Below are 57,671 nucleotides of genomic sequence, written 5' to 3' on the forward strand. Positions count from 1 at the left end.
AGTTCCTGTACCGGCTGAACCGTGTACGAAGTCCCGATACATCGATTATTAGCAGTGATATTGGCAGGCGTAGTTGGAGTTGGGTTGTTGCCAGGCACAACCAGATAAGTCGGATCACTTTGGCAGCCTGCATCGGTTGTGCTGAACTTTCTTACATAATATACTCCCGGATCACCATTGGTATTTGTACTTCGGGTAATCGTAGTCCCTGTAGCAACCACCTGATCACTGCTGTTGTACCATCTGTAGTCTTCATTTGCTCCTGCACCGCTTGCTGTGAACGTGATGGTACGCGATCCATTTGTGCATTGAGCATTTGAGGTTACGGTAGGTGCAGTAAGCTTGGCAATGCTGGCCGTAACGGGCACTCTCTGGCTTTCGCAACCAACCACATTATTTACTATCGCTACATAATATGTAGTCGTTTGTGTAAGAACCTCGGTGGTGTATGTGGAGCCAGTCTGGTTTGGAATAGCAGTCCCTCCCTGTGCCTCTTTGTACCAACGGTAGTAGTTGCTACCAGTAGCGCCGGAGGCCCTTAATGTTAAGCTTGCTGACGAAGCACAACTGCCTGCAGGGGTTACCCCTGGCGCATCTGGAGCACATATTTCTGTAATTATGACGTCATCAAAGTGAATGGCTGAATTATTGCGACTGCCACTGATATTAATTGCGATAACTAACGGCTGCGTACTTGTGAACTGTGTTTTAGAAGAAGTAAAATTCTGCATAACAATATTGTCACTATCCAGGGCAGTAAGCGGAATCACTGTAGTCCCGCTAGTAGAGAAGTTAGTTGCTGAACTGCCAACTTTCACGAAAAATGCTCCGTTTCTGTTTGTTCCACTACCGCTAACTCTTGCTTTTAATGAAAATGTATAAGTATATCCAACTTTAGCTGGGTAGTTAGTAGCAATGTAAATCCACCCTTCGTAACTATTATTTTGTCCAGTGCCCGTGCTAATTGTTAATTCTCCACCAGGATAAGTTGGCCCTATACCTTTTGTTAAATTGGCAGTTGCATTGTTCTGTTGCGCTAAGGTTGTAAATGGGTTGGTATAAACGTTAGTACCTGTTTGCGCCATGCTCTTTGCGCTAACCAATGTCAAGGCACAAAGTAACATAAACACAAGTACTTTGCTGCTTAAAGCCTGTCCGGGCACTTTGGAGGTTGGCCATAGGGTATAAGTGGCCAAATGTGTGTAGTAGATGTTTTTCATAACACGCAATAAAAGTTGGAGGACTCTGATAAGATTAGGTAATACCTGAAGCACAATGAGCCATCAAGCCATTTTCGACATGCTTTATCAAGCATATTTTTGGATCATGGATAGACACCTTAAACAGGAGCCAATTATTTATTTACAAAAGTCAATAAAAATAAGGCTGGTTTAAAGTAGCTTAGATTACTTCAAGATAATTTGGATTTTTATTTTGCTGTTTTACCAATTCAGTGTAAAACATTATTAATATAAAGCAATATTAAGGAATTCATATCCGAAAAGCTATAATTTTATTATGCTTTTTTTAAACTATTTTAAATTTTATAACAGCTTTTAATCTGAAAAAACCTATTACACTTGCTTAACTTCTTTAAATCTAAAGATATATTCATTTAATTATCAATGCTTTCTGACTGCTGAGTAGACATATCTTAATTGCACTATATGTGCAATAAATTAAAACGTAGATACAATAACATGAAGATGCTGTGGGTAGCTTTAGTATAGCCGATGCTTCCTGCATTTAGGTTACTGGTGGAGCTAAACAAATAGCACACATTTAGATCTTGTGAAGAATAGTTGGACTATGTATCGGTTGTATAACAGTCAATGTGGTCCGGCCAACTTCATAATGGCAGTATTCGCTTATACCTTGTTTATACTTGAACAGACTATCCTATTGGAGATTGAAACCGGCGTATACCAAGCAAATAGTTGTTGAATCCTGACAGATAAGGAGAGAGACCGATGCAGTAAGCACAAACAAAAACGAGCTGCCTATAAATAAGCAGCTCGTTTTTGTTGTAATGATAAGCCTTCTCTATCGCTTTATAAGCTTAAAGGCATGTTGGCTGCCATTGTCTACCACATGCAGAATATAAACTCCTTTAGCAGTTAGGCTTGAGGTATCCAGTGTTACAGTGTTGCCAGCAGCTTCCTCCTCCTTGGCCAGAACCGTTTTGCCAATGGAGTTGGTCAATAATAGACTTACTTTACGGGTTTCTGATCCGTTCAGCTTCACAACCACCACATCCTCAAATGGGTTAGGATAGGCTGTAACTGTACCAGTACCTCCACCAAGCACTACGGCTTTTATAGCGGAGTACTCAGACTTACCATCTAAGTCGATTTGCTTGAGGCGGTAGTAACGCGTGCCCGCTGCTGCCTTTGTATCCAGGAAGCTGTAATTTTGTTTGATGGAGGTAGTGCCTACTTTGCTTTCCACAAACCCTACTGTAGTAAAGTTTTTGCTATTGGTTGAGACTTGCACTTCAAAGCCTTTGTTCCCTAATTCAGAAGCTGTCACCCATGTTAAGTTTACACCTTGTGCATGGGGCTGCGCTTTAAACGAAACAAGTTCTACCGGAAGCGGAGCGATTTGCATGTTAGAAATCATATGGACACCACTTGCACTCAGATTACTATAGCAAACATTTTCTTGACGGGGCCTGATATCCACGCGCACACCTCTGAATCCAGCAGGCATAGACGAGTTAGTATATATTGGACTTGTTGTGCTTGCTCCAGGAGCACCTTCCCAGGTCATTCCGTCATAGGTAAACTGCCAGAAATATGTGTCGGCATCGCTTTTATCAATTATCTCTGACATAGCTTCAAACCTGGCTGGCTGACCCACCTCCAACTTATTATTAGGCTGATCGGTGCTGATAGTGATATTGCCTCCTGTTAAATCAACTAACTCCTTTATTTTCGCTGTAACTGCCGTTTTAACACTCTCGCAATTTGTTGCACTGTTCACAAGGGAAACTGCGTAATTTCCTGCAGTTGAGGTGATATATGTATTTGCCGTTTGCCCAATTATTACATCGCCGCTCGGGTTGTACCAGCGATAGATTTGTCCAGATTCGGCACCGGAAGCGGTTAGGGTCATTTCGCCTTCTCCGCAGCGGCTAACTGTTGCGTTGGTCACAGTCGGGGCTGCAGGTATAGCGTTCACGGTGGCCGTAACCGCCGATCGACCGCTCTCGCAACCTGCGTCGCTCACGATGGAGACATAGTAGGTACCTGGAGTCGAGGTGGTGTAGTTCGCACCAGTTGCCCCGGCTATTGCTGCGCCTCCCGACGCAATCGTATACCAGCGGTAGCTTTGACCTGTCCCGGCACCCGATGCCGCCATGGTCATAGAGCCTGCCCCACAGCGGCTTGCGTTGGTTACTGTTGGAGCTGCAGGTATAGCGTTCACGGTGGCCGTAACCATTGTTCTGGTGCTCTCGCAGCTCGTTCCGTCGTTCACGATGGAAACATAGTAGTTGCCTGGAGTCGAGGTGGTGTAGGTTGCACCAGTGGCTCCTGCTATTGCTGCGCCTCCCGACGCAACTGTATACCAGCGGTAGCTTTGACCTGTCCCGGCACCTGATGCCGTCATGGTCATAGAGCCTGGCCCACAGCGGCTTGCGTTGGTTACCGTTGGGGCTGCAGGTATAGGGTTCGTTGTGGCCGTAACTGCTCTTCTAGCACTCTCAGTGGTACAATCTGTTCCATTGTTCACAATGGAAACATAGTAGTCGCCAGGAGTCGAGGTAGTGTAAGTCGCACCAGTTACCCCGGCTATTGCCGTGCCTCCCGTCGCAACCGTATACCAGCGGTAGCTCTGCCCTGTACCGGCACCTGCAGCTGTTATCGAGGCTTGCCCACAAAGTGGAGTAGAAGTTACGGATGTTGGAGCCGATGCGCTTAGCTTAAGCTCCAACAAACCTGAATTTTTATTAAATGTACCACTGTTACCTGCAGGGTTAACGACTCTGATCCAAATCGATGCTCCATTACCCATATAAGCTGGAGGCAGTTCAAATTTAACCTGGGTCGCTGAGATTGACGTTGCAGCAATTTCTCCTAACGATGTTCCCCCTGTTGCAGCTGTTAAAGCTTCTACTCTAGAACTATTATTACCCGTTTTAAATCCACTGCCACCTATTGTTATTTCTTGATTAACTATTGCACATTGAGGGCCTATGCTTGTAATTGTAACATCATTCTGCCCCATAATCTCCCCACTCACCAGCAGGAAGAAGCTTAGTAACAGTACCGAGAAGATTTTACTACCCATCGCCGCTCCCGGGGCTTTAGTAGCGAATCGTGTTAATAACACGATGGTGTTTGTGTTGTAAAAGTGTTTCATGAGTTAGGGCGTGAATATTTAAAAAATCAGGTTAAGCATGATTTTATGGCGATAGCCATAAATAAGCGGAAAGCGACATAATATGCTTTACTAAGCATATTATTGAATTATGACTAAGCTGCTTCAACCCAGTTTCAATTATTTATTTTTAAAAGCCAATAAATAAAAAATTGTCTTGAGGCAGCTCAGAAACTATTAAGATGTTTTGGATTATTATTTTGCTGTTTTACTCAATTGGTGTAAAACATTATTAATATAAAGCAATATTAAAGATAAGCAATCAATATTCTATAATTTTCTTGTTCTTTTTTTAAATTATTATTTTCTGTATCACTGATTTTTATTTAAAAAGTCTAGTGTGGCTCCCTAGCTCTTTCGTTACATCATGCGTAATCAGCTAGTTATCAGCTTTTTCTGCGAACCGAATAGGGTCGATCCAAATTGCACTGTATGTGCAATAAATTTGAGTCTAAATCCAATGCCACCAGGTTACCAAATGCTGCGTTTTTGTAGTAAACGCACCCAGCGTCCAGATTCATTTTTTGGTTTTGGTGAATAGCACTCTTTTTGATTGCATGCAAAGGGACTGGGGTATGACCATGCACCAGTCGTTTATTAGATAGGCGGGTTGGGTCTACTTTATAATTTCGGATATTCAACATGGCTTCTTTATCCCTGAATAGATCGTCCTGATTGAAGTCGAAACCGGCGTGCACTAAGAAGTAGTCGGGGAGTTCGAGGTAGTAGGGGAGGGAATCGATGAAGTTAGCGTAAACGGGGGGCAATTTTTTAAAGTCGTGCATACCGAAGCTTTGGAGCACCATCCGCTTTTCCAGCTCCGTAAGGTTGAGAGCCGCTTCGCCCTTAGAGGCAGCCTTTAGCAGCATCTGGTCATGGTTGCCGCGCAGGCAATTTACTTGATAGTGTTGTTTCTGTAGGTGCAGGATGAAATCTATTACGCCTTTGCTATCCGGCCCTTTATTAACGTAGTCGCCTAACAGGTATAGCTCGTCCGTTTTATTGAGTTGCAGCTGCTCGAGCACAAGCGCTTTGAAGGTGCGGGCGCAGCCGTGTATGTCACTGATCGCGTATCGGGCCATGGCGGGATGCGTCTGGTCTGAGTCGGTTTGAAAATGCTAAAAAAATAGCACCTGTTTTCAAAGCAGGTGCTATTCCAGTTGATTATCTGTTGCTTAGTTATACTTGTTATTGTCTATACCTGGTTTGTTATAGTGGCGGTTTGGGTTGTTGGTGCGTACATTCGCTCCTGTTTTATCCGCATCGTCCACGGTATACTTCTTTTCCAGGTCTTCGTTTTCGGCTCTTGTGGCATCATTTGGATCCACTGGTTTGCCGCCGGCTTTGTCTTGGCCCTTGCCGGTTGGGTTTCCTGAATTAGCCCCACCGGGCTGGGTATGCTTATATGATGGCATAATGTGTTCTCCTTTTTTTAAGATAATGATAAAAATGGGCAAGTTGCCCTGGTGCTATACCTGTGGGCAGCTATACCTGTCGTAACGTTCAATTCTCCTCAAATCAGGTACCGCGACCTTCGTCTTCGGTACGCATGTTGTCTGGCGGTGGCGTGCCATCGTCGGCATAGTCGTTTACACCGGTAGCCGACGGGCCCTCGGAAGCAGTGTCGCTGCCGAAGCCTTCTTTGCCGTCGCGGTTACCGAAACCACCACGCTGATGCTCGTTCTTGGGTGGATTAGCCCCCGGTATAATGTGTCCGGCACTAAACTCCTGAGCTGTCGTGTCTTCTTCGATCACACGCACTGGCTTGTCTTTTGGACCATTGCCATTGTTTGGCTGGGTTTGGTTCTGCTTATCGTTTTCTTTGTTTTCCATAGTTTTGTCTTTATTGCGCCCCTTGCGAAGCTATACCTGTTTTTACTCCATTTCCGATGCGATGGTTTAGCCGGATTAACTACCCACCTGCTCACCCCCATTTACATGGATTACCTGACCGGTCATGTAAGAGCCGTCTTCCGAGGCCAGAAACACATAGGCCGGTGCTACTTCCGAAGGCTGCCCCGGACGTTTAAGGGGCACATTCTGCCCAAACTCCTTCACCTTCTTCTCGCCAAAGGATGCAGGTATAAGCGGCGTCCAGATAGGTCCTGGCGCCACGGCATTTACCCGGATTTTCTTTTCAGCCAGATTGCCCGACAGCGATCTGGTGAAAGCCGTGATGGCCCCTTTGGTAGCGGCATAGTCCATGAGGTGGTCGCTGCCGCGGTAAGAGGTTACGGATGTGGAATTGACGATGGCGCTCCCTTCTTTCATGTGCTCCAGGGCTGCTTTGGTAATGTAGAACATCGCGAAGATGTTGGTTTGGAAGGTTTGCTGCAACTGGTCTTTTGTGATGTCCTTGAGGTCGGTTTGCTCGTGCTGCTCGGCGGCGTTGTTTACCAGCACATCCAGCCCGCCTAGTTCTTTCACGGCTTGCTTCACGGCTTTTTTGCAGAAGGCTTCATCCCCAATGTCACCGGCGATGATCAGGCCTTTGCGACCTTCCTTTTCTATCAGTTTGAGTGTGTCTTTGGCATCTTTGTCTTCGTTGAGGTACACGATCGCCACATCGGCGCCTTCGCGGGCGAAGTGAACGGCCACTGCGCGTCCTATACCGCTGTCGCCGCCTGTAATCAGGGCTTTTTTACCTTTCAGCTTATCGCTGCCTTTGTAACTCTCCCGAATGTACTCGGGTTGTGGGGTCATTTTATACTCTTTGCCAGGTTGCTCTTCCTGCTTCTGTGCAGGCACTGACTTTGGTTTGTTTGCCATAGTTTTCATAGTTTTAGGTGTTCGCCGCATATTGGCAGTTTCTACTATACGCCGCCATTTTTGGCGTAGTTACTTTGACTGACAATCCTATGTTGGTTTTAGACGTTTATACCTTTTACTATACCTGACTTACTCCTTATGTGGAAAGAAGAAGACAACAAACTCACGCGCAGCTTTCAGTTCAAAGACTTCAGGGCGGCGATGGCCTTTATGAACCGGGTGGCTGACATAGCCGAAGAGCTGAACCACCACCCCTGGTGGAGCAATGTGTACAACAAGGTAGACATCGAACTCACCACGCACGATGCCGGCAATACCGTAACGGACAAGGACAAGCAACTGGCCAGCCGCATCGACCAGGTAGCCGATGAAATGATAATTAAGTAATACCTTTGCTACATGCAGGAACCTGAAAAAACCAATCTATACCTGGTACCGACACCTATCGGCAACCTGGAGGATATTACGTTGCGAGCTATTCGTGTGCTGAAGGAAGTGGACGTGATTTTGGCCGAAGACACCCGCACCAGCGGCAAGCTGTTGCAGCATCTGGGTATAGAGAAGCGCATGCACAGTCACCACCTGCACAACGAGCACAAAGCCAGCGCCCATTTGGCAGAACGCATGAAGGCCGGTGAGGTGATGGCGCTTATTTCGGATGCCGGCACGCCCGGAATTTCTGATCCCGGATTTTTGCTCGTGCGAGAGTGCCTGAAAAACGGGCTGAAGGTAGAGTGCCTGCCAGGTGCCACTGCCTTTGTGCCAGCACTGGTTAAATCAGGCTTCAGTACCGATCGGTTTACCTTCGAGGGATTCCTGCCACTAAAAAAGGGACGCCAGACGCGCCTGATTAGTTTGGCCCAGGAGGAGCGCACCATGATTTTCTATGAATCGCCGCACCGTCTGCTCAAGACACTTACACAGTTTAAAGAGTACTTCGGTGGTGACCGCGAGGTATCTGTTTCACGTGAAATCTCCAAGATGTTTGAAGAAACCATCAACGGTACTTTAGACGAGCTGATCGAGATCTTTACAACAAAAGCCATCAAGGGTGAATTTGTGCTTGTGTTGGCAGGGGCTGGGGCGAAATAAGCTACTATCACCATGACGGTCAGCGGGAAACAGCTGAATCATATTAGAGCACTATTAATTTTATAAAAAACGTATCCATCGCGTTCCGATGCGAAACATAAAACATGAAGCTATACCTTAAAAAGCTGGCCGTGTTGCTGACGCTCCTTCTGCTAACGTTGCAGGCGAAGGCGCAGTTTGAGGGTTCACAGCTGTCACCAGTAGCCAAGATCAGTTTGATAACCTGCTCTCCCGGCGATGAGCTGTATGCCATTTTCGGCCACAGTGCTGTGCGCGTGAACGACCCGGCCACTGGCTTGGACATCGTGTTCAACTATGGTACTTTCGACTTCAATGAGCCGGGCTTCTACCTCAAATTTATCCGGGGCAAGCTCAACTACAAGCTTTCAATTTCCTATTTCCAGGATTTTGCCTACAGCTATACGCAGGATAATCGCTCTATCTATGAGCAGCAACTTAACTTCACCGAGGAGCAGAAGCAACAGTACTGGCAGTTTCTGACAAATAATTACCTGCCCGAAAACCGTTTTTACCTTTACGACTTCTTCTTCGATAACTGCGCCACCCGCATACGCGACGGCATAGAGGCCACCTTCCCAAACCAGGTTGCTTTCAACATCGCGCACATGGATGAGGACATGAGTTTCCGTAACATCATCGACCTATACCTGCCTCCGCAGCCCTGGTCCGATTTCGGGATAGACCTGGCCCTCGGGGCGCCAATCGACCGTAAGGCAGAGGCTTATGAATACATGTTCCTGCCAGACTACCTATCCGAAGGCTTTGCCAGCGCCACAATTGCGCAAAGCGGTGCGCGGGTACCATTAGTAGGAGAGCCGCAGGTGATTTTCCAGAACACGCCTCCACCGGCATCGGCCACTAGCTTATTTGGACCCGTATTGGTTTGGTGGCTGTTTTTTGGTATAGTACTGGTTATCACATTCTTCGATTTCAAGCGAAAAACCCGTAGCCGCACCTTCGACATCTTCTTCTTCTTAGTGGTAGGTCTGTTGGGTGTTCTGCTTTTCTTGCTATGGTTTGCAACGGACCATCAGGCCGCTGCCAATAATTACAACCTGCTGTGGGCCTTGCCAACACACGTTATAGCCGCGGCTTTTGTAGGTATGCGGGTATTGCCCAACTGGGTAGAAAAATACTTGCTGGCCACAACCTTGCTGGCAGGCTTGACGCTTCTGCTGTGGTTCGTTTGGCCGCAGCAATTGCATGCAGCTGTTTTCCCGGTTGTGTTAGCCCTTGGCCTGAGAGCAGCGTATATGGTTTGGGCTGCCAAGACCCATAGCAGCCCGATCAGTCAAACTAAAGTGAAAGAGAAAATATGAACCTGCAGCAACTTTGCCAGAATGCCAATATCATCGTCAGAAGAGTAGGGGCTTTTATTAAGCATGAGGCGGCCAATTTTGATCGGGACAAAGTGGAAATGAAGGGTTTCAACAACCTGGTGTCGTACGTGGACAAGGAGGCAGAGAAACAACTCGTGGAAGCTTTGCGGGAGTTGCTGCCAGCGGCGGGATTCATCACCGAAGAGGAAACCGACAACACCAAAGGCGAGCGCTTCAACTGGATCATCGACCCACTGGACGGCACAACCAACTTCACCCACGGCCTGCCGCTCTACTCCATTAGTGTGGCACTGCTCGACGGCGATGAAGTAGTGCTGGGCATTGTATATGAAATCAACAAGGACGAGTGCTTCTATGCCACTAAAGGGGATGGAGCCTTCCTGAACGACAACCCGATTAAGGTATCTCCGGCAGCTGGTCTGAAAGACTCGCTCATCGCGACAGGCTTCCCTTATTATGAGTTTGGGCTCACGCAGCAGTACCTGCAGGTACTGGGCAGCTTTATGGGCAAGTCGCATGGCGTGCGCCGGCTGGGGTCTGCTGCCTTGGATCTGGCTTATGTGGCTGCCGGCCGTTTTGAGGGCTTTTTTGAGTATAACCTTAACGCCTGGGATGTGGCAGGCGGCGCCATTATTGTGCAGGAGGCCGGTGGTCGTGTCTCCAAGTTCACGGAGGACGGCGACTATGTTTTCGGGCGGGAGATCGTGGCCAGCAACGGCCACATCCACCAGGAAATGTTTGACACCATTGCCGAGCACTGGAAAGAACAGCTTCCCTAAACTTTTTGTAAATTTGTGTAGTTGATAGAGCGTATGGTACAGCACATCCTTATTTTCCTGATTTTCGCGGCAGCGGTAGCCTACATGGGCTGGGTGCTCTACCGCAGCTTTATGCCCAACAAGCATGCCGGCTGCGCCAAAGGCTGCGGCAGCTGCTCGGCCATCGATTTCAGTAAGATCCAGAAAGAGCTCGAAAAGAAAGCGGTCTAGCTTTTCGCTTTATACGCTCAGCCCGTTTTTCAGGTATAGCAACCAAGGTATAGGAAACTGTTTCGGATGGCGTGAGCTATACCTGTTACCCTCTCCGAAAGGGCATGCACAAGCCTGTCATGCCTGATGTCCTTAATTATTCCAGCCCCTTTTTTATATCCAAAGTCCGATTTTGCGTATAGTTCTATACTTAAACAGAGTATCCCTTAAAACTAAACGCTATGCAAGATAAAGTAGAAGAAAGATCACTTGTCAATGTGCTGAACAGACTGCGCAAAGACGGCTATACCTATGACTTTAAAGTATCGGGTGAAGGCAAACTTTGCACCTTGGAAGATAAACACACTTTTAGCCCAGACCAGGTTCGCATTGTGGACTTTTATCGCTTCGAAGGCGAAAGCAACCCGGACGACATGTCTATTCTGTATGCCGTAGAAACCAGCACTGGCCTGAGAGGCACTATCTCCAACTCCTACGGCCCTTATGCCGACGAGAAGGTGGATGACTTCCTAAAGCAGCTGGAGGACCTTGGGAAAGACCTAGATAAGAAAGACAAATAAAACAGAAAGGGCCGCATCGACGGCCCTTTCTGTTTATAGCTATACCTGTGGCTTAGTTCTCTCCCAAGCCACGTCCATTCTTTAGCTGCGCCTGCAGGCTTTCGAGGTGCTCATTTAGTTTCTCCCCTCCCTTTATACCAAAATCCAGCGTTCTGATCGGGAACGGAATCATGATATCGTTCTGGTCGAAGGCTTTCTTGATCTTGATAATGGCATCGCTCTTAGCCGACACATAATCCACCTGCCGACTATAAGTTACCCAAAAACGAGCCTTGAAATTGATGGAGCTGTCTCCAAAGGCATCGTACATCGCTTCAATGTCTCTCGTCTTCACGCGGTTTTTCACATCCTGCAGTGCTTCTATCACGATCTGCTGCACACGCTCCAGGTCCTCGCCATATGATACGCCCACATCCAGGTCGATGCGGCGGATACCGTTTACAGAGAAGTTCGTGACCGGATTCTCAAACACCATCTTGTTGGGCAGCTTCACCAGTTCGCCCGTGGGCTTGCGTATGTCGATGGTGCGCAGCGTAACCCGCTCTATTATCCCGAAGTAGTCGTTCGTTTCGATCATGTCGCCCACGCCAAACGGCTTTTGCACGGCAATGATAACACCCGAAATGAAGTTGGCGGCTATATCCTGGAAGGCAAAGCCCAATGCCAAACCAATGATACCCACACCAGCCAGTATGGAGACGACCACTTTGTCGAGCTGCAGCACGCTGAGCACGAAGAAGAAGCCCACCATCAGCAAAGCCAGGTATATCAACGTCGAGATCAGATTGTTCAGCGCCGGACTGTGCGAGAAACGGACGATTACCTTATCCAGGCCATCGCGGATCACGCGGGCCACATAAAAAGTAACAATGAGCAGGATGAGCGCCACAAAAAGGTTTGGCAGCATCAGGATCAGGTGCTCTCCCCAGTCTTCGAGTTTGCTCAATAAAAGTGATAGCGCTTTATTAATGTCGTTCATATAAGCTTCAGTATCGTTTCACATCTTTTTCAGGGTTCTCAGGCCCAAACTCTGGTACCTTCTGTGCAGTTGCGGCACATTTCTATTTCTTCCCGTGACTGTAACAGCGATTTACGGAATTGGTTGTACCCGGGGCTATGCCATACCTGCCGGAAGGTCTGCGCCTTCACATCGCCCATGCGGTACTCAGCGTCTTTGTCGAAGCAGCAGGGCACGACCAGTCCGTCCCAGGTGATGACGCAGGAGTGCCACATCTTCCAGCATTGGTTGAGCAACTTGTTCTTAATAGAATATATCCCATTGCCGTTGTTTCTATACCTGGAGTAATAGTCGATAGTAGGTATAAGCGGCGAGCCTTGTTCATAGTCGTAAATCTGGGCCGTCTTAAATACGACTTCATCTACGCCGAGTTCCTCCGCCAGCGCCTTCACGTCGTCAATCTGGTGCTCGTTGGGGCGCACCACCAAAAACTGGAACATGATATGCGGCGTGCGGGACTTCAGTTCCTTCTTCCACTTTACAACCTGCCGCGTGCCTTCCAGCACTTTGTCTAGCTTGCCGCCAATGCGATAGGCCGCATAAGTCTCCTGTGTGGTGCCGTCTATCGACACGATGAGGCGATCCAGACCCGATTCCACCGTTTTGCGGGCCGTCTCACTGTCGAGGTAGTGGGCGTTGGTAGAAGTGGCGGTATAGATTCCTCTGTCGGATGCGTATTTCACCAGTTCCAAAAAGCTCTTGTGCAGGTATGGCTCCCCCTGGAAGTAAAAGATCAGGTATAGGAGCCGCTTGTGCAGTTGGTCTATGGTTTCCTTGAACAGCTCATTCTGCAGCATCCCTGTGGGCCGGGTGAAGGAGCGAAGGCCACTGGGGCATTCGGGGCAGCGCAGGTTGCAGGAGGTAGTGGGCTCAAACGAAATGCTGAGCGGGTCGCCCCAATGCCATGGCTTGCGCGACATACGCGAATACCAGTAGCTGCCCACCACCTGCAACGCATTGAACATGCGCAGCGGCGTCAGTTTCGACAGGAAATTGAGCTTGTCAGATAAGTGGAGCTTCATCTACAGGTATAAAAAGAAGGGCAGCCGAAAAGGCTGCCCCACTAAATTATACTTTATGGCGCTAACGGCCAAAACAAATCCTAGTAACGGAAAAGGGCTTTCACGCTTCCACCAGATTCACCTGCCTCTGCCAGGCCATTGTAACTGCTCACAAACACTTTACCACCCTGCGAAAGCGTCTTGATGGCGGCCAGGTTGATCAGGTCGTCATCGCCGCGCTGGTAGTCTTTATGCACTTCGGCTGCCGCACTCTCGGCGTCGTATCGGCCCCAAACCGGGCTGCTCGGTGCTATAAAGAGCGTGTCTACACGACCATGCACAGCTTCAGCGGCCACCGTAGCGATATCTTCGGAAGTTACGCCCGTACCGGCCACGTTCTCATAACGGCTCAGCGAGTCGGTGTGGCTTTGCTGCATGAGTGGCCGCACCACATCCAGTGCTTTTGTGTGCAGGCTCTTCATGTTCGCGACATCGCCATTCTCATTGATGTTGATGTTCTGCGGTACCAGGTGCTTATACTTGCTGATGTTGCGGTAAATGCCACAGTAATGATCAACACCGGCCAGCACCATCGGCTCCGTTTCGTTGTGGAGTATCTGCTGCAGGCTGTTGTCTATCTCCAGCATAAACTCCCTGACACGCTCATGTTCTTCGTCTCCTTTGGTGCTGCCTGGGCCGTGCACAATGTTGGAGCCGTTTACAGTGGCGGTGGAATTTGTGAAATCCTGGTCATTGCCCTTGATGTCGAACTTGAGGGCTTTGTTCATGGTGTCTGGCACGAAAGAGCTAATGTCGATCTGCCTGATTTTATCGATGGTGGCCTCATAGAAACCTATTTTCTCACGGTACAGGCTCAGAATAAAGAAACGGCCGTTTTGACTAAGTATAGGTAACACGGGCGTGAAATAGAACTGATCCAGCACATACACCACATCAGGCATGGCGATAGGCAGGGTATAGTGTGCCGAAAAGCCCTTTGTGATGAACACGGCCAAACCTTCTGCCTGATGGCGCCAGAAACCGTTATCGTTCAAGAGTTCTTCGGCTGGCTTCAGGTATGCATCAACCTCATTTTCAGGCACATCATGTTTGGCCAGCAGCGTCCGGGCTTCCCTAATTTTATTCTTGAAGAGTATGTGGTCTTGACCGTTGAGGGTCTCGTGTCCGGCACGGTGTGTGGGTATGTAAATGGAGATGCAAAGTGCGCCTTCGGTGTTGCTCTGAACATTGAGTAGTTTCTCAATGTCCCGTTTGTTGATTAATGCCATATTTTTTTAGCTGTTAAATGAATTGGATATCCGTAAAATCATTCCTTAACCAATCCCCTTGCGGTGTCGGGGGCTAGGACTTTAATTACGAGCCAAACAAATCCACGGTTATTAAGGCACACACAAAGAACGGGACACCTTCTAAAAAGCAAAGCCGACTGACCCGTTGCGGGTTCCAGTCGGCTTTGCTTTTCGGCTTAGTGGCAACTATTTAACAGATGCCCTGTTGCTCATCACATGCTGCAGGATTTCCTTCTCGGCCTCCCTGTCAATCGGCCTTCGTGGCTTTGTACTGATGATGCTTCCTGTCTCGTCAATCAGAAAGTAGGCGGGCACATCGCGCAGGCCGTATTGCTTCACCAACTCGGCCTCTTGACCTTTGAGGTATAACTGCACTCCGCTAAGCCCCCTTGACTCCACTGCGCGACGCCAGGTCTGCTCATCGTCCTCTACGCCAATATTGATCATTACTACGTCATAGCCCTGCAGTTTCCGGAAAAGCTCTTGTGCATGGGGCTGCTCTACCAGGCACAGGCCACAATCCGTGCGCCAAAAGCCCAAGTAAACAATCTTTCCACGGAAATCGCTGAGCGATACGGTGTCTCCTCTCACATCTTTCAGGCTGAACTCTGGGGCGGTGCTTCCTACACCTAAGCCACCATAGCTTTCCAGCTTTCTGTTGAGCGAGGCATGCACGGCTGGCGCTCCTCCGTTACTTTCAAAATCCTGCAGCATGGCAGGCACGTGCAGCACATTGCCCTGCTGCAGCGACTGCCGGATAACATGGGCTTGCGCCATGTGGCGGGCTTCACCGTCAAGCTGCTGCCCTACCAGGTCGAACACCTTCCTGAAGTAGTGCTTATCAGTCGGAATTAAATTGGCCTGCCGCGCCAGGAAGTCTACATAATTGCGGAGGAAGGTCGGAAAGCTGATGCACTGTAAACTAGCTGGCTGCTTCATATCCAGCTTCGTCAGAAAACTATAGTAGGAAGCAGAAGGAGTCAACTTATTGTTGAGTATTACCCGATTACGCAGGTCATAGAAAGTGAGCCGGTCGTTGGCATAACTGTACTCAATCTCCGCCATGATCAGCTTTCTGAAGTTTTCGTTGACGGGATACTTCGCTGTTTGCGCCTTAAACGTATTCAGTTGGTCTTCTTTGCGGTAAGCCAGAAATTTCAGAAATTCACTTTCCGGCAGTTTGATGTTGTCAGGAAGCGTTTGGTAGTCCTCCTCTTCGTCAAAGTGGAGGGAGTGCAGCGTCAAATAGCTGTTCTCGTTAGCGCCACTCCCCGTAAATTTCAAGGTTTTCAGCATTTTACCTGCCGTAAAGCTCAGGCTCATCTCATACCCAGGTTCCAGGTATAAAGGCACCGATTCACCGCCGTGTATGAACTCCACTATACCTGCCTCCGTGAGCGACATTTCCAGCACAAACTCTCCTTTCTCCAAACGCGCCACGGTTTGTCGCTCTTCCGGGTGAAGCGGCGAGGGAAGTGATGCTAGCGTGACCTCTTCGGTTAGGTTTTTTTGTATTTTCCCCTTCAGCACAACTTTGTTTTGTGCAAAAGAAGGGTATACCGTCAGCATTAGTGCCAGCGATAAAAGCAGCATTCGTCTCATAGGGGTAAGCGGGTATAAGTGTACTATAAACTATATTTTTGGGTACAATAAAATGCTGGTATTTACATCTCAGCATTAGCTACAATTTTGGCAGCTAGCGTCTTGAACACCTAGTATATAGCTTAAAATTCCAACTTCCCACTTTCTGGGCTATTTTATGAGAAAGGTAAAACTGCATCCTGTTTTAAGCACAAAATTATCCAAAAAGTGCGGCAAAAACTTCTTCCAATCGCCCGAATGCATGGACGTTTATGGAGAACTTGCTCAGGTCGACCCCCTTCTTGTTATACTTTGAAATATAAATATCGCGGAAGCCCAGTTTCTCAGCTTCTGTGATGCGGTTTTCGATACGGTTTACTGCCCGCACTTCGCCGCCCAAGCCTACCTCCGCCGCAAAACAAGCAATAGTAGGTATAGCGATGTCCTCAAAAGAGGATAGGATAGACGCACAAACTGCCAGGTCGAGTGCAGGATCTTCTACCTTGAGGCCACCTGCGATATTGAGGAACACATCCTGTGCACCCAATCTGTACCCACCGCGCTTCTCCAAAACGGCCAGCAGCATATTCAGGCGCTTGGCATCAAAGCCGGTGCTGGTACGCTGTGGCGTGCCATAAGTGGCCGGCGTCACCAGGCTCTGCACTTCTATCAGCAGGGGCCGGTTGCCCTCCAGTGTTGCCCCGATGGCTATACCGCTGAAGGCGTCCTCGCGCTGTGAGATCAGGATCTCGGAAGGGTTGCTTACCTCGCGTAGGCCAGTGCCCAGCATTTCATAAATACCAAGCTCTGAAGTAGAGCCAAAGCGGTTTTTAGTGGTTCGCAGGATACGGTAAGTCATGTGGCGGTCGCCCTCGAAGGTGAGCACCGTGTCTACCATGTGCTCCAGGATCTTTGGCCCGGCCAGGTTACCCTCTTTGGTAATATGCCCGATCAGGAAAACCGGGGTGCCACTCTCTTTGGCAAACTTTAGCAGTTCAGCCGTACATTCGCGCACCTGGCTCACGCTGCCGGCACCCGCCTCTATAAAAGAGGAGTGCAGCGTCTGGATGGAGTCGATCACGAGCACCTGTGGACGCAGCTGCTCTATCTGCTTGAATATATTTTGGGTACTGGTTTCAGTCAGGATAAAACAGTCGGAGGTTTGGGCCATGAGTCGCTCAGCCCGCATCTTGATCTGCTGCTCACTCTCTTCGCCGCTTACATAGAGCACTCGGAACCCGCTCAGGCTTAGCGCGATCTGTAGCATTAATGTTGACTTTCCTATACCTGGCTCACCGCCTATGAGCACCATGGAGCCCGGCACGATACCGCCGCCCAATACCCGGTTCAGCTCCTGGTCCTGTGTCTGGATGCGCAGCTGCTCCTGGTAGCTGATGTCGGCTATGGGTTTGGGCTTGTTGGCCACCTGGGCCGAAGTGCTGGTATTGCCTACTTTCCAGACACTGCTCGGCGTGAGTTCTTCGCGCTGCACCACTTCCTCCACATAGGTGTTCCACTCGCCGCAGGCTGGGCACTTGCCGATCCACTTGGCTGACTGTGCGCCGCAGTTCTGACAGAAATAGGATGTTTTGATCTTGGCCATAGGACGAAGATACGCAGATTACAGGGATATTCAGTGCTCTGAGGCCTTCCGGATTGCAGTTTTTTGACAATGCGCTCAGTGACATTATCCAACAATGAAAACGTAATCTATATATTTGTAAACAACTATACTATCTATGAAACTAACCCTCTACATTATCCTTGGCCTACTGCTGACGTTGGTAAGCCTTACTACTGTGAAAGCCCAAAAGCTGCAACCCGCATACCTGGTCACAGGTTCTTCCGACACGCTACGGGGAGAGGTGCTTTTAAACAGTGCAGCCAAAATGCTTTATGAAATACAGTTCAAGCAGCAGGGCAATACGGCTAAAACCTATAATGCGGCCGATATAAAGGGCTATGGTTTGGACGACAGCCTAAGATTTGAATCGCGGGAGGTCATGGTGGACGAGAAGACGCGTACTATTTTTTTGAAGGTGGTAGTGGATGGGCCTGCCAAGCTTTATTACGCCCAGAACTTTCACCCTTCTTATGAGTATTTTCTGCAAAAGCAGCAACAGGCGGTCGTGCCACTGCACAAAAACTATTACGCCGGCACCCTGGCTGCCATGCTGCAAGAGTGCGACGCACTGAAAAACCACCGGTATAGGTATAGCCTCACTGGTTTAGCTAAGCTGGTGCATACCTATAACCAGTGCTCCCACGCGGAACAGAAGAGCATAATCCTGCATAAACAGTCCAGACTAGAGACCCGATGGGGGTTGCGGGTAGGGGCGTCTGCCTTCAAGCCAAACTACCACTTTGAGACAGGAATACATTCCAACCACGATTTTGACTGGGCGACAGGTATAACCGGGGGCATTTTTTTCAACTTTGGCTTTCAAGGCAAAAAGTTCTCGCTTCAGCCAGAGCTGCTTTATACCTCCCGCAGAGCCAAAAGCTTTTACGAACACAACCAGCCTCATGACTGGTACTACAAAAGTACCATGGAGCTGGACGCGCACTACCTGCAGTTACCTGTTCTGCTCAAGTACAGATTTCGCACGGAGGGGTGGCAACCCTACCTGAATGCCGGCCTAAGCTATGGCCTGGCTCTTTCAAAGAATTTTAGAAACACGGTCACTTATGAAACCGGCTATACCCATATCACTGAAATCACGCTTGAAAAATACGCGATAGGCTACCTGGCTGGTGCCGGGGTACAGCGCAATGCCTTATCAGCAGACATTCGCTTCAACCGCGAAATTTCTGTAAGCGACTATGGCTACGGAAACAAGGATCTTCAATTCAATACCTGGAGCCTTGCGCTGGGCTATACCTTCTAAAAGCAACCAGTTAATACAAAAGAGGCGCTACCCAATCCGGGATAGCGCCTCTTTTTATGATATAGCGGCCTGTTAGGTTTGCGGCACCGCCACAGGCTCCTGCTTGAAGTATACTTTGAAGGTAGTTCCCTGACCCAGCTCACTTTCCACTTCGATGCGGCCCCCATTGTTCTCAATGATGCGCTTCACGATGTAGAGCCCGATGCCTGTCCCTTCCACGTGGTTGTGCAGGCGCTTGAACATAGAGAATAGCTTGTGCTGATGCTGCTTTTTGATGCCCAACCCATTGTCCTGCACCTGCAGCACAACATATTCGCCATCCAAATGAGTGCTTAGGCGCACCGAAGGCAGGCGCTCCGGCGACCGGTATTTAATGGCGTTTGACACCAGGTTGTACACGATGCTGCGCAGGTTTTTGCGGGCGTACAGCAGCTCCCTTACCTGGAAGTCGGCCTCTATATTCGCTTCCGACTCAGTTACGAGCCCATCAATGTCGGCTATCACATCCTGCAGCACCTGCTCAAATGCGAGCGGCTCTACCTTGGCATGCAGCTCTTTCTGCACTTTGGTTATCTCGGCCAAATCCGCGATGGTCTGCTTCAGCTTGTTGATAGAGTCCGACACCATGTCCAGCACCTGCTTGTCGTCTTCCTCCAGCTTACCCTCCAAAATATCATACAGTAGGCTGGTAAGCCCCTCCATGTTTGCGATAGGCGACTTCAAGTCATGTGAGGCGGTATAGACGAAGTTATCCAGGTCGTTATTGATGCGCTGCAGCTCCGTGTTTTTGTAGCTGAGCTCATCGTTGGCCGACACCAGCTTGGTGCGTGCCTGCACCAGTTCGGTTACCTCTACAGCAAAGATCAACACGGCCTCCGCCTTGCCTTTGCTGTCCATGAGCGGCTGGAACACCAGGTTAAAGTAATTTTCCGAAACGCTGCCATTATCACGTCCGTCTGCTATAAGCGGCATTTCTTTACCTACAAACGGCAACCCAGACTCAAACACTCCTTCTAGGTGCTCTAGCAGGCCTTTCATTTCCAGATCGGCGTGGGCCTCGTCAAGGCGCTTGCCTACCAGCTGCCTGTTGCCGAAGAGTTTTCGGTACAAGGGATTGGCCAGCAAGTACCGCTTATCAGAGGCGCGCACGAGCCCTACCAGGGCCGGCACTTCCAAGAACAGCTTCTGCAGCAACTCGGCATTCTGCTTTACTTTGCGGTCGGCCTCTTTTATATCGGTGATATCGATTGTAGAACTGATGTGCCCCAGAAACTCGTCATTGGCCCCAAAACGAGGCGTGCAGGTCGCTACCATCCAGCGGTATTGCCCATCGTGGCGGCGCATGCGGGTCTCCACCCGGAAGCCTTCCTCCTTCGCAAGCGCCGAGGTATACATATCTTCAAAAGCGGGCAAATCCTGTGGGTGGATGATCTTCTGCCAGCCGAAGTTGATGCTATCTTCAAACGTGCTTCCCGTAAAATCAAGCCACTGCCTGTTCACGTACACGCTCTGCTTCCAGACGTCAAGAATGCTGATCATTACAGGAGCGTTGTCGGCCATGGTACGGAAGCGGGCCTCACTTTCAATCATAGCCTGCTGTGCACGCTTTTCCTCGGTAATATCCCGCACCTCGATGATCGTGGCCATTGGCACCCCATTTTTGAAAATCGGATGGGCGGCAACCGTTACACTAAAAAACTCTCCGTTTTTGCGGATGAACACATCTTCGTGGGCCCGCATGTTATTGTTTGTCGGCAATGCCCTGTCAAGCGGGCACTCCTCCAATGGGTATGGGTTTCCATCCGGATGCGTATGATGGATCATGTCGTGAAGCGGCTTTTTTCTGATCTCATCAAACGTGAAGCCCGTCATCTCTTCGGCAGCCGGGTTCATGAAAGTACAATATCCGCTAGCATCCATCATAAAGAGTGCAGCTGTAGCATTATCTGTAATAATCTGCTTTAGGTTGTTTGATCGGTGCGTGTTTATGAGAGACCAGATAATGAAAAACATAAGCAAGCCGATGATCGTCCCACCCATTAATATGAAATAGGGCAGTTCGGTATCGGCGGAGCGCATGTACGATGGCTTGGCAGAGTAGTAAATGCGCCAGGTATGTCCCCCGATATTAAGGGTGCTCAGCATATCAAGCTCCCTTTTTTCTGAAGCATGGTAGTGCAGTACACTGTCGGTACTGTATAGCAAATCGTTTTTGCCTAAGTTAATACCATCGTATACCTCAATGTCGAGGTCTTTGAAACTATCGCCCAATGTGGCCACCATCAGGTCTTTGGCCCGGAAAGGGCTGTACACAAAACCTTTGATCAGTCGCTGCCGCTCTTTTATAGATTCGGGTTCTGCATTGTTTTTATACACAGGCAGGTAGATTAGAAACCCCGCCTGTTCGTCAACGCCGGTTTCCTGCATCAGCCTGACTTTTCCTGACAGGGCGGGCTTTCGTGTGTCGCGTGCCATCTTCATAGCGGAGCGCCTGACCGAATCGCTGAACATATCGAAGCCAAAAGCCCGTTGGTTACGCTCGTTGAAGGGCTCGAGGTAAATTATAGAGGTATAAAAGTCACGCTCTCCTTCCGGACGAATGTCATAATCGTGAAAGCCTTCAGCCCGAATCTGGCGGAGGTGACGTGGCATTTCCTCCGGCAACACCACATGGCTATAGCCTACCCCCTGAATCCCGGGATAACTCTCTTCTAGTTTGAGTGTGGCATAATAGTTTTGCCAATCCTTGCGGCTGATTGTGTCAGAGGCCACAATCAGGGCCTTAGCCCCGATCAGGATCTGCACATAGTCGCGCATGCGGAGTTCAAGGTCCTGCGTGATTTGCGCGGCCTTTATCTCGAATAACTTCTCGTTCCGTTCCAGCGCTTTCTTTCTGGTTTCAGAATAGATGAAGATAGTAACCAGGAAAATCAGCAGGAAAGACGCTATGGCAATGAGGTAATCCCGGATGAATGACACCAATTTGGAAAATTTCATAAACGAAATAAACAGCCTGCTTCAGAATAAAGAACCGGCATCGAAGCAAAATAAACGACCTGCAACAGCATTCGGTTCAACAGTTATATGATCAAAAATAGCTAAAATAAAGTTTCCGGTGCAATCTTTTGAAGCTTATTATGTGCTTTTGCTGCCCTGTGCGCTTCAGATCAGTACAATGCTAAACTTCAAGACACTTTTGGCACAACCGCTTCCCGGAGAGATACAATTTATAGATGACGCAATATTGAGAATACCGTATTAATTTTACAGCCATACGTTATTGTTATGATAGAGATTTTAAAGAGTCTGCTGATTAGTTTTGCGGCAGTGGCTATTCTGCTTCCAGTGGTACGTTATGCACTTCGCAAGATGTCGCCGGCAGGCAAGTTACAGCACCTGAGCACTGACGAGGCTAAGTACCTTCAGAAAAAAGAATGGCATCTGACCATTGCGTACTACCTATTCGCCTGTATACTATCTGTTTTCTGTGCCGGTGCCCTGGCCATGCTCTCAAGCATTCTGCACATGTCTTCTAAGCATATGTATGTGCTCACGCCCAACTTCCGAGCTCTATTTGCGCCTGGGCTGCTATTCGGCTTAACATTGGCCATGCTGCCACTGCGCCTCTCGCAGCGTGCCCTGCTGGGCAGCGACTACCAACTGTACAAACAGTACATGCAGCAGCAGGAAGGTATACGCTCCACCCGGACTTACAGTATTTTGTTTGGCGTGATGCTAGGCCTGTCGCTGGTGGCGGCCTGGTTTGCCATGCGCTGGCACATCAACATTGACGAAAACCAGGTACAGATCGTAAATCTGCTCAACCAAGAGCGCACTTATCCGCATCATGTTATCGAAAGCATTCACTACATGGGGGAGGAGGGAGCATACCTGATCAATTTTGATGACCAAACCTCATTTAATACGACTTACCTCAAGCCGGTGCCGCTGGAGATGATCGCCTTATTGGCCGAGCAGTCGGGCAAACGGGTAGTCCGGTAAACACTGGGGCTATACCTGCATGAAGTATACCTGCGATACGGAACGAAGAAGAATATTTTTTGTAGTTTTGCCGCAAATAAACTGATCCTTTAAACCTAAGTATAAACGATATGCAAGTTCGCGTAGAGAAAGACACGATGGGCCCGATAGAGGTGCCTGCAGACAAATACTGGGGTGCTCAGACACAGCGCTCCAAAGAGAACTTTACGATTGGCGGTCAGCTGATGCCAAAAGAGGTGATCGAAGCTTTTGCTATCCTTAAGAAGTCGGCTGCTTTTGCCAACGCCGAGTTGGGCGTACTGGCTCAGGAAAAAGCCGAAATCATTGGTAAAGTTTGCGACGAGATTTTGGAAGGCAAGCTGGCTGATGAGTTCCCGCTGGTAGTTTGGCAGACAGGCTCGGGCACGCAGTCGAACATGAACGTGAACGAAGTGGTGGCGAACCGTGCGCACGTACTTTTAGGTGGCGATTTACTGGATGAGAAGAAGAAAATACACCCGAACGACGACGTAAACAAGTCGCAGTCATCTAATGACACGTTCCCAACGGCCATGCACATCGCTGCTTATAAGAAAGTAGTAGAGCACACATTACCATTGGTTAAGAAGCTACGCGACACGCTTAACAGCAAGGCCGAAGCTTACATGGATGTAGTGAAGATAGGCCGTACACACCTGATGGATGCCACGCCACTTACACTGGGTCAGGAGCTTTCGGGCTACGTAGCCCAGCTGGACTATGGCATGAAGGCACTTCGCAACACGTTAGAGCACCTGAGCACACTGGCCCTTGGCGGTTCTGCGGTAGGTACAGGCCTGAACACACCGGCTGGCTACGATGTGCTGGTTGCCGAGAAGATCTCTGAGTTTGCTGGTCATCAGTTTATCACAGCTCCTAACAAATTCGAGGCACTTGCCGCACACGACGCTATCGTGGAAACTTCTGGCGCGTTGAAGCAACTGGCAGTATCGCTGATGAAGATCGCTAACGATATCCGTTTGCTGGCTTCTGGCCCACGCTCAGGTATAGCCGAGATCCTTATACCTGAAAACGAGCCGGGTTCGTCTATCATGCCGGGCAAGGTAAACCCTACACAGGCTGAAGCCATGACCATGGTTTGTGCACAAGTGATCGGTAACGACGTGGCTATTTCGGTGGGCGGCATGAACGGCCATTTCGAGCTGAACGTGTTTAAGCCGGTGATGATCTACAACCTGCTGATGAGCGCCCAACTGATCGGTGACGCTTGCGACTCGTTCGACAAGCATTGCGCGGTAGGTATAGAGCCAAACACAGCCCGCATTAAAGAGAACCTCGAAAACTCACTGATGCTGGTAACGGCCCTGAACCCGCACATCGGTTATGACAACGCTGCTAAAATTGCGAAGAAAGCCCACAAAGAAGGCACTACGCTTCGCCAAGCAGCTATCGCCCTTGACCTGCTAACCAACGAGCAGTACGACGAGTGGGTGAAGCCGGAAGATATGATCGGCAGCTTGAAGTAATTTTGAGACGCTAGATTTTAGACGTTAGACACAAGACTTTATACTTGTGTTGTAGATAAATGAAAAGCAGCTCCATTTGGGGCTGCTTTTTTTATGCCTATTTTACTATATTGTAAGATATTTATACTTAGTGGCACATATGAAATCCAGCTTAAAATACCTCGCTCTTACCTTTTGGTGTGTTTCCACATTTTCCTGCGCTGAAGAGGGCAAAAAACAACTGGGAACTGCCTCTATTCCTATAGTGGCAGAAGAGCCCGAGCTACAGCCAATAGCTACAAACACACACAACAAGGCTAGCTATGAGCAGATGGCTAAAATGTGTAAAGAATATTGGGCAGAGTGGAATAAACTTAATGCTAGCAAAGCCGATTACTTTGAAAAACATGTTTTAGCAAAGGCACTAGCTAATCCTGACTTGCCGGAGCAAAACAAGAAATTCCTTTTAGCACTGAAAGAATATCTGCGCCAAACACCGGCAGAGGAACGTCAAATTTTGGCGCCTGATCAGCTGCTTTTTCCAATATTCAGGTTAGCGGAAGGCGAATTGGGAGTCATAGGTTCTCCTATACACGATACCTCCAGCAATTCATTTGAAGACATTTCCAAAGAAAGAAGCCTCTTAAACCGATATGGTATAAAAACAGAGGTCTTAACTAACACTGAACCTAAACTAGTTTACCACAAATCTTTTGCCGATACTCTTTTCAAAAGGCTGAACACTTCTGTTTATACTTTCACAGCACAAAAATCTGTAAAAACACAGCTGCAAAATTTTGGCACCTACACCGGAGAGTGTCTGGAGTACTACAATTACCTGCTAGACCCAACACCGTTTAACAGTAATGACCGCATTTTATTTGGCAGCAAGTATAACCTAGAGTTAGTCTACAAAATTTATCCTGAGATTGACGCAGTTTTTATTAACCAACTCAAGCCTGATTGCGGTGATTGCCCTTCCAGCTTTGACCAAGAGAAAACCTTTGCTTCTTTAAAAGGTGTAGAAGGGCTATACTTTGTTTATGCTGACACTTTCCCGCTTAACAACAAACTGGAAACTCCATCCAGAGGATTGCTGATGAAGATGGGCAACAAAGTCGTGTACCTATGGCATGATGAAATAGACTTGATAGGGTGTAGCTGCATTTAGTCCCCGCTAGTGCGAGCTTGTAGCTCGTACTGCTATTTGGCTGAAGATATAGCTGCGTGGAAAAGAAAAGGCACGAGCTACAAGCTCGCGCCAGCACAAGCCAGCTCAAACTAGCAACTAAACCTACTGTACTCTTTTAACATAAAAGTATAATTGCACGAACGGCGAGCTTGTGCCAACAAAGACGACTAAAAGGAGCAGTGTTCCGTTTATACAATTACTAGCTGTTATTTAAGCTATCTTCAAAAGTGCACATGAAAGAAATGCTTAAATGCGGTAAGTATGATTGATTCAACCAATATCTGTTTGTCTTGTGGAATATGTTGCGACGGCACCCTGATTGGCTTTGTACAGCTTAGCCATGAGGAGTTGCCTGCAATAAAAGAATTGATGGAGATTGAGGAGGCAAGCAGTGATGGGGTTTTTCTTCAGCCCTGCAAAAAATATTGTGATGGCTGCACTATTTACTTAGACAGACCAAAACAATGCGCCAGTTATGACTGCAAACTCCTTAAATCTTTCCAGCAAAAAGAACTGGATTTTACTGCAGCTGTCGAAATAATAGATGAGGCGAAGCAGAGAAAGATTGCTATTGAAGATCAATTAGCATCATTACAGATTAAGCTACAATCCCAGTCATTTTACTTTAAGATGACTGAACTGAAAAGGCTGTATCACAAAAACGAGCACGAGTTATTGTCAACACCAGCCTTCAAAAATTTAATAACGGACATCAAGCAACTCGATAATCTGCTCTCAACGAAGTTCGGCGTCACAGTATTTTAGATCATTGCCTGAACAAAGGGGCTGTACCATTACTTGCGCTGCTAATAGTTGAAAACGTGTTCCTTACAAACCAAAAAAACACGGGTTATGAGCTCGCTGACTACCCCACAAGTTTAGTGGTAGCGCAACTTGTGGTTAAACATCGCAATCAGTTGGTGACTAGCGTTTCTCTATACCCTCATTTATCACCCCACTTAAACTTGCGGGATAAATTCCTCCAGAAACTATAGCTTTGCCAAACTATTCCCGGAACCTACGTATCACCAGTTTACCTCCAGCAGTTTAATGATTCCCAAAAAGAAAGAACATCCAAAGGAGAAATCAGAGCTGCACCCACGCAACAGGCATCGAGGACGCTATAATTTTAAGCAGCTTGTAGCCAGTTGTCCGGAGCTCAAACCCTTTGTAAGGCTGAATGAGTATAACGATGCCTCTGTGGATTTCTTCGACCCGAAAGCTGTAAAAACGCTGAATAAAGCTTTGCTAGCGCATTTTTACGGCATTAAACACTGGGATATTCCACAGCACTACCTCACACCGCCTATACCTGGCCGCGCAGATTATATACACTATGCCGCCGACTTACTGGCCGCTTCTAACCAAGGCAAAATACCGACAGGCAACAAAGTAAAATGTCTCGATGTGGGCGTTGGAGCCAGCTGCATTTACCCGATCATCGGTAACAAAGAATATGGCTGGTCTTTTGTCGGCGCTGATATAGATCCGGTTTCTGTTAAATCGTCTGAGAACATTGTAAACTCCAACCCATTGCTGAAAGGGAACATAGAGCTAAGACTGCAGCCAAACCCAAAACATATCTTTAGAGGCATTATCAAACAAGATGAACGCATTGACCTGACCATCTGCAACCCGCCGTTCCATAGTTCGCTGGCGGAAGCACAGGCCGGCACAATGCGCAAACTGAAAAACCTGCAGCAAAAGAAACCAGCTAAACTAACCCTGAATTTCGGAGGCCAGAATGCCGAACTATGGTGCGAAGGAGGCGAGGCCCGGTTCGTCGAAAACATGGTAAAAGAAAGCAGGCAGTTTGCTACAGCCTGTTTTTGGTTCACAACTCTGATCTCTAAAGCAGCTAACCTTAAAAGCGTGCTCTATAGTTTGAAAACAGCAGGCGCCCACACCGTAGAAACGATCCCGATGGGACAGGGAAACAAGATCAGCCGCATCGTAGCCTGGACTTTCTTGGATGATGAGCAGCAAAAGCTATGGCGGGAGACACGCTGGAAGTAAATTAGATAGAACCGTCTGTAGTAGTTTAATGAGCTTAAAGTAATTCCAATCCTCCTTTATGAACCCGACCTAAACTGTAAAAAATGTCTGAACCCACTGCTTGTCCTCTTGAGCAAACGTATAACCTTACCGATACAACAAACACATCAACTATGAAAATCGCAAAAGACCCATCCGAATACAACAAGCTTACACCGGAAGAAGAGCGCATCATCGTGCACAAAGGCACCGAGTACCCGGGCACCGGAGAATACGAGCACAACAAGGCAGAGGGCGTATACCTGTGCAAACGTTGCAATGCGCCGCTCTATACCTCAGAGTACAAGTTTGAGTCGCATTGCGGCTGGCCAAGCTTCGACGACGAGATAACCGGTGCTGTAAAACGCGTACCGGACGCGGACGGACGCCGCACCGAGATCGTTTGCGCGAACTGCGGGGCACACCTGGGGCATGTATTCGAAGGGGAGTACCTTACTCCAAAAAACATCCGCCACTGCGTTAACTCGCTTTCGATGAAGTTTGTGGCCGTGGAAGACCTGGAGAAGGAAGACGTATAGCAATTCTTTGTCTTTAATCGCATGTTTAAGCACAGAGGCAAAGTGTCGGGAAGCAACCAAAATACAGGCTCTTATACCTGCTCAAACTGTGGCAACAGGCTGTTTCATGCCAGCAAGAAATTCGAAGTCGGGTCGGGTTTCCCTAGTTTTTGGGAACAGATAGGGGAGAACGTTACTCAAAAACTGCTCCACACCTATGGCAGGCAACGCACTCAACTCCTCTGCAACCAATGTGGACAGCACTTAGGGCATTTGTTTGATGATGCCCGTGCGCCCAGCCAGGTTCGGTATTGTATTAACGCAGAGTCGTTGCGTTTTGAAGAATAAAAGGATTTGCTTCCGTTTTAACTTTATACCGGCAATTGGAGTATAATCACAGCGAAATAAGAATATACGCACCCCTATATATTTTCGCATGAGCCGTCCCTCCTTCATCAGATCCCGCTACAACAGCTTCCGATTCGCTTTTAAAGGGCTAAATGCCGTTTTCCGCTCCGAGCCGAACATGCACCTGCACGTACTGGCCAGCATCATTGTGTTGGTGATGGCCTACCGCTTCGAGGTAACCCGGGTAGAGTGGTGCCTGCTTATCCTGTGTATCGGTATGGTATGGGTGGCCGAGATCTTCAACACATCCATCGAAACGCTCACAGACCTCGTCTCACCGATGGAAAACATCTGGGCTGGCAAAACCAAAGACCTTGCCGCCGGAGCCGTACTTATGGCTGCTCTCACTGCCGTTGCTGTCGGACTATTCATCTTCATACCTTATTGGGCCGCCTACGTAAATGTAGCGTTATAACTTGTTCAAGTGTACGCCTAAAATTAGGCCGCTATACCTTGTGCATCCCGACAGGGTAAAGCTTTCTCGCGTTTGCCATATTATTGTGTAAACATTTATTGGGTAAATCACTACCTTTGCGCTCCGTTAAAAAAAGATCGATATGGCTGTATTGAAATACACGGCCTGGCTTATGGCTTTGTTGCTTTTGATGGCAATGGAAAGCTGCCAGACTACTGATACAACGGTACCCGACGTCGCTGGTGAGAAGGCCAGCGAGCAGGCCAAGCCGCAGCCTACGGCCTGGCTCAGCGAAATGATTAGGGGTCTGAAAGAAGACTCTGTGGCCAATCCGCCTGCCAAGGTATACCGCTATACCTACAACGAGCAGGAGGTATACTACCTGACCGGCCGTTGCTGCGACATACCATCCAAGGTATACGACGTGGATGGCAACTTGCTTTGTGAGCCGGATGGAGGTATAACCGGAAAAGGCGATGGCCGCTGTCCGGACTTTTTGGATACACGGACAAATGAGACCTTAATTTGGGAAGATAAAAGAGAAGCTAATTAAAGATGACAGGAAACGACGTATTAAAGAACCTAGCAGAATATAACATTTGGGCTAACCAGACCATGCTGGACGTATTTGCCAGCTTGCCTGAGTTACCATCCAACTCTGCCCGCCTCTTCAGCCACGCCCTCAATGCGCAGGCCATTTGGATTGCCCGCATCACTGGTACCCAGAGCCCGGTAAAGGTATGGCAGGAGCACACGCTCGAAGAGTTGCAGAAACTACACCAATATGCTTCTTACAAAATAGCAGAACTGGTTGCCAGCAGCGACGAAGCTGAGTTTAATCGCCTGATAGACTATACAAACAGTCAAGGCAATAAGTACAGCACCCGCGTACTCGATATTCTGACGCATGCATTTAACCATGCAACTTATCACCGTGCTCAGGTTGCAACAGACCTCCGCAGATGCGGCCATACTCCCCCAAATACCGACTACGTGACCTACGTGCGCGAACTGATGGGACAGGTGTACTAAGGATTCAAGAGATTAGACATAAGGTATCAGACCTTTAAATAAAAAAGGAGCACTATATCATGTAGTGCTCCTTTTTTATTTAAAGGCAAATTTATATGTGCGGCTTCAAGTCACCAAAGCAAATGCGTTGATCAACGAACTGCGGCTGCAGGTTGCAAATAAGCCCTATCTCTTGAGCCTGATGTCCTATGTCCCCAAATTATTTGTGAGACAGGTCTACTATACCCAGATCTTTGATCTGATCCTGCGAAATGCTCACGTTCTTGAGCGTTTTGTTGTGCTCATTGTTTTCAGTATAGAACTTCACTGTATACGTACCTGCCTTTATACCTTTGATCAGGAAGTCGCCCGCCTCATTGGCAAAGCCACCAATCGTGTCGTTCTGGGCAGAGATTACGTAGATGCCCGGCTTGTATTCGGCAGGAGTTACCTTACCTTTTATTCCACCGGCTATGGCTTGAGTAATGGTGCGCACGACCGGCTTCAGGTTATATTGTCCGTTGCCCCTGGCTACTATTGACTTGGCTGCATCAAAGTCCAGCAACACAACGTATGTCACATCTTCTACTAGTTCAGCATTGAGTTTCAACTTCAAGCCTGATGTTTGCCCGCTTGGCGTTTTCAGGTTCACAACGCTACCGTTCTTCAGTTTAAGTGAGTTGTTATCGCCCAACACCAGTCTGATTTGTGAGATGGTGCCGACTGGCAGGTTGGCGCTGGCCAACAGGGTGTCCTTTCCGTTGGCGAAGTCGAGTAGGTTGTACACACCCGGATTGATCTGGTCGAGTGTCTGCCAGCCGCTTTCGCTTTCTGTATCCTCTTTGTGGATCTGCACAGAGCGGATATCCACGTTCACTTCCTCATAGTCGCCCGGTGCGTCTGTCATGCGTACTTCCATCTTGGCAGTTCCTGTGCCTTCAGTATCACTGTCGCAGGAGCTAAACCATAAGAGGCCGAACATAGCGAATGGAATCAAGAATTTGGTTCTCATAGAAATTGGATTAAGTTCAAGTCATTTTGGCGCCAAATGGCAACCCTTATACGGATTAACGGGGTTATGTTGCACAAAATTATATCGCTATATAAAGATAAATGCCGCTACCCCTTGGATAGCGGCATTTATACAACCTCGTTTTATAATCAGAAAGAATACTAATTCACTTTTTTGGTGGTGTCGGTAGGCTGCGTGACAGGCTTTGGCCGAAGCAGGTCTCCGATCTTGTCTGTTGCCTGTTTCTTAATCTGTTTCTCAGCATCCTGTCGCTTCTTCTCCAGCTCCAGACGAGCTTTGTTTTCTGCTTCCTGCCGTTTTCTGTCCAGCTCGTTTTTCACGCTATCCTGCAGTTGCTGCTTGCGCTGCTCAAGCTGCAGTTTGGCCTCATCCACTTTGCTTTTCACAACGCTCTCTACCAGCTGCTTGGCTTGCCCTTTTGCACTACCGCCCGCCAGTGCTACCCGTGGATCGGCCAGTGTGCCGCCGATATTCAGGTTAAGGGTAATGCGATCAGAAGTTTTGAGCGCTTCATTGCCGATCAGGCTGCCCAAGCGGGTATTCAACTCCCGGCCTACCTTTCCGGCTGGCACATTAAGCGCCGTCACGTAGTCAATGTTTCCATTCACGTTGTTGGAGCCACCCACGGTCATCTCAATATCGCCTACTTTCAGGTCAAAAGGTTTGATCACCAGGCTGCCGTCAATAATCTGGGCATCGATCTTCTTGTTCTCGATCACAAAGGTCTTCAACTCATCAAATCGGGTCAGGGCGCTAATCTGATCTATGATCTTCACATCGCGCACAGCTGCTTTCACTACATTCACAATGCCACTTCCATCCAACGTACTGAAAAGCGGAGTCATATCTTGCCCAATTTCGCCCGCCAGATTGAAATTAGTGGAGAAAGTACCGTCCAGCAAACCTGCAATCGGAGCGACAGCCTTAATCGTATTGAAGGCATTGAAGGCCTCCTTGAAACTTAGGTTCTGCACATCCAGCTTCATATCAAACAAAGGATGTTTCAAGTCTTTGGTATTGTAGCTGCCGCTGGTTACAAAAGTGCCGCCCAGCGTGTTAAATTTCACACCATCCAGTCGGGCGGTTTTATCCTTGATCAGCACACGGCCTCCGACATTGCTTAGCTTCAGGTCATCATAGAGCACCTGCTTGGCGTTCACGTTCAGTGTAATATCCAGGTTATCGGGCACTTCCACTACACCTTCCGCCTCGCTGGTGGCAGTGGTCGCCTGACCCGTGTTCTCATCTACCATCCATTCATTCACATTGAAGTTGTTGGAGTTCAGGGTAAAATTACCGCGCAGCGACTGGTTATCAGCTAAAGCATAACCCAGATAATTAGACAAAGTACCGCTCGCCTGAATATCGCTCTTGCCCAGAAAACCACGCAGGTTGTTCAGTTGGATGCGCTCGTTATTGAATACGGCATCTGCACTGGTGATTTTCATTCCCTGCGGCATGTCCTTGCTGACAAAGTTGAGGTTCGTGATGCCCATGGTGCCATTGGCAGTTACGTTGTTATACCTCTCTGCCTCTACATCCGACATCTTGCCCTTAGCCGCCACGTTGGCATTTATACGGCCCGACACGGTCATATCCTCCAGCGGAAAGATCTTGGTGAGTTTGGTCAGGTCCAGTATCCCTTTGATCTGCCCGTCGAAAGCAGGGCTTTCGATACCCTGCACCAGCACGCGGCCTTCCAACGGCTCTCCGTCCAGCGTCATGTTAAAGCGCTCCACGTTGATACGAGTATCGTCTGTATTGCCAGTCTTGTTAAGTATATTAGTTACCATATTCAAATTCTGAATAGGGGCGGGGAAATCCTTTGACTTCACGTAGCCATTGGTTAGGCGCATATCAGCGTCTATCACCGGCATACTCTTCTCACTATAGGTGCCTTTGGCATCGGCATCTACTTTCAGCAAACCGCGGAGCGTCATATCCTCCACAGGAAATACCTTGGTCACTTCATCCAGGTCGATGCTGGCCTTCAGGTTACCATCTACCTGCATTACTTCCATACCTTTCACGAGCACGCGGGCATCAATCGGGTTCTTGCCCATATCCATGTGGAACTTGCGTACATCGATCACGGTCTTCTCCAGATCGCCGTCCGGGTTATCGATGCGCATGTCAACGCTAATGTTGCGGGCAGCCTGCGGCAGATCCGGGTACTTGAACATCCCTTCCGTCACCTTCAGTGTCGTACCGAAGCCAGGCATAAGCGTGTCATTCATGCGACCCTTCAGGTAACCGTCAAAGCTCAGGGTTCCTTCTGTCTTAATATCCTTGAAATCGTCCTTGTACATACCGGGCACTACCGAGAGCACACTGCGGAAGTCAGTATTGGTGGCCTTAAAGGTCAAGTCCATAACGATATCATCTTCCGGCATCAGGATAGTGCCGGCAAACTGGAAAGGGAGCTCATTGATTTTGATGTTGTTGTCCTTGAAGGTATAGAGGTACCGGTCCAGGTCCATGGCCATGGTCACATCGGCATCCAGCACGGCGTTCTCAATATAATTCGCGCCCCCATAGGTCATCACGAAGCGGTCTGCCTGGGTTCGGGACTTCATATCGAACACACTTTTCTCAAAGTCGCCGCTACCCGTATGCTGTACATTGTAGGCCGCCAGCCCAAAGGGTATACTCAGGTCATCATAAAACAGCGTACCGTTGTTTATGTCCCAATTCTTAATGGCCATCCGGAAATCGCTGGCAGCAGTGTCCGCGTCAACCGTAGTGGCTGTATCAGGTATAAAGATGTCCCAGTTGGCTTTCCCGCTCTTCAGAACCAGCAGGCGGATAGTCGGGTTCTCCAGCTTGATGTTATTTATCTTGAGCTGGCTGCCACCTATCACACTCATCAGGTCAAGACCCATCCGGAAGGAAGGGATTATTGCCAGCGTATCGGTAGCAAAGGAGTCCTGCCCCACGACCATGAGGTCCTCTACACCGAGCGACATGTTAGGGAAGTCCCGGAAAAGCGACAGGCTCACGTCATCCGTTTCGTAAATCACGGTGGCGTTTATATTCTTGGCGATCTCTTTGTCCAGGGCCTGTTTAATTTTATCTTTGAACAGCAGGGGAACCAGGGCCGCTGCCGCAAGCAGCACAACCAGGAAGATAAAGAAACCAATGACTACTTTTTTCATATAGGTGGTTGGGTTTAGTAAAAGCTAAGCTATATAAATTTATAGCGAAAACCATGCGAAACTTAACAAGCTCTATAATTCTAACACGTATTGAGTGCCAATTATGCGTATCACCCTGACAAAAATGTTTTTTTGTTTCGTCTGCTGCATCTGGGGTTTTTCAGTCGCTGGTCAGGATGCGCACTTTACACAGCAGTATGCCAACCGGCTATACCTGAATCCCGCCTTCAGTGGGCTGGGCCGCAGCTGGAGCGTGGCAGTGGCTCACCGCAACCAATGGCCTTCGCTAAACGGCTCCTTTGTAACCAACCAAATCTCCGGCGATTATCGCTTTGATGGCACCAAGAGCGCCATTGGTTTGGTACTACAGCAAGACAAGGCAGGTATAGGCGGACTACAGAAACTACAGGCCGCACTGGCCTATGCTTATCATACGGGTTTAACCGACAATCTGGCATTTTCGGCCGGGCTCCAAACTACAGTTTCTTCACTGCGTGTTAATTACGACAATCTGGTTTTCGGGGATCAGCTAAGCGATTTTGGGCAAACGGCTCTTACCTCGGCAGAGGCACTCCACTTTGAACCTAGCAGTTACCTAAGTTTCGCTGTGGGCGGGTTGTTGTATAATAACCAGTTTTGGGTAGGCTTAAATGCATCACACCTTAACCAGCCATCCTTTGGCTTTACCGAAACAACCAAATTGCCTTTGCGCTTTGTGGCCAATGCCGGATACAAATTTTTACTCCCAACCGGCTTACGCCAAAAAAATGCTGAGTTCAGTGTAAGCCCAGCGGTTAACTTCACGCATCAGCAAAATTCTAGCAGTACAGATTTCGCCTTATATACTATTTACGCCCCGCTATCGTTAGGAATAATATATAAAGGGGTACCTATTACCGGCGGTGCAGAGCAGGACCAAAGCTTAGGTGTGATTACAGGTATAGCGCTTGACAGGCTTAGAATTGGTTTTAGCCACGATATTGGACTAAAAGGATTTGGCAGGCAGGCAGGAGGCGCAAATGAAATATCACTGGTTTTTGAACAACTTGATTTTGGAAATCTGTTCGGAGGCAGGCATGCGCCTAAAATAAACCATAACATTGTTTGTCCGGCATTCTGAATTTAATTATAATTGCACACTAATTTACGTTAAAAGAACCTTATCATTAGTAGGTCCTAATCTATGAAGCTTATCAAGTATTTATCAGCTGTTGTTGTGGGAGGTGCGCTTCTTGCATCTTGCGGAAAAGGTGGCGGTTATCCAACAAGCACTGACCCAGGCGATTACAGCTCAGCCACGGGTATTGAGTATAACGAGGATGAGACTGCATTCCAAGTAAATGATTACGAGGATTTCCCTCAGGCACCAGGTTTGGTCTTCATTGAGGGTGGCCGTACAACGCTTGGCTCTATGGAAGAGGACATTGCCATGACCCGTGACAACATTGAGCGCACGGTTACAGTGGCATCTTTCTACATGGACGAGACGGAGGTTGCCAACATCCACTGGCTGGAGTATCTACACTATCTTAAGAGAGACTCTCTTCCGGAGGTGTACACAGCAGCTTTGCCGGATACTACGGTTTGGTCTCGTCAGCTTTCTTTCAACGACCCTTACGTAACGTATTACCTGCGTTACCCTGGCTTCCGTTTTTTCCCGGTTGTGGGTGTAAGCTGGCTACAGGCTAATGACTACTGTACCTGGCGTACTGCCAAGGTAAACGAAAACCTGGCGAAAGAAGCTACTGGCGGATCTAATAAAAGAAGAGGCCTTTTTGGCAAAAGAGCTGCACAGGAGCCTACCGAGGCTACTGCACTTTCAATCGAGTCGGGTTACGTGCTTCCGAACTACCGTCTCCCAACGGAGGCTGAGTGGGAATATGCTGCTCAGGCTTTGATCGGTACACAGTACAACGAAGACGAGAACCAGAACAACAGAAGACTTTATCCTTGGGATGGCCACCAACTGCGTAACCCGCACGGCAAGCAGATGGGCAAATTCCTGGCAAACTTCAAGCGCGGACGTGGTGACTATGCCGGTGTGGCTGGCTCCTTGAACGATGGCGCAATGATTACAGACTACATCTACAGCTACCCTCCAAATGACTTCGGTCTGTACAATATGGCTGGTAACGTAAATGAGTGGGTACAGGATATTTACCGTCCGCTTTCATTCCAGGATGTAGAAGACCTTAACCCATTCCGTAGAGATGGTTTCCTGGACGAGGCTGAGCAGTATGACAGCAGCGAAGGCTACCACTCACTGATCAACAATGAAGTGCGTGTGTACAAAGGTGGTTCATGGAAAGACGTAGCCTACTGGCTGTCTCCAGGTACCAGAAGATTCATGGCTCAGGATTCTTCAACTGCAACAATTGGTTTCCGTTGCGCGATGATCAACGCCGGATCTAACAAATAAGAACTAACAGTTATTACTATAAATAAAGGGCCCGGGATTTACCCGGGCTTTTTTCATTTACAACCAATCCAAAATTGCTCCTTAATAGGTATAGACTAAACACATACAAACGCTATACCCTACCCATCGGCGAGACTCATAATTAAGCGGCGGCAATTGTAACTACACTCACTTCAGAGCAACCGCTTTCTAAGAGTATGGCGGCACAGGCTTCCAGTGTAGCCCCAGTGGTCAGCACGTCGTCCACCAACAGCACACGTTTACCTGTCACTTTCTCAGGCAGTTTCACCTCAAATACTTTCTCCACGTTTTGCCAGCGATCCAGACGGCTTTTCTTAGTTTGAGTATCTGTATCGATGTTGCGCATGAGCACGCCGTTGCTCCATTCCACTTGCATCGCCTCCGAAAGCCCCTTCGCAAAACCATCGGATTGGTTATAGCCACGCCTTCTGAGCTTTAGCCGGTGCAGTGGCACAGGCAAGATGAGGTCGAATTGCTTCGCATAATGATGATCAAGCAGGACGGAGCCATACCTTCGGCCTAAGTGCTCGCCCAATTCATGCGCCCCTTTGTACTTCAGCTTATGCAATAGCCGCTGCACACGCCCTTTTGGTTTAAAATGAAGGTATGAGAATGCATACCGGATCGGTACTTTGCCCCAGAAACGCTGCTGCAACATGTTTAGCTCCGTGGCACCAAACAAATGTAGGTCGGTATAGGGCAGTCTTACATTACACTCAGTGCAGATATATTGCTCACCACGAGCCAGCGGCTCATCGCAGGCATGGCACACTTCAGGGAAAAGCAAAGACAGGAGATCCTGGAACATTAGCTAGTTGGTATGGTTAAGGTATTCTTGATAATTTCGCTTAACTTTATCTGTTATACTTTTTTAGCATAAAACAGCAATAGCACACACAACAATGAGTCAGATAGAAGAATTCAATGAATATCGCTCACGTATGAATGAGCGCATCATGTCTTACGACAACAAAGTGATCAAGCGTTTCTTTAACCTGGATACCAATACCTACATGGAGGGTGCCCTGGATGTAAAGACAAAAGAAATGCTTGGATTGGTGGCATCTATGGTACTGCGCTGCGACGATTGCATCAAATACCACCTGGGTAAATGCCATGAGGAAGGATTAAGCGACGAACAGGTATTTGAAGTGTTTTCCATTGCCAACCTGGTAGGAGGTTCTATTGTAATCCCACATTTCAGAAGAGCCGTTGAGTATTGGGAGGAACTGAAAGCACAGCCAAGTGTTTCCTAAATTTTAAAGTTTCATGGCTGCATTGTTAGATAACCATTCATCAATGCAGCCATCTATAAATTAATAAATCAATCCTATGTCAGACGAATCATCAAACCTGGAGCACAGATGGACTAACCTGCGGGCTTCTATGATGAAGACGTTCGGAAAGAAACCTGATCTGAATGCCATCCTCTTCCTGATAGGTATACAGGAGTTGGGAAAAGGAATCACAAATTTCACTAAGGAGGAGAAGCAGGACCTGATGCACATTGCAACCTGCAAAGTATTCAGTTTGTCGGGTTACTATGAGTTAGAACAGGTCGATGAAGAGGGGTGGCCGCACTATCGCTCCATCAAGCCTATACCTTTTGCAAACCTTAAAGAGCAGGACAGAATGCTTAAGTGGCACATACTTGAGTATTTCGACCAGTTAGAAAAAATTTAATGAAGATTATCAGTTATAATGTGAACGGCATCCGTGCCGCTCTTTCCAAAGGATTTCAGGATTGGTTAAAGGCCGCCAACCCGGATGTACTTTGCCTGCAGGAGATCAAGGCCTGCGAAGACAAATTTGACCGCGCTGTCTTCGAAGATCTGGGCTATAACGTATACCTGCATCCGGCACTCAAAAAAGGCTACAGCGGTGTGGCCATCCTCTCGAAGGAGAAACCAAAGCATGTTGAGATCGGCTGTGGCATGGAGTGCTACGATAACGAAGGCCGTGTCATTAGGGCTGATTACGACGATTACTCAGTGATGAGCGTCTACATGCCTTCCGGCTCGAGCGGGGAGGAGCGGCAGGGCTTTAAGATGCAGTGGCTCTCTGACTTCTACGATTATGTCGGGGAGCTGAAGCAGACCTTGCCAGGTATGGTTATCAGCGGGGACTACAACATTTGCCACCAGGCCATTGATATCCATAACCCGAAATCGAACGCCAACAGCTCTGGTTTTTTGCCTGAAGAGCGCAACTGGATGAGCAAATTCATAGAGAGTGGCTTTGTTGATAGCTTCCGGCATTTTAATAAAGAACCTCACAATTACAGTTGGTGGAGTTACCGGGCCGGGGCTCGCGGTAAAAATCTGGGTTGGCGAATTGACTACAACATGGTAACGAACAATTTGCAAGACCGAATGCAGCGTGCTGCCATTCTCCCAGAGGCAAAACACTCCGACCATTGCCCTGTTTTGTTGGACATTATATAGTTATACCTACTTCGCGTATACTAAACCTGATGTGCAGGCGGTTGTTAAGGTATAGCTTCTGTAAGATTTTTTGATTTTTATCTAATAGTAAATTAACCCTGCCAGGTTATCCGTAACTACACGTATGCTTTTGAAATAGATTGGTAATAGAAAAGGAGTTAGCACATGAACGAACATGATGCATTAGACAGGCTGTTGCATCAGCTCCAGGCTTTCAAGAAGAAGTTTTACCTCAACCTACTGTTGCGGGGAAGCCTGTTCGCTGTGGGCTTGCTCATGTCTATTTACATCATTTATAGTTTGCTAGAGTACCTTTTCTATTTTCCAGCCTATGTTCGCGCCTTTTTGCTCTTTTCTTTTATCGGTTTAATCGTCTATGTGCTGGCCCGATGGATTTTACTCCCGCTCACGGCCATTGCCAATCTCAAAAAACTGCTCACCGATGAGCAGGCCGCATCACGCATTGGCGACCATTACCCCGAAATCAAAGATAAGCTACTGAATGCCATCCAGTTAAAAGACTTAGATCGGACAAATGAGCTGATTGCCGCTAGTATTGAGCAACGATCCAGCCAATTGGTTAGCTACCCTTTTACCGAGGCGATCACCTACCGCGATAACAAACCGCTTTTGAAGTACATTGCCCTTCCCGCCGTTATCATGCTGCTGATTGGGCTGCTATACCCTACTATATTTGTGCAGGGTACGGAGCGAATCCTCAACTACAAAAAGCATTATACTCCTTTAGCCCCTTTCAATTTTGTGGTGAAAAATGAGTCGTTGCAGACCTACAGGGGGGAGGACTTCGAGCTGCAGGTAGATATAGAAGGTAAAGCCATACCTAACGAGGTATACCTCCATTACAATGGCAGACGCCAGCGGTTGAACAAAGACAGTAACAATCGTTATACCTATACCTTCAAGCAACTACAAAAGCCGGTGGAGTTTCAATTGGAAGGATCAGGCTTTATGTCAGACGACTATAACTTACGCTTGCTGTCGCGGCCTAACCTCAAGCACTTTCAGATGAAATTGGCCTACCCGGCATATCTGAAGCGCAAGCCAGAAGTAATCCAGAATACGGGCAATGCCACTGTGCCCGAAGGCACCACCATCACCTGGAGTTTCTCGGCTACTGAAACTAAAAGTGTAAAACTCGACTTCAAAAACCCTTCTCAATTGCTTGAGGCAAGTATTCAAGATAATTTATTCACAGCAACCAAGCAGTTTTCTGCGAGCCGGGATTATGCGGTTGCATTGCGCAACGAACATAGCACTAACAAAGAGGACATCAAGTATCAGATAACTGCCATACCTGACCGTCATCCGAAAATCACGCTGGAGCAGTACCACGATTCTGCCTTATTCAGGTTTATGGTGCTTGCCGGCGAAATCTCGGACGATTACGGTCTCACGCGCCTTGCGTTAGTCTACAAAGTCAGTAATGAGAAAAGCCCGCAGGCCAAATATAAGAGCCGGATGCTCCCCCTGAACAAACAGCAGCTTAATCAAACCTACTATCATCAATGGAACATCGCCGCTCTAAACCTAAACCCAGGTGACAAGTTGGAGTATTTTGTGCAGGTATGGGACAATGATGGCTTAAAGGGACCGAAAAGTGCACGGACGCGTACCTATGAGATGAAAATACCCAGTAGACGAGAGTTAGAGCAGGAATTGGTCAGCAATGCCCAGTCGGTGGAGAGCCAGCTTAGTCGTTCACTTGAAAAGAGCACCAAGCTGAAAGAGGAGCTTACTCGCTCTGAGGAGAAAATGAAGACCAAGCGAGATCTGAACTGGCAGGATAAAAAGCAGTTGGAGGACTTAGTAGAGAAGAAAAAGCAGCTGGAAAAAGATATTTCCTTTATGAAAGAGCTGTTTGATGAACTCAATAAAAAGCAGAACATGCTGAGCGAGCAGGATAAACAGCTTGCCGAAAAATCTCAGGAACTGCAAAAACTCATGGACAGCCTGCTGGACGAAGAAACCAAAAAGCTTTACCAGGAATTGGAGAAACTCCTGCAGGAGCAAAGACCGAATGATTCGGAACTGCAGCAGCTGTTGAGCAAACTCGACAATCGCGAGCGTAATCTGGAGCGTGAATTGGATCGTGCCCTGGAGCTTTTTAAGCAGCTGCAATTCGAACAGAAGCTTGATAATATTACCAACAAACTCGAGAAAATGGCCCAGGAGCAGCAGGACCTTTCCGAGAAAACTGCCAATAAGCAGGAAGACAACAAGCAGTTGCAACAGGAACAAGAGTCTATTAAACAAGATTTCGACGATCTAAAGGAGGACCTGAAAAACCTGAAAGACCTCAATGACAAGTTGCAGCACCCAAATCAAATGGACGAGGAGCAGTTGCAACAGGAACAGCAGCAGATCGAGCAGGATATGGATCAAGGCCAGCAGCAGCTGGAGAAAAACCAGAATAAAAAAGCCAGCGAATCACAGCAGAAGGCAGGGGAGAAGATGAAACAGATGGCCCAGAAAATGGAACAAATGCAGAATAGCATGAGTATGGACGGTATGCAACAGAACCTCGATCACTTACGTGACATCCTCGAAAACCTCATCAAACTTTCTTTTGACCAGGAAAGCCTGATGAAATCCTTCCGAGGCGTTAGCCAAAGCGACCCAGGTTTTATCGCATTGTCTCAGCAGCAGCTCTCACTCCGGGAAAATGCCAAGGTAATAGAAGACAGTCTTTTCTCCCTTGCCAAGAAGGTGTTTCAGTTGGAGTCGTTTGTTACCCGCGAGGTTGCCCAGATGAACCAAAGCATGGATAACAGCATGAAGGAACTCCGGGATCGTAACGTAGGACGCGCCACAGGGCATCAACAACTTGCCATGACCTCCATGAACAACTTGGCCCTTATGCTCAACGACGCACTTAAGCAAATGCAACAGGCTATGCAGCAAATGCAGGGTAATATGGCTAGCAAACAGAAGGGAAATAAACCTCAGCCCGGCGATTTTGGCCAGATGCAAGACGCATTGAATAAAAAAATCGAAGAATTGAAAAAAGGAGGCAAATCAGGTAAGGCACTGTCTGAAGAATTAGCTAAATTAGCTGCGGAGCAGGAAGCCTTGCGCAATGCGTTAAAAGAACTCGGGAAACAAGGCCAGAAACCAGGAGAAAACGGCACCAACGGCAACCTGGGAAATATTGCCAAGATGATGGAACAAAGCGAAACTGATCTCGTTAATAAACGATTGACTGAGCAGACCATAATGCGGCAACGTGAAATCCTTACGCGCCTACTTGAAGCTGAGAAGTCTATGAAGGAGCGGGAATTGGACAATAAACGCGAAGCAAAGAGCGCTCAGGACATTGCCCGCCAGGTTCCTCCTTCCTTCGACAAGTATTTAAGAACAAAACAGAAACAAACTGAATTACTCAAGACTGTGCCGCCGGCTCTGTCACCATACTATAAACAGAAAGTCAGCGAGTACTTCCAGAACATAAGTAACTAAACGCACCTTATAGCTACATTTATCAGTATATGAATCAGGTTAAAATTCAGATTCCTTCCTTAATCGAGAACATCCGGGTAATAGAAAGCTTCATAGACAATTCAAAGGAAGAATTCGAGTTTGAAGACGATGTGTATGGAAACATTATGGTGGCCGTCACTGAGTCTGTAAACAATGCCATCCGACATGGCAATAAATTCGATAAAGAAAAGATCGTATACCTTACTTTGCAGGTTGAGAACAATCAGCTTCTATTTGAGGTTGAGGACGAAGGACCTGGATTTGATTACGAAAGCCTTCCAGATCCCACGGCTCCAGAGAACCTGGAGAGTCCCGGAGGTCGCGGTATTTTTTTGATGCGCAATCTTTGTGATGAAGTAAATTTCCTGGATAACGGTAAAAAAGTACAGTTGATCTTTAATATCACGTCATTACAGAATGGATCAGCAAATTGAGTTCTTTAGCGAGGACATCGATTTCTCATTAAGCAACCCAGACCAAATTTCTGATTGGATAGCTCAGATCATAGAGCAGCGTGATCAGGAATTGGTCAATCTTACTTACATTTTTTGCTCCGACGATTATTTGCACAGCATTAACGTGGAGTATCTTGATCACGATACGCTCACAGATATCATCACCTTCGATAATGCCGATGAGGAAGGCACCATCGAAGGTGATATTTTTATAAGCATAGATCGCGTGCGCGACAATGCTGCTACACACAGTACCTCTTTCGAAGACGAACTTCACCGCGTCATCATTCACGGCGTTTTGCATTTGCTTGGTTTTAAAGATAAGACTCCAGAGCAAGAGGCAACTATGCGCAAACTAGAAGATTCTTCCTTATCTTTGCGGAAATTTTAATCGCAGTTGAGGGAATTACCAGCCTTCTTTTGATGTTTCACGTGAAACATCCTTAAATCCAGAATACATGTTTCCAGAATACGATATTATAGTTGTTGGGGCAGGTCATGCAGGCTGTGAAGCAGCAGCAGCAGCGGCCAAAATGGGCTCCAAAGTACTATTAGCCACCATGAACATGAATACAATCGCTCAGATGTCATGCAACCCAGCGATGGGAGGTGTGGCCAAAGGGCAGATTGTGCGAGAGGTGGATGCACTGGGGGGTATGAGCGGTATCATAACTGACCAGACGATGATCCAGTTTCGCATGCTCAACAAATCTAAAGGCCCTGCTATGTGGAGCCCAAGAGCGCAAAGCGATCGCATGCGATTTGCTGAAGCTTGGCGCTTGACATTAGAGCAAACAGATAATGTTGACTTCTGGCAGGAGATGGTAACAGGTATAGAAGTAAAGGACGGAAAGGCTGTTGGTGTACGCACTAGCTTGGGGATAACTATACGTTCAAAGGCCGTTGTATTGACGAATGGTACGTTTTTGAATGGTATTATCCACATTGGCGAGAAACAAATGGGAGGAGGCCGATCAGCTGAAAAATCAGCAAAAGGTCTTACCGAACAACTTATTGAATTAGGGTTTGAGGCTGGTCGCATGAAGACCGGCACACCACCACGTGTTGATGGACGAAGCCTGGACTATTCCAAAATGGAAGAGCAGTTCGGAGATGAAAACCCATCGAAGTTTTCCTATACTGACACGACTCCGCTTGCACAACAACGCAGCTGTTACATCACCTATACCAATTCTGAGGTACACGAAATCCTAAAGACTGGATTTGAGAAATCCCCCATGTTCCAGGGCCGTATCCAAGGATTGGGACCACGCTATTGCCCGTCCATTGAAGACAAAATCAATCGCTTCGCTGACCGTGATCGTCACCAGATCTTTGTGGAACCAGAAGGATGGAGCACGGTAGAAGTATATGTAAATGGCTTTTCAAGTTCTTTGCCGGAGAACGTACAGCTAAAAGCACTGCGCAAGATAGTAGGCTTCGAAAATGCTAAGATGTTCCGACCGGGCTATGCGATTGAGTATGATTTCTTCCCACCAACGCAGCTTAACCTGACACTGGAAACTAAACTGGTGCAGAACCTATACTTTGCGGGTCAGATAAATGGAACGACCGGTTATGAAGAAGCCGCTTGCCAGGGATTGATGGCCGGTATAAATGCACACAACAAGATAAACGACAAAGTACCGTTTGTACTCAAAAGATCGGAAGCTTACATAGGGGTTCTAATCGATGACCTGGTTAACAAAGGTACAGATGAACCATACCGAATGTTTACTTCACGGGCCGAACATCGCATCTTATTGCGACAGGATAATGCTGACATACGACTTACTAAGTTAGGTTATGAGCTTGGTTTAGCAGATGAAAGTCGAAAAAAAGCTGTGGATAAGAAGATCGAAGAAACAGCTGAAATCATCGCATACCTGAATAATAAGCCAGTTGAACCAGGAGATATCAACAGCATGCTGGAAAGCATGAACTCTGCGCCAATAGTCGAAAAGCAACGAGCTGGTCAGCTGATCAAGCGTCCGAATATTGAGATTAAACATATTTCAGCAGCTATACCTGCTGTAGCTGAATACCTAAGCAAATTCAAAGTTGACAGCGTAGAGCAAGCCGAGATTGCCGTGAAGTATGAAAGTTATATTGTAAAAGAGCATGCCATGGCTGACAAAATGAGTGAACTGGAGAACTATAACATAAAAGAAAGAATAGACTACCGTAATATACCGGCATTATCGGCAGAGGCAAGAGAGAAACTATTACGTGTACAGCCTGAAACCATTGGGCAGGCTTCGCGCATAAGTGGTGTCTCACCAGCTGATATTTCGGTACTCATGGTATACCTGGGGAAATAAATGAGCTACGAAAGACTGGAACATTGCCCGATCTGCGGCAAAGAAGATTTCAAAAACTTCCTGGTAGTAACTGACAACGCTGTGTCGAAAGAAAGCTTTGTGATTGTGGAATGTGAGAACTGCTCATTCAAGTTCACCAACCCAAGGCCGGACCTTAACAGTATTGGCAAATACTACGAATCTGAGGAATACATTTCGCATAGCAACATCAAGACCGGGATTATCAACAGGGCCTATCACGTGGTAAGGTCTATAACTACAAAGCAAAAAGTAGAACTTATCAACAGAAATTCGCCGGCCAAAGGAACCATATTGGACTATGGATGCGGTACCGGAGTATTTCTGGCAGCCTGTAAAAACGATGGGTGGGAGATAAGAGGTATAGAACCAAACGACAAGGCAAGAGAAGAGGCTACTAAGGAAACAGGAGAAATCGTAGCACAAAGTCTGCAGGAAATAGCTGGAGAGAAATTCGAGGTTATCACCCTCTGGCATGTGTTAGAGCATATCCATACTTTGAATGAGACGTTAGCCGAATTGATAGGCCAATTACAGGAAGACGGCACTTTAATCATTGCTGTTCCAAATGCTGATTCGCACGACGCTCAACTATACAAAGCAGATTGGGCAGCTTATGATGTACCGAGGCACTTGTATCATTTCACGCAGGACACCATGAAAAGGCTACTCAAAAAGCACAAGATGAAACTGCAGGAGGTGCTTCCTATGAAATTTGATGCCTACTACGTAAGCATGTTGAGCGAGAAGCAAAAGGAGGGGAAAGTAAAAATGATCAGCAGCGTGATGAACGGGTTTAAATCTAACAGCTATGCTGAGAAAAATGGAAACGATTACTCGAGTCTGATTTTTGTTGCTAGAAAAAAATAACTTTAACCAAACAGTGTTAATAATTTAGAACAAGGCAAGCGAAAGTTTGCCTGTTTTTCTTTAAAAGGAAGATTGCATGAAAATTTTCAACATAGTTCTTGCTATAGCATCTCTGGTAGGCGCCACCTCATGCGCCAGCATTAACAACCCAGAGGGTGGACCGAAAGACGAAAAGGCTCCCACATTAGAAAGCAGCAATCCCAAGCACAAAGAACTAAATGTTAAAACGCAAACCATAACATTAGACTTCGATGAAGAAGTACAGCAGAATAGCTTAGCGAAAGAACTGTTGATCACTCCTTATACTGATAACAAATACAAGATAAAAACCAGCAAGACGCGTTTGGAGCTAGTATTTGAGGAACCTTTTGAAGAGAACACCACCTATACCTTCAACTTTAGGAAAGGGATAGAAGACATCACAGAGAAAAACAAAGCGGAAGCACTGCGTCTAACTTTTAGCACAGGTAATTTTATAGATTCGAGCCGGGTAAGCGGAGTAGTTCTGGACTTGCTGAAACAACAACCCGAAAAAGAAGCAATCGTAGCATTATACCCAACATCCGATACATTGAGTATCCGAAAGAGCAGACCATACTATCAAACACAAACGAACGAAGCTGGAGAATTTGTTTTTGAAAACATTAAGGAAGGAGAATATAGGATATTTGCCTTAACAGATAAAAACAACAGTTCGACTTACGATAACGAAAACGAACGTATTGCCTATAAAAGCGAACCAATACAGATCACGTCTGTAGGACAAGAATTACTTTTAGAGACAGTTAAAATTGATACGAAGCGGCCAATACTCCAGCGTCGTGAAAAGTACCTGGACCGTTTTGTGAGCAATTATAACGAAGGTATAGAAAGCTTTATCGCAAGGCCGATAAATTCTCCTAAAGATACCTTAGTCCACAAAATATCAGCCGATGGAAAAATAATAGAGCTATTTGGAGACGCCAAATTTAAAGGAGGTATGGCACTTTTAACCGCAATGGACTCTGCGGCAAACAGAACAATAGATACTGTTCAAATAAATTTTGAAGGCAAGAGAGCACAGCGAATACAGGGCGCAAAACTAAAGGACAACGGTGCCAGCAATAACAACACATACAGCGAAGGCCAGTCCATAACGATTGAGCTAGAAACGCCTGTTAGAATCAACTTTAAGGAACCTATTGCTATACTTGCCGATTCGATCTTGGTGACCAAACTTACATATCCAAATCAGGTAAAATTAGATCGTACAGCCACAGAACTTAGTTTCGTAGTGCCCCGTTGGAAGGGAAGAAATAGACAGGCCACAGTCATACTCGACAGTGTGGGTATAGCTCCAGTACAAGGAGACAAATTAAAATTTACGCCTTTAACATTTACAGTTGCAGAGGCCAAAGGTGCCGGCAGCCTGAAAGGAAGTATTACAAGCACAAACCCATCTTACATTGTACAGTTACTAGACAACCAGTATAAAGTCAAAAGGCAAATCAGAAACGCCAAATCCTATGATTTCAAAAACATAGAACCCGGAACCTACTACATCAGAATAATAGTGGACGAAAATAAAAACGGTAAATGGGACGGTGGGGATCCCAATTTTAAAAGACCACCGGAGAAGGTATACCTCCACAAGAAGGCGCTCGAGATAAGGGCCAATTGGGAGGTAGAGGAGAACATTAAATTCTAACAAAAAGGGAGCTAGTGGTAGCTCCCTTTTTTGTTGTTCCATGCCAAAAATGGAACTGCCAGACGTGGATAATTAACGTTTCAATATAGCCGCAATCAACTTAAGAAAAACATCTGGTGATATTATCAACAACCAGATAGGATGACAGCCTCAAAAATATCGGTTAAATAACACTCCATTCAAGATTCGCTGACTAGGTCTGAAGATTAAAAAAGCGAAGACCTAAATCAGGTGAATTAAAGCATTGTCTACAACAACCCCCTTAACAGAAGCATTAATCTGAATGAAACTGATAAGGTATAGTATGTGAAGAGACCAGAACAAATAACACATCAGTCTCATCAAAACGAGATGAATAATCAGTGATCAACAATCATAATTCGTAAGTGAAAGGTCAGTCTTGGCAAACCGAGTCATGTTGCGCTTAAATTTGAAAAGAAAGAGCAGCATAGACTAAAGCAAAAGAGAGTAGAGAAGCTTAATAGCAGATACACTATGTACTTTATGACAAAGGCCTGTTAAAGCGAGAGTCCATGTCCATTCTAACGATCACTGAATACTCCTTCCATTGCCATTGAATGATGAATGGCAGTACCATCTGAAACACTCCCCAGAAAGCAAAACCTCTATAACTTCTTTTAGTATCAGCTGCAAATAATAGCTGTGACCGCAAACACTACTACCGGTATGGCATCGGCTACTAAATCAAGTGATGATTTGAGTTGACTCTGATAACACAATGGCAGGATTATACCTGTGGAACAATTCAATCAGCTGCAAATAAAGCTGCAAAGAATAACAGCAAAGTTCCGTAATAGAGAGAGAAAATAGGGAATTGGTCCTGCAAAACGGCGATGAATCCATAAATCAAAATCGCTGTGAAGAAATCCACAAAAAACGTGGGTATAAATGTGGACAATTGTGGGTTAAATCTGATAACTAACATCAAGACTATAAAGCCAGTATCCAAAAGGTGCCGTGGAACACGCAAAAAGTGGAAACGAGTGTATAAACGAACCCGTTAAAAAGGCTTTTCCACGCTCAATATTCAATGTGAAAAAAGAAATGCACACAGAATGGGCAAAAGTGGATAAAGAAGATAAGTAATTGACAGCCAAAAAACAGGAATAAAATTAAATGTGGGAACACAAGTGCAAACTGAAGGTATAGAAATAAGAAATGGGGACAAGTTCAGATGTTCCACACTTATCAACTTATAAACAGCCTTAATGATGAAAGAAGATTTATTTAAGAATTTATCTAATTAAAATTAATAAGGTCATGTAAGATGTGGAAAGCTGGATAAGTAAGCAAAAAAAACCCTTAAACAGAAAGCCGGAAAAAAGCTTTGAGATAAAAAGCTATATTTATAAGAAGAAAAAGAAACGCTAAAACTAAACTATGAGATTACTTCTAAAGCTGGTGCCTCCGTTCGAGGATCCGGTTCTGATATTCACGCTGGTGCTACTGATCATTTTGGTGGCTCCCATTATAATGAATAGATTGAAAGTACCGGGCATTATAGGAATGATTGTAGCCGGTGTGATAGTAGGACCAAACGGGTTCAACTTATTGCAACGGGATTCCAGCATCATTCTGTTCGGAACGGTAGGTATACTATACATCATGTTCTTGGCGGGGTTGGAAATGGATATGGTTGGATTCAAGAAGACCAAAATGAGAAGCATCGTGTATGGGGCTCTCACCTTTCTGATTCCGGTAATTACAGGAACGCTGCTGTTCTTTTATGGCTACGACTATCAGATAAACTCAGCTGTGCTCCTCTCCTGTATGTTTGCCTCCCATACCTTGCTGGCCTATCCAATTGTAAGCAAGATGGGCCTTACAAAGAATGAGGCAGTCACTGTGACGATAGGCGGCACCATAATCACGGATACAGCCGTACTGTTGGTGCTGGCTGTGGTGGCAGGAGTAGCGCAGGGGAACATAGGAGTAGGCTACTGGATAAAGTTGATGGTGTCGCTGTCTATTTTTGTGGGCATCGTGCTATTTGTATTTCCCATTATAGCCAAGTGGTTCTTCAAACAAATCGAAAGCGAAAAGGGGGCACAATTCATTTTTGTGCTGACGCTTGTATTTGCAGCTGCATTTCTGGCTGAGCTAGCCGGGGTAGAGGCGATATTGGGAGCTTTCCTGGCGGGCTTGGCATTAAATCAGCTTATACCGCATACATCAGCGCTGATGAACAGACTGGAGTTCGTGGGTAACAACATCTTCGTTCCCTTCTTTCTGATAAGCGTGGGGATGCTCGTGGACGTGACCGTACTGTTTGAGGGGGTAGAGACCATCTTGATGGCGCTCGTGATCATCGTCCTGGCTTTAGTTACCAAGTGGCTGCCGGCATACATCACACAGAAGCTGTATAGGTACTCCGTTACCCAGCGAAACCTGATGTTTGGACTGAGTACAGCAAGGGCGGCAGCCACGCTGGCCGTGATACTAGTCGGGTATGAGCTAGGTATAATCGGTGAAACAGCCCTCAACCTGACAGTAGTGCTGATATTGGCCACATCGCTGGGGAGTTCCTTCATCACGCAAAAAGCAGCAAAGGTCCTGGCCATTATCGAAAGCCGCAGAAAGCCGGATCTCAGCGAAAAGCCAGACCGAATTATGGTACCGATAGCCAATCCGAAGACACTGGAAAATCTGGTTGATCTGGCTATTATGCTGAAGAACCCCCAATATGATGAACCGATATATCCGCTGGCGGTGGTAATAGACAACGAACATGCCGATGAGGAGATCTATAAGAAGAACAAAATGCTACAGGAGGCCATTAAGCATGCATCGGCTACAGACCATGATGTGCAACTGGTATCCAAAATAGACATAAACGTGGCCAGCGGTATACTGCGAGCTATCAAAGAATTGATGATAACGGAAGTGGTGCTAGGATGGAACGCCAAAATAACCACCAGGGACAGGATTTTCGGAACCGTATTGGACAACCTGCTGAAGAACACTGAGCAGATGATTCTGGTGTGTAAAATCGTGCAACCACTGAACACAACGAACAGGATCGTGGTAATGGTGCCAGCCAACGCAGAACTGGAAAGAGGGTTTCTGCGCTGGATACGCTCCGTGAAATTGCTATCTCTGCAGCTGGGAGCCAAAGTAGTGTTTATGGCAGGCAGAAGAACGCTCAACAGGCTTAAGACAGAGGTGAAGGCCAATAAGCCAGCCATTGAGGCCGAGTACCTGCCACGTCCGACCATGGGTGAATTTGAGCAAAACAAAACAGGTATAGGCAAAGACGATATGGTGATCGTGATCTCAGCCCGCAAGGGAACCGTATCCTACATCAGCGAACTGGACTCTGTGCCGCGGGTGCTGTCGAGAAGATACAAGGATAACAGCTTCATCATCATATACCCGGAGCAGTACCCGGTACTCTACGAAGACAACCAATTTAAATTGACAAGCTTAACGGATGACACAAGGGCGAGGAACGAAATTTAACTATGATCTGAATTTCAAAGAAACCGATTTCAGAAAGAATCCGGAGTTATACCGTGTCGGAAAGGGAGAGCAGGGTGTTTTGTTGGTAGAGCCCTATAAGTCGGAGATACTGCCGCACTGGCGCTTTAAGACGCCTGAGATCGCACGGGAGTCATCGGAGCATATCTACGGCTTGTTTTTGGACTACGTGCAGCAGAAGGACTTTGTGGGGGCCGACATGGCACGCAAGTTTTTGCAAATGGGCTATACCCGCTCACGCCGTTATGCCAACCATCGCACCGGGCAGAAGTATAAAGGGCCTGTGCCCGACGATAAAAAAGGGCAGAGCGGAGCACACGGACGCGAGCAATTACCCATAGACCCGGATCCGGTAAAGGCCGAATCGGCACGGATATTCAAAGTCAAGTGGGATGAGGCAAAAGAAAACCCGGAATACCAGCAACTGATGAAAGAATTCAGGGAGAGGTGTGAGTCCTGAAAAATAAACAAGGAGCAGATAATTCAACCTTTTAGTAACGAAATTAGTAAATCACATATCTTTGCAAACAAGATAAAAACTAGCAAACAACATGGTTAACAAAGAAATCAGGTTAGGCAAGGGGCTTGGTAAAATCAAGTTTGGCCTTACAATGGAAGAAGTAGAAGCACTACTGGGCGAGCCTGAGGAGATTGAAGAGTCTGATGAAGAAGATGAATTCGAACACCAGGCCTGGAATTACTGGGAAGAGGGTTACTCGCTATACTTCGACAAAGAAGATGATTACAAACTAAGCTGCATTGAAACGGCCAACCGCGACGTGAAGCTGTGGGAGGAGCGCATTTTTGAGATGAGCCGCGACCAGGTGAAGCAGCTTTTTGCTGACCATGGGTACGAGGATCTGGAAGAGGAGGAAATGGAAACGGGCGAAACACGCATTTCCTACGAGAAAGAAATGATTGACCTTTACTTCGACGAAGACCAGCTGATCGCCGTAAACTTCGGCGTTTTCATCAATGATGATCTGGAAGTCGTTTGGCCAGAGAAATAGTAAAATAGTTTTCTACATGTGTCCCGGTTTCTGCAAAGGGGCCGGGATTTTTTTTTGCAAAATCAGCCTGCAACACAATAAACTAAACGGAGTTCCTGGAACCTCATGCAGGTATACCCATAGGATATCTAGCACTTAAGACAGCTGTTTTTTGCTGTGGATAAAACCAAGCAGTTGATGTCATAGAGTTAAATTAAAGCTGTTATGGGGAAGCCCTATGCACAGATTCGCTCACTATTTTGCAGCTTTAGAAACAGAAAAGGCCTGACTTATGCCAGGCCTTTTCTGTTTTATAGCAGGTATAGCTTAGTTGAAAAAGAAGTTATAGATCTCCTCCTGTATAACAGGATTAATGGCAACAGCCAGAATTATCGAGATGATCAGACCGATCGTCACAGACAGGATATCCTTACCGATGAGGCCAAAAGTTCTGGCAATCTTAACACCGCTGTCGTGGGCTCTCAGGCGCATACCCAGTTCACGACCAGCCAGCAAACCAATGAACACCCAGGTAGTACTCATCGGGATATTGTTTACCTCTTTGAAGTAATAGAGGATGATAGAGTAGACCAAGTCGATGATAGTGGCGCTGCGCACATCACGTACTTCTGACTTCTCATTGATAATCCCCTGAATCTTGTCCCCCTTCATAAAGAACAGAACACCAAGACCAGCGAAAATGAAACCGGCGAAGGCTGCAAATTCCCAAACGTTAAGCGAACGCGGCAGGTATACGGCTACGTTGGCCAAGTCCTGCGCCAGCCAGGTATGCCACAAGAAACCAGAAATCACCCACTGGGCCACAATCCAGGCACCATGCGCTTCGCCTTTGATAAAGCGCTTGATCACCTTAGAAAGCAACAGGTAGATGATTAAGGCTGAAATGAAAGCGGCCACATAACCCATCAAGCTTTTGGAAACCATGCTCACGATCGCACCGGAGCTCACCGTGAACACGCTCAGGAGCATGAAGGTAGTAGATACAGGTATACGGAAGCGGGTCAGGAGCAACAGGATAATCGGAGCGGCCAGCTGCAGGAACACAAAGTTATCCGGGTTCTGATCAAAACCTTTGGAGGCAAGTCGCTGGTAAGTAACGTCGCCATCAAACACATACCAGCTGTAGAATACGGTGCCCAGGAAGATAGAGCCCATGAAGAGCCACTGCCAATACCAGGCTTTTTTCTCGTTGGAAACGATAAACGTACCGATGGTCTGGATACTGTCGTTGGCAATGGCTGAGTAGCCCGCAAACGCAAAGCCCACCCACATGGCAATAGAAGCATATGGATACACCATACCTGCCAGGATAAAGGAGAAGGCGATAAAATAAAGGAATTTCTTGTCCTTACGGAGCATCACGTCCAGCAGACTGAAACGCTTTCTAAATTTGTAAGGCTGGGTAGAAACAGAAACCTTTTTAGCCTTTTTAGTCTTAGCCATTTTTTAAAGTTGGGTGAGTTTATAAAAAACGTCGCAAAGGTAAGCTAATTTGAGGGTTAGGGTTTACTATCCAATGTTAAGAAATTATTAACAGATGAATCCCTATACCTGAATCACTCCAAAAAGCCATACAGCAAGAACGAAAACCAAAAGGAAACGCCTCCTGGCCACTCAAAATTCTGTGAGGGCCGTATGGCATAATCACACCTTTATCCTCTATCTTTGCAACATGGCGACACAAGAGAAAACCCCTGTAGAAAACGCACAACTGAAAGATATCATCTCGCACGCAAAGGAGTACGGCTTTGTGTTCCCGTCGAGCGAGATTTACGATGGTCTGCAGGCTGTGTACGATTACGGCCAGATGGGCGTAGAGCTGAAGAACAACCTCAAAAACCTGTGGTGGAAGTCCATGACGCAGCTGCACCAGAACGTGGTAGGTATAGACGCCGCCATTTTCATGCACCCGCATACCTGGAAGGCTTCCGGCCACGTGGACAGCTTCAACGACCCGATGATCGACAACAAGGACTCGAAGAAGCGTTACCGTGCCGACGTGCTGATAGAGGAGAAAGCCGCCCAGTACGAAGCCGATGGCCACTACGATAAAGCTAGTGAGCTTTTGGTGGAAATGGGCAAGCTTTTAGGTGCCGAAGAATTAGACGCAGTGCGCGAGCTCATCATCCGTGAAGACATCAAATGCCCGATCTCTGGTACAACCAACTGGACTGAGGTACGTCAGTTTAACCTGATGTTCTCGACGCAGGTGGGTTCTGTAGCCGAAGATTCGAGCACCATTTACCTGCGCCCGGAAACGGCTCAGGGTATATTCGTAAATTTCCTGAACGTACAGAAAACCGGCCGTATGAAGGTGCCGTTTGGTATCGCCCAGATCGGCAAGGCCTTCCGTAACGAGATCGTGGCCCGTCAGTTCATCTTCCGCATGCGCGAGTTTGAACAGATGGAAATGCAGTTCTTCGTGCGTCCCGGCACAGAGATGGAGTGGTACAACCAGTGGAAAGAAGCCCGTAAGAAGTGGCACCAGGCCATCGGTATACCTGCCGACAGCCTGCGCTACCACGACCACGAGAAGCTGGCTCACTACGCTAACGCTGCCGTGGACATCGAGTTCAAGTTCCCGTTTGGTTTCAAAGAGGTGGAAGGTATACACTCCCGCACAGACTTCGACCTGACGCAGCACCAGGAGTTGAGCCGCAAGAAAATGCAGTACTTCGACAACGACCTGAACGAGGACGGCAAACCGTACGGTAACTATATCCCTTATGTAGTGGAAACATCAGTAGGTGCCGACCGCCTGTTCCTAATGACACTTTGCAGTGCTTATACCGAAGAGGAGATCACCGAGGGCGAGACAACCAAGAGCCGTACCTTCCTGAAATTCCACCCGGCGCTGGCTCCGGTGAAAGCCGCCATTCTGCCGCTCACGAAGAAAGACGATCTGCCAGAGAAAGCAACCGAGATATTCAACTCACTGCGCTACGATTTCAACATGATTTACGAAGAGCGTGACTCCATTGGCAAACGCTATACCCGTCAGGATTTGATCGGAACGCCTTTCTGCATCGCTGTGGACCACCAGACGCTGGAAGACAACACGGTGACCGTGCGCGACCGCGATTCCCGTGAGCAGGTGCGCATGCCGATCAGCGAACTGTATAGCTACATCGACAAGGCCGTTAATTTCAAGAGTATATTTGAGAAGCTGGCTTAAGTTGCCTGGACTTCTAAGAACAGGAAGGCGGTACTGCTTCGGTAGTACCGCCTTTTTGGTTTCAAGCGATTCTATGATTGGGTGCAGGAGTAAAAAGTACGCAGTTGATAAGCCGTGGATGTTTGCGTATACACCAAGGTGTAAATCAAATAGCTTCAGTTGGTTAACAGTTAGTTATAGATTCAGGAAGGATAATCCAGGGTAGCAGAGGCTTCAACTATACAGGCTTCTGTTTTTTTTATTATATTCAAAAAATCACTCATCGTTTTCACACATGAAATCACTCTTCCTGCTATGGCTGTTTCTATTTTCAGCGTTTATACCGGCAATAGCTCAACCTGATACTACTATTACTAAACCAACCGGTGCCCCGGTTATACTGCAACGTGACACGCTGTTTGTACTATACGCCCCGGTGGGCTCGTTCACCAAGGAAGAGCGAGCCGAAGCGATAGGCAGGCGTATCCAGGCATTGGCAGAAGACCGTTTCTTTCAACCTGACTCTATAAATGTGCTGGAAAACGCCCTGTCTGTCGATGTGTACTATGCCGACCGAGTACTGATGAGCGTAACAGAAGCTGATGCCGCTATAGCGGACAAATCCAGAAAGGAATTGGCTGAAATATATGCTGCCAACATCAGAAGAAGCGTCAAAACCTTTTCGGAGCAGTACAGCTTGCGTGAAATCCTGACGGAAATAGGCTTGGCCATACTGGTGCTGGTGGTGTTTTTCCTGCTGATCAGGTATGTGAACAAATTCTTCCGGTACATCTTCCTGAAAGTAGAAGAGCAACAGAACAAATGGATCAAAGGCTTTAAGGTAAAGAATTACGAGGTGCTCACGCCGGAGCGGGAAGTGGGTCTGGTGCTCACTGTGATGAAATTCGTTCGACTGGTCGTTATTTTCATGCTGGTGTATTTCCTGCTGCCTGTGCTCTTCAGCATATTCCCCTGGACGCAAGGCTATGCCGATACCTTGCTGCTTTACATCCTAAACCCGCTTCGCAAAATAGGCTTGGGCTTACTTAGCTATATACCTAATATGCTCACGATACTCGTGATTGTAGTGGTGACGCACTATGCAGTGAAGCTGTTTCGGTTTCTGGCCGACGAGGTGGAGAGTGGCAAACTAGAGATATCAGGCTTTTATGCTGATTGGGCCAGGCCGACCTACAACATTGTGCGCTTCCTGCTGTATGCATTCATGTTTGTGGTTGTTTTCCCTTACCTGCCGGGCTCTGATTCCGATATTTTCAGAGGAGTTTCGGTATTTCTGGGTATACTCTTCTCGCTGGGCTCCTCATCGGCCATCGCCAACATGGTGGCAGGTATGGTGCTCACCTACATGCGGTCTTTCAGGATAGGGGATAGGATTAAGATAAACGATATCACAGGCGATGTGATAGAGAAGACACTCTTGGTAACACGCATACGCACCACCAAGAATGAAGACATTACCATTCCGAATGCCATGATCCTGACAAATCACACCACCAATTACACTAACTGCTGCAACGAGCAAAACAAAGGACTTATACTTAATACCACAGTCACGATAGGCTATGACGTGCCATGGGCACAGGTGCACCAAGCCCTGATCAATGCCGCTTTGGCTACCCCCATGATTCTGCAGGAGCCCAAGCCTTTTGTGCTGCAAACCAGCCTTGATGATTTCTATGTAAGCTACCAGCTAAACGCTTATACCCGAAGCGCAGGAAGCATGGCTACTATTTACTCCAATATACATCAGAACATTCAGGATAAATTCAACGAAGCAGGTATAGAGATTTTGTCGCCGCATTACCGGGCACAGCGCGACGGAAATATGGTGACCATACCTGCGGGCTACCTGCCATCCGACTACCAGGCACCGGCATTTCGCATAAATCAGGTACAACAACCTGCCCATGCAGCGAATTAATTTGTTCTGATTACCATATAAGTTGTTTACTTATGTTAAGTAAGTTCATTCCTTAAAGGCATCGGTATGGCAAATTTATGTGGATTACGCTCCTGGAATTGCTGCTATACAGAACGTAAACAATTGATTAACA

The 57,671-nt window shown here is 47.3% G+C and carries 49 protein-coding genes and 1 pseudogene (1 of these 50 cut by a window edge); 33 read left to right on the forward strand and 17 right to left on the reverse strand.

What is annotated here, in order from left to right:
- From H9Q13_RS18020 to H9Q13_RS09460, 7 genes and pseudogenes are all read right to left on the reverse strand, one after another.
- A protein-coding gene (locus H9Q13_RS18020; RefSeq protein ID WP_224744189.1) for an Ig-like domain-containing protein crosses the window boundary here: on the reverse strand, positions 1 to 1,220 show its start. It extends 1,315 nt beyond the left edge of the window; the window shows 1,220 of its 2,535 coding nt (coding positions 1–1,220); its start codon is at positions 1,218 to 1,220; its stop codon lies beyond the left edge, outside the window.
- A gap of 823 nt (positions 1,221 to 2,043) precedes the next feature.
- Positions 2,044 to 3,933, reverse strand: coding sequence for an Ig-like domain-containing protein (locus tag H9Q13_RS09440; RefSeq protein ID WP_224744210.1), 1,890 nt, complete (start codon positions 3,931 to 3,933; stop codon positions 2,044 to 2,046).
- Positions 3,934 to 3,972: 39 nt separating this feature from the next.
- A pseudogene (locus H9Q13_RS18240) lies at positions 3,973 to 4,362 on the reverse strand (IPT/TIG domain-containing protein); the annotation flags it as partial.
- 404 nt (positions 4,363 to 4,766) lie between these two features.
- The gene (locus tag H9Q13_RS09445; RefSeq protein WP_191183548.1) at positions 4,767 to 5,462 is read right to left on the reverse strand and encodes a metallophosphoesterase family protein; all 696 of its coding nucleotides are present in this window, start codon (positions 5,460 to 5,462) and stop codon (positions 4,767 to 4,769) included.
- 93 nt (positions 5,463 to 5,555) lie between these two features.
- Positions 5,556 to 5,795 (reverse strand): hypothetical protein, encoded by a 240-nt coding sequence (locus H9Q13_RS09450; protein WP_191183549.1) that lies wholly within the window; start codon positions 5,793 to 5,795, stop codon positions 5,556 to 5,558.
- Between the two features lie 103 nt (positions 5,796 to 5,898).
- Positions 5,899 to 6,213, reverse strand: coding sequence for a hypothetical protein (locus H9Q13_RS09455; protein ID WP_191183550.1), 315 nt, complete (start codon positions 6,211 to 6,213; stop codon positions 5,899 to 5,901).
- 75 nt (positions 6,214 to 6,288) lie between these two features.
- Complete coding sequence (locus tag H9Q13_RS09460; RefSeq protein ID WP_224744190.1) at positions 6,289 to 7,158, reverse strand: SDR family oxidoreductase; 870 nt, start codon at positions 7,156 to 7,158, stop codon at positions 6,289 to 6,291.
- A 129-nt stretch (positions 7,159 to 7,287) separates the two neighbouring features.
- On the opposite strand from H9Q13_RS09460, the gene H9Q13_RS09465 reads away from it, so the two are divergent.
- The 6 genes from H9Q13_RS09465 to H9Q13_RS09490 all read left to right on the forward strand — a co-directional run bounded on the left by H9Q13_RS09465 (position 7,288) and on the right by H9Q13_RS09490 (position 11,151).
- A complete protein-coding gene (locus tag H9Q13_RS09465) occupies positions 7,288 to 7,536 on the forward strand; it encodes a 4a-hydroxytetrahydrobiopterin dehydratase (protein ID WP_191183552.1) in 249 nt (82 codons plus the stop codon).
- A 12-nt stretch (positions 7,537 to 7,548) separates the two neighbouring features.
- Complete coding sequence (rsmI, locus tag H9Q13_RS09470; protein ID WP_191183553.1) at positions 7,549 to 8,241, forward strand: 16S rRNA (cytidine(1402)-2'-O)-methyltransferase; 693 nt, start codon at positions 7,549 to 7,551, stop codon at positions 8,239 to 8,241.
- A 104-nt stretch (positions 8,242 to 8,345) separates the two neighbouring features.
- The gene (locus H9Q13_RS09475) at positions 8,346 to 9,581 is read left to right on the forward strand and encodes an Lnb N-terminal periplasmic domain-containing protein (protein WP_191183554.1); all 1,236 of its coding nucleotides are present in this window, start codon (positions 8,346 to 8,348) and stop codon (positions 9,579 to 9,581) included.
- A complete protein-coding gene (locus tag H9Q13_RS09480; RefSeq protein WP_191183555.1) occupies positions 9,578 to 10,381 on the forward strand; it encodes an inositol monophosphatase family protein in 804 nt (267 codons plus the stop codon). The genes H9Q13_RS09475 and H9Q13_RS09480 overlap by 4 nt, the downstream gene beginning before the upstream one ends.
- Before the next feature lie 33 nt (positions 10,382 to 10,414).
- Positions 10,415 to 10,591, forward strand: coding sequence for a FeoB-associated Cys-rich membrane protein (locus H9Q13_RS09485; protein WP_191183556.1), 177 nt, complete (start codon positions 10,415 to 10,417; stop codon positions 10,589 to 10,591).
- 221 nt (positions 10,592 to 10,812) lie between these two features.
- On the forward strand, positions 10,813 to 11,151 hold the full coding sequence (locus H9Q13_RS09490) for a hypothetical protein (protein WP_191183557.1): 339 nt from the start codon (positions 10,813 to 10,815) through the stop codon (positions 11,149 to 11,151).
- A gap of 52 nt (positions 11,152 to 11,203) precedes the next feature.
- On the opposite strand, the gene H9Q13_RS09495 is transcribed toward H9Q13_RS09490, so the two are convergent.
- The 5 genes from H9Q13_RS09495 to radA all read right to left on the reverse strand — a co-directional run bounded on the left by H9Q13_RS09495 (position 11,204) and on the right by radA (position 17,664).
- The gene (locus H9Q13_RS09495; protein ID WP_191183558.1) at positions 11,204 to 12,130 is read right to left on the reverse strand and encodes a mechanosensitive ion channel family protein; all 927 of its coding nucleotides are present in this window, start codon (positions 12,128 to 12,130) and stop codon (positions 11,204 to 11,206) included.
- Positions 12,131 to 12,168: 38 nt separating this feature from the next.
- Complete coding sequence (locus H9Q13_RS09500) at positions 12,169 to 13,191, reverse strand: SPASM domain-containing protein (RefSeq protein WP_191183559.1); 1,023 nt, start codon at positions 13,189 to 13,191, stop codon at positions 12,169 to 12,171.
- Positions 13,192 to 13,271: 80 nt separating this feature from the next.
- Positions 13,272 to 14,459: a baeRF7 domain-containing protein gene (locus tag H9Q13_RS09505; RefSeq protein ID WP_191183560.1), complete on the reverse strand. Its 1,188-nt coding sequence runs from the start codon at positions 14,457 to 14,459 to the stop codon at positions 13,272 to 13,274.
- Positions 14,460 to 14,666: 207 nt separating this feature from the next.
- Positions 14,667 to 16,082: a TlpA family protein disulfide reductase gene (locus H9Q13_RS09510; protein ID WP_224744191.1), complete on the reverse strand. Its 1,416-nt coding sequence runs from the start codon at positions 16,080 to 16,082 to the stop codon at positions 14,667 to 14,669.
- A 196-nt stretch (positions 16,083 to 16,278) separates the two neighbouring features.
- Positions 16,279 to 17,664 carry a DNA repair protein RadA gene (gene radA, locus H9Q13_RS09515; RefSeq protein WP_191183561.1) on the reverse strand — a complete coding sequence of 462 codons (1,386 nt, stop codon included), beginning with the start codon at positions 17,662 to 17,664 and terminating at the stop codon, positions 16,279 to 16,281.
- 136 nt (positions 17,665 to 17,800) lie between these two features.
- On the opposite strand from radA, the gene H9Q13_RS09520 reads away from it, so the two are divergent.
- Complete coding sequence (locus H9Q13_RS09520) at positions 17,801 to 18,949, forward strand: porin family protein (RefSeq protein ID WP_191183562.1); 1,149 nt, start codon at positions 17,801 to 17,803, stop codon at positions 18,947 to 18,949.
- Positions 18,950 to 19,021: 72 nt separating this feature from the next.
- Here the strand turns inward: H9Q13_RS09520 and H9Q13_RS09525 are convergent, their stop codons facing one another.
- The gene (locus H9Q13_RS09525) at positions 19,022 to 21,946 is read right to left on the reverse strand and encodes a CHASE domain-containing protein (protein WP_191183563.1); all 2,925 of its coding nucleotides are present in this window, start codon (positions 21,944 to 21,946) and stop codon (positions 19,022 to 19,024) included.
- A 288-nt stretch (positions 21,947 to 22,234) separates the two neighbouring features.
- On the opposite strand from H9Q13_RS09525, the gene H9Q13_RS09530 reads away from it, so the two are divergent.
- The 10 genes from H9Q13_RS09530 to H9Q13_RS09575 all read left to right on the forward strand — a co-directional run bounded on the left by H9Q13_RS09530 (position 22,235) and on the right by H9Q13_RS09575 (position 30,034).
- Positions 22,235 to 22,951: a hypothetical protein gene (locus H9Q13_RS09530; RefSeq protein ID WP_191183564.1), complete on the forward strand. Its 717-nt coding sequence runs from the start codon at positions 22,235 to 22,237 to the stop codon at positions 22,949 to 22,951.
- Positions 22,952 to 23,061: 110 nt separating this feature from the next.
- Complete coding sequence (fumC, locus tag H9Q13_RS09535) at positions 23,062 to 24,456, forward strand: class II fumarate hydratase (protein ID WP_191183565.1); 1,395 nt, start codon at positions 23,062 to 23,064, stop codon at positions 24,454 to 24,456.
- Between the two features lie 139 nt (positions 24,457 to 24,595).
- Complete coding sequence (locus tag H9Q13_RS09540) at positions 24,596 to 25,606, forward strand: hypothetical protein (protein ID WP_191183566.1); 1,011 nt, start codon at positions 24,596 to 24,598, stop codon at positions 25,604 to 25,606.
- Positions 25,607 to 25,888: 282 nt separating this feature from the next.
- Positions 25,889 to 26,392 carry a YkgJ family cysteine cluster protein gene (locus H9Q13_RS09545; protein ID WP_191183567.1) on the forward strand — a complete coding sequence of 168 codons (504 nt, stop codon included), beginning with the start codon at positions 25,889 to 25,891 and terminating at the stop codon, positions 26,390 to 26,392.
- Positions 26,393 to 26,677: 285 nt separating this feature from the next.
- On the forward strand, positions 26,678 to 27,643 hold the full coding sequence (gene rlmF / locus H9Q13_RS09550; RefSeq protein ID WP_191183568.1) for a 23S rRNA (adenine(1618)-N(6))-methyltransferase RlmF: 966 nt from the start codon (positions 26,678 to 26,680) through the stop codon (positions 27,641 to 27,643).
- Between the two features lie 152 nt (positions 27,644 to 27,795).
- Complete coding sequence (locus H9Q13_RS09555) at positions 27,796 to 28,200, forward strand: methionine-R-sulfoxide reductase (RefSeq protein ID WP_191183569.1); 405 nt, start codon at positions 27,796 to 27,798, stop codon at positions 28,198 to 28,200.
- A gap of 21 nt (positions 28,201 to 28,221) precedes the next feature.
- A complete protein-coding gene (locus tag H9Q13_RS09560; RefSeq protein ID WP_191183570.1) occupies positions 28,222 to 28,527 on the forward strand; it encodes a peptide-methionine (R)-S-oxide reductase in 306 nt (101 codons plus the stop codon).
- Positions 28,528 to 28,615: 88 nt separating this feature from the next.
- Positions 28,616 to 29,002: a diacylglycerol kinase family protein gene (locus H9Q13_RS09565; RefSeq protein WP_191183571.1), complete on the forward strand. Its 387-nt coding sequence runs from the start codon at positions 28,616 to 28,618 to the stop codon at positions 29,000 to 29,002.
- Between the two features lie 142 nt (positions 29,003 to 29,144).
- Positions 29,145 to 29,555: a DUF6970 domain-containing protein gene (locus tag H9Q13_RS09570; RefSeq protein ID WP_191183572.1), complete on the forward strand. Its 411-nt coding sequence runs from the start codon at positions 29,145 to 29,147 to the stop codon at positions 29,553 to 29,555.
- 2 nt (positions 29,556 to 29,557) lie between these two features.
- Positions 29,558 to 30,034, forward strand: a complete 477-nt coding sequence (locus H9Q13_RS09575; protein ID WP_191183573.1) for a DinB family protein — start codon at positions 29,558 to 29,560, stop codon at positions 30,032 to 30,034.
- 199 nt (positions 30,035 to 30,233) lie between these two features.
- Here the strand turns inward: H9Q13_RS09575 and H9Q13_RS09580 are convergent, their stop codons facing one another.
- A complete protein-coding gene (locus H9Q13_RS09580) occupies positions 30,234 to 31,025 on the reverse strand; it encodes a DUF4382 domain-containing protein (protein WP_191183574.1) in 792 nt (263 codons plus the stop codon).
- 161 nt (positions 31,026 to 31,186) lie between these two features.
- Positions 31,187 to 34,201 (reverse strand): AsmA family protein, encoded by a 3,015-nt coding sequence (locus H9Q13_RS09585; protein ID WP_191183575.1) that lies wholly within the window; start codon positions 34,199 to 34,201, stop codon positions 31,187 to 31,189.
- Between the two features lie 124 nt (positions 34,202 to 34,325).
- On the opposite strand from H9Q13_RS09585, the gene H9Q13_RS09590 reads away from it, so the two are divergent.
- On the forward strand, positions 34,326 to 35,321 hold the full coding sequence (locus H9Q13_RS09590) for a PorP/SprF family type IX secretion system membrane protein (protein ID WP_224744192.1): 996 nt from the start codon (positions 34,326 to 34,328) through the stop codon (positions 35,319 to 35,321).
- A gap of 63 nt (positions 35,322 to 35,384) precedes the next feature.
- Entirely contained in the window at positions 35,385 to 36,620 is a 1,236-nt protein-coding gene (gldJ, locus tag H9Q13_RS09595; protein WP_191183577.1) for a gliding motility lipoprotein GldJ, read from the forward strand.
- A 142-nt stretch (positions 36,621 to 36,762) separates the two neighbouring features.
- On the opposite strand, the gene H9Q13_RS09600 is transcribed toward gldJ, so the two are convergent.
- Positions 36,763 to 37,449, reverse strand: a complete 687-nt coding sequence (locus H9Q13_RS09600) for a ComF family protein (protein ID WP_224744193.1) — start codon at positions 37,447 to 37,449, stop codon at positions 36,763 to 36,765.
- Between the two features lie 94 nt (positions 37,450 to 37,543).
- On the opposite strand from H9Q13_RS09600, the gene H9Q13_RS09605 reads away from it, so the two are divergent.
- The 12 genes from H9Q13_RS09605 (at position 37,544) to H9Q13_RS09660 (ending at position 52,442) form a co-directional block, all read left to right on the forward strand.
- Positions 37,544 to 37,897, forward strand: a complete 354-nt coding sequence (locus tag H9Q13_RS09605; RefSeq protein ID WP_191183578.1) for a carboxymuconolactone decarboxylase family protein — start codon at positions 37,544 to 37,546, stop codon at positions 37,895 to 37,897.
- Between the two features lie 76 nt (positions 37,898 to 37,973).
- A complete protein-coding gene (locus H9Q13_RS09610; protein ID WP_191183579.1) occupies positions 37,974 to 38,324 on the forward strand; it encodes a hypothetical protein in 351 nt (116 codons plus the stop codon).
- The gene (gene xth / locus H9Q13_RS09615; protein ID WP_191183580.1) at positions 38,324 to 39,085 is read left to right on the forward strand and encodes an exodeoxyribonuclease III; all 762 of its coding nucleotides are present in this window, start codon (positions 38,324 to 38,326) and stop codon (positions 39,083 to 39,085) included. Before H9Q13_RS09610 ends, xth begins: the two co-directional genes overlap by 1 nt.
- Before the next feature lie 165 nt (positions 39,086 to 39,250).
- Positions 39,251 to 42,562, forward strand: a complete 3,312-nt coding sequence (locus H9Q13_RS09620; protein WP_191183581.1) for a DUF4175 family protein — start codon at positions 39,251 to 39,253, stop codon at positions 42,560 to 42,562.
- A 29-nt stretch (positions 42,563 to 42,591) separates the two neighbouring features.
- Positions 42,592 to 43,017, forward strand: a complete 426-nt coding sequence (locus H9Q13_RS09625) for an ATP-binding protein (protein ID WP_191183582.1) — start codon at positions 42,592 to 42,594, stop codon at positions 43,015 to 43,017.
- Positions 43,001 to 43,429 (forward strand): rRNA maturation RNase YbeY, encoded by a 429-nt coding sequence (ybeY, locus tag H9Q13_RS09630; protein WP_191183583.1) that lies wholly within the window; start codon positions 43,001 to 43,003, stop codon positions 43,427 to 43,429. The genes H9Q13_RS09625 and ybeY overlap by 17 nt, the downstream gene beginning before the upstream one ends.
- 67 nt (positions 43,430 to 43,496) lie before the next feature.
- Entirely contained in the window at positions 43,497 to 45,359 is a 1,863-nt protein-coding gene (gene mnmG, locus H9Q13_RS09635) for a tRNA uridine-5-carboxymethylaminomethyl(34) synthesis enzyme MnmG (protein WP_191183584.1), read from the forward strand.
- Positions 45,360 to 46,247: a class I SAM-dependent methyltransferase gene (locus tag H9Q13_RS09640; RefSeq protein ID WP_191183585.1), complete on the forward strand. Its 888-nt coding sequence runs from the start codon at positions 45,360 to 45,362 to the stop codon at positions 46,245 to 46,247.
- Positions 46,248 to 46,323: 76 nt separating this feature from the next.
- Complete coding sequence (locus H9Q13_RS09645; RefSeq protein ID WP_191183586.1) at positions 46,324 to 47,934, forward strand: Ig-like domain-containing protein; 1,611 nt, start codon at positions 46,324 to 46,326, stop codon at positions 47,932 to 47,934.
- 1,401 nt (positions 47,935 to 49,335) lie between these two features.
- Complete coding sequence (locus tag H9Q13_RS09650) at positions 49,336 to 51,414, forward strand: cation:proton antiporter (RefSeq protein ID WP_224744194.1); 2,079 nt, start codon at positions 49,336 to 49,338, stop codon at positions 51,412 to 51,414.
- Entirely contained in the window at positions 51,386 to 51,892 is a 507-nt protein-coding gene (locus H9Q13_RS09655; protein ID WP_191183587.1) for a DUF4385 domain-containing protein, read from the forward strand. The genes H9Q13_RS09650 and H9Q13_RS09655 overlap by 29 nt, the downstream gene beginning before the upstream one ends.
- Positions 51,893 to 51,983: 91 nt before the next feature.
- Entirely contained in the window at positions 51,984 to 52,442 is a 459-nt protein-coding gene (locus tag H9Q13_RS09660; RefSeq protein WP_191183588.1) for a hypothetical protein, read from the forward strand.
- 306 nt (positions 52,443 to 52,748) lie between these two features.
- On the opposite strand, the gene H9Q13_RS09665 is transcribed toward H9Q13_RS09660, so the two are convergent.
- On the reverse strand, positions 52,749 to 53,885 hold the full coding sequence (locus tag H9Q13_RS09665; RefSeq protein WP_191183589.1) for a hypothetical protein: 1,137 nt from the start codon (positions 53,883 to 53,885) through the stop codon (positions 52,749 to 52,751).
- Between the two features lie 229 nt (positions 53,886 to 54,114).
- On the opposite strand from H9Q13_RS09665, the gene H9Q13_RS09670 reads away from it, so the two are divergent.
- Both H9Q13_RS09670 and H9Q13_RS09675 read left to right on the forward strand, forming a co-directional pair.
- Positions 54,115 to 55,617 (forward strand): glycine--tRNA ligase, encoded by a 1,503-nt coding sequence (locus H9Q13_RS09670; protein WP_191183590.1) that lies wholly within the window; start codon positions 54,115 to 54,117, stop codon positions 55,615 to 55,617.
- A 274-nt stretch (positions 55,618 to 55,891) separates the two neighbouring features.
- Complete coding sequence (locus H9Q13_RS09675; RefSeq protein ID WP_191183591.1) at positions 55,892 to 57,538, forward strand: mechanosensitive ion channel family protein; 1,647 nt, start codon at positions 55,892 to 55,894, stop codon at positions 57,536 to 57,538.
- Positions 57,539 to 57,671: the final 133 nt, after the last annotated feature.

The sequence above is a fragment of the Pontibacter aquaedesilientis genome, from assembly GCF_014773225.1.
In the GTDB taxonomy this organism is placed as follows: Bacteria; Bacteroidota; Bacteroidia; order Cytophagales; family Hymenobacteraceae; genus Pontibacter; species Pontibacter aquaedesilientis.

Coding starts and splice junctions, on each gene's coding strand:
- H9Q13_RS09445 (WP_191183548.1), bottom strand. CDS start 5,462: ATGGCCCGATACGCGATCAGTGACATACACGGCTGCGCCCGCACCTTC.
- H9Q13_RS09450 (WP_191183549.1), bottom strand. CDS start 5,795: ATGCCATCATATAAGCATACCCAGCCCGGTGGGGCTAATTCAGGAAAC.
- H9Q13_RS09455 (WP_191183550.1), bottom strand. CDS start 6,213: ATGGAAAACAAAGAAAACGATAAGCAGAACCAAACCCAGCCAAACAAT.
- H9Q13_RS09460 (WP_224744190.1), bottom strand. CDS start 7,158: ATGAAAACTATGGCAAACAAACCAAAGTCAGTGCCTGCACAGAAGCAG.
- H9Q13_RS09465 (WP_191183552.1), top strand. CDS start 7,288: ATGTGGAAAGAAGAAGACAACAAACTCACGCGCAGCTTTCAGTTCAAA.
- rsmI (WP_191183553.1), top strand. CDS start 7,549: ATGCAGGAACCTGAAAAAACCAATCTATACCTGGTACCGACACCTATC.
- H9Q13_RS09475 (WP_191183554.1), top strand. CDS start 8,346: ATGAAGCTATACCTTAAAAAGCTGGCCGTGTTGCTGACGCTCCTTCTG.
- H9Q13_RS09480 (WP_191183555.1), top strand. CDS start 9,578: ATGAACCTGCAGCAACTTTGCCAGAATGCCAATATCATCGTCAGAAGA.
- H9Q13_RS09485 (WP_191183556.1), top strand. CDS start 10,415: ATGGTACAGCACATCCTTATTTTCCTGATTTTCGCGGCAGCGGTAGCC.
- H9Q13_RS09490 (WP_191183557.1), top strand. CDS start 10,813: ATGCAAGATAAAGTAGAAGAAAGATCACTTGTCAATGTGCTGAACAGA.
- H9Q13_RS09495 (WP_191183558.1), bottom strand. CDS start 12,130: ATGAACGACATTAATAAAGCGCTATCACTTTTATTGAGCAAACTCGAA.
- H9Q13_RS09500 (WP_191183559.1), bottom strand. CDS start 13,191: ATGAAGCTCCACTTATCTGACAAGCTCAATTTCCTGTCGAAACTGACG.
- H9Q13_RS09505 (WP_191183560.1), bottom strand. CDS start 14,459: ATGGCATTAATCAACAAACGGGACATTGAGAAACTACTCAATGTTCAG.
- H9Q13_RS09510 (WP_224744191.1), bottom strand. CDS start 16,082: ATGAGACGAATGCTGCTTTTATCGCTGGCACTAATGCTGACGGTATAC.
- radA (WP_191183561.1), bottom strand. CDS start 17,664: ATGGCCAAGATCAAAACATCCTATTTCTGTCAGAACTGCGGCGCACAG.
- H9Q13_RS09520 (WP_191183562.1), top strand. CDS start 17,801: ATGAAACTAACCCTCTACATTATCCTTGGCCTACTGCTGACGTTGGTA.
- H9Q13_RS09525 (WP_191183563.1), bottom strand. CDS start 21,946: ATGAAATTTTCCAAATTGGTGTCATTCATCCGGGATTACCTCATTGCC.
- H9Q13_RS09530 (WP_191183564.1), top strand. CDS start 22,235: ATGATAGAGATTTTAAAGAGTCTGCTGATTAGTTTTGCGGCAGTGGCT.
- fumC (WP_191183565.1), top strand. CDS start 23,062: ATGCAAGTTCGCGTAGAGAAAGACACGATGGGCCCGATAGAGGTGCCT.
- H9Q13_RS09540 (WP_191183566.1), top strand. CDS start 24,596: ATGAAATCCAGCTTAAAATACCTCGCTCTTACCTTTTGGTGTGTTTCC.
- H9Q13_RS09545 (WP_191183567.1), top strand. CDS start 25,889: ATGATTGATTCAACCAATATCTGTTTGTCTTGTGGAATATGTTGCGAC.
- rlmF (WP_191183568.1), top strand. CDS start 26,678: ATGATTCCCAAAAAGAAAGAACATCCAAAGGAGAAATCAGAGCTGCAC.
- H9Q13_RS09555 (WP_191183569.1), top strand. CDS start 27,796: ATGAAAATCGCAAAAGACCCATCCGAATACAACAAGCTTACACCGGAA.
- H9Q13_RS09560 (WP_191183570.1), top strand. CDS start 28,222: ATGTTTAAGCACAGAGGCAAAGTGTCGGGAAGCAACCAAAATACAGGC.
- H9Q13_RS09565 (WP_191183571.1), top strand. CDS start 28,616: ATGAGCCGTCCCTCCTTCATCAGATCCCGCTACAACAGCTTCCGATTC.
- H9Q13_RS09570 (WP_191183572.1), top strand. CDS start 29,145: ATGGCTGTATTGAAATACACGGCCTGGCTTATGGCTTTGTTGCTTTTG.
- H9Q13_RS09575 (WP_191183573.1), top strand. CDS start 29,558: ATGACAGGAAACGACGTATTAAAGAACCTAGCAGAATATAACATTTGG.
- H9Q13_RS09580 (WP_191183574.1), bottom strand. CDS start 31,025: ATGAGAACCAAATTCTTGATTCCATTCGCTATGTTCGGCCTCTTATGG.
- H9Q13_RS09585 (WP_191183575.1), bottom strand. CDS start 34,201: ATGAAAAAAGTAGTCATTGGTTTCTTTATCTTCCTGGTTGTGCTGCTT.
- H9Q13_RS09590 (WP_224744192.1), top strand. CDS start 34,326: ATGTTTTTTTGTTTCGTCTGCTGCATCTGGGGTTTTTCAGTCGCTGGT.
- gldJ (WP_191183577.1), top strand. CDS start 35,385: ATGAAGCTTATCAAGTATTTATCAGCTGTTGTTGTGGGAGGTGCGCTT.
- H9Q13_RS09600 (WP_224744193.1), bottom strand. CDS start 37,449: ATGTTCCAGGATCTCCTGTCTTTGCTTTTCCCTGAAGTGTGCCATGCC.
- H9Q13_RS09605 (WP_191183578.1), top strand. CDS start 37,544: ATGAGTCAGATAGAAGAATTCAATGAATATCGCTCACGTATGAATGAG.
- H9Q13_RS09610 (WP_191183579.1), top strand. CDS start 37,974: ATGTCAGACGAATCATCAAACCTGGAGCACAGATGGACTAACCTGCGG.
- xth (WP_191183580.1), top strand. CDS start 38,324: ATGAAGATTATCAGTTATAATGTGAACGGCATCCGTGCCGCTCTTTCC.
- H9Q13_RS09620 (WP_191183581.1), top strand. CDS start 39,251: ATGAACGAACATGATGCATTAGACAGGCTGTTGCATCAGCTCCAGGCT.
- H9Q13_RS09625 (WP_191183582.1), top strand. CDS start 42,592: ATGAATCAGGTTAAAATTCAGATTCCTTCCTTAATCGAGAACATCCGG.
- ybeY (WP_191183583.1), top strand. CDS start 43,001: ATGGATCAGCAAATTGAGTTCTTTAGCGAGGACATCGATTTCTCATTA.
- mnmG (WP_191183584.1), top strand. CDS start 43,497: ATGTTTCCAGAATACGATATTATAGTTGTTGGGGCAGGTCATGCAGGC.
- H9Q13_RS09640 (WP_191183585.1), top strand. CDS start 45,360: ATGAGCTACGAAAGACTGGAACATTGCCCGATCTGCGGCAAAGAAGAT.
- H9Q13_RS09645 (WP_191183586.1), top strand. CDS start 46,324: ATGAAAATTTTCAACATAGTTCTTGCTATAGCATCTCTGGTAGGCGCC.
- H9Q13_RS09650 (WP_224744194.1), top strand. CDS start 49,336: ATGAGATTACTTCTAAAGCTGGTGCCTCCGTTCGAGGATCCGGTTCTG.
- H9Q13_RS09655 (WP_191183587.1), top strand. CDS start 51,386: ATGACACAAGGGCGAGGAACGAAATTTAACTATGATCTGAATTTCAAA.
- H9Q13_RS09660 (WP_191183588.1), top strand. CDS start 51,984: ATGGTTAACAAAGAAATCAGGTTAGGCAAGGGGCTTGGTAAAATCAAG.
- H9Q13_RS09665 (WP_191183589.1), bottom strand. CDS start 53,885: ATGGCTAAGACTAAAAAGGCTAAAAAGGTTTCTGTTTCTACCCAGCCT.
- H9Q13_RS09670 (WP_191183590.1), top strand. CDS start 54,115: ATGGCGACACAAGAGAAAACCCCTGTAGAAAACGCACAACTGAAAGAT.
- H9Q13_RS09675 (WP_191183591.1), top strand. CDS start 55,892: ATGAAATCACTCTTCCTGCTATGGCTGTTTCTATTTTCAGCGTTTATA.